The 41,408-nt window shown below is 60.0% G+C and carries 39 protein-coding genes; 20 read left to right on the top strand and 19 right to left on the bottom strand.

All coding sequences use genetic code 11. The features are described 5' to 3' along the window. Positions 1 to 167: 167 nt before the first annotated feature. From V3W27_RS27305 to algW, 3 genes are all read right to left on the bottom strand, one after another. Complete coding sequence (locus V3W27_RS27305) at positions 168 to 887, bottom strand: DUF4198 domain-containing protein (RefSeq protein ID WP_330208008.1); 720 nt, start codon at positions 885 to 887, stop codon at positions 168 to 170. A gap of 12 nt (positions 888 to 899) precedes the next feature. Continuing rightward, the gene (locus V3W27_RS27300) at positions 900 to 3,005 is read right to left on the bottom strand and encodes a TonB-dependent siderophore receptor (protein ID WP_330208007.1); all 2,106 of its coding nucleotides are present in this window, start codon (positions 3,003 to 3,005) and stop codon (positions 900 to 902) included. Positions 3,006 to 3,092: 87 nt separating this feature from the next. Beyond that, complete coding sequence (gene algW, locus V3W27_RS27295) at positions 3,093 to 4,247, bottom strand: Do family serine endopeptidase AlgW (RefSeq protein WP_096795365.1); 1,155 nt, start codon at positions 4,245 to 4,247, stop codon at positions 3,093 to 3,095. A gap of 103 nt (positions 4,248 to 4,350) precedes the next feature. Here algW and V3W27_RS27290 point away from each other — a divergent pair, with 103 nt between their 5' ends. The 3 genes from V3W27_RS27290 to cysN all read left to right on the top strand — a co-directional run bounded on the left by V3W27_RS27290 (position 4,351) and on the right by cysN (position 8,184). Continuing rightward, entirely contained in the window at positions 4,351 to 5,109 is a 759-nt protein-coding gene (locus V3W27_RS27290; protein WP_027610860.1) for a Nif3-like dinuclear metal center hexameric protein, read from the top strand. Positions 5,110 to 5,358: 249 nt separating this feature from the next. Beyond that, positions 5,359 to 6,276, top strand: a complete 918-nt coding sequence (gene cysD / locus V3W27_RS27285; protein ID WP_003221715.1) for a sulfate adenylyltransferase subunit CysD — start codon at positions 5,359 to 5,361, stop codon at positions 6,274 to 6,276. 9 nt (positions 6,277 to 6,285) lie between these two features. After that, the gene (cysN, locus tag V3W27_RS27280; RefSeq protein WP_027610861.1) at positions 6,286 to 8,184 is read left to right on the top strand and encodes a sulfate adenylyltransferase subunit CysN; all 1,899 of its coding nucleotides are present in this window, start codon (positions 6,286 to 6,288) and stop codon (positions 8,182 to 8,184) included. An 859-nt stretch (positions 8,185 to 9,043) separates the two neighbouring features. Here cysN and V3W27_RS27275 read toward each other — a convergent pair. The 3 genes from V3W27_RS27275 to V3W27_RS27265 are packed head-to-tail and all read right to left on the bottom strand — an operon-like array spanning position 9,044 to position 12,436. Then, positions 9,044 to 9,949, bottom strand: coding sequence for an acyltransferase (locus V3W27_RS27275; RefSeq protein WP_047597834.1), 906 nt, complete (start codon positions 9,947 to 9,949; stop codon positions 9,044 to 9,046). Beyond that, positions 9,950 to 12,049, bottom strand: a complete 2,100-nt coding sequence (pta, locus tag V3W27_RS27270; RefSeq protein WP_098967230.1) for a phosphate acetyltransferase — start codon at positions 12,047 to 12,049, stop codon at positions 9,950 to 9,952. 60 nt (positions 12,050 to 12,109) lie between these two features. Further along, positions 12,110 to 12,436: a DUF3565 domain-containing protein gene (locus tag V3W27_RS27265; protein WP_096795392.1), complete on the bottom strand. Its 327-nt coding sequence runs from the start codon at positions 12,434 to 12,436 to the stop codon at positions 12,110 to 12,112. Between V3W27_RS27265 and V3W27_RS27260 the strand changes: the two genes are divergently transcribed. From V3W27_RS27260 to V3W27_RS27250, 3 genes are all read left to right on the top strand, one after another. Further along, on the top strand, positions 12,405 to 12,890 hold the full coding sequence (locus V3W27_RS27260; RefSeq protein WP_007968032.1) for an FKBP-type peptidyl-prolyl cis-trans isomerase: 486 nt from the start codon (positions 12,405 to 12,407) through the stop codon (positions 12,888 to 12,890). The genes V3W27_RS27265 and V3W27_RS27260 overlap by 32 nt on opposite strands. Before the next feature lie 122 nt (positions 12,891 to 13,012). Further along, positions 13,013 to 13,495 (top strand): glutathione peroxidase, encoded by a 483-nt coding sequence (locus tag V3W27_RS27255; protein WP_027610864.1) that lies wholly within the window; start codon positions 13,013 to 13,015, stop codon positions 13,493 to 13,495. Positions 13,496 to 13,636: 141 nt separating this feature from the next. Further along, positions 13,637 to 14,740 (top strand): NADH:flavin oxidoreductase, encoded by a 1,104-nt coding sequence (locus V3W27_RS27250; protein ID WP_330208006.1) that lies wholly within the window; start codon positions 13,637 to 13,639, stop codon positions 14,738 to 14,740. Between the two features lie 111 nt (positions 14,741 to 14,851). Here V3W27_RS27250 and V3W27_RS27245 read toward each other — a convergent pair whose 3' ends face one another. Both V3W27_RS27245 and cysZ read right to left on the bottom strand, forming a co-directional pair. Further along, positions 14,852 to 16,051 (bottom strand): glycosyltransferase family 4 protein, encoded by a 1,200-nt coding sequence (locus V3W27_RS27245; protein ID WP_330208005.1) that lies wholly within the window; start codon positions 16,049 to 16,051, stop codon positions 14,852 to 14,854. Between the two features lie 40 nt (positions 16,052 to 16,091). Further along, positions 16,092 to 16,844, bottom strand: a complete 753-nt coding sequence (cysZ, locus tag V3W27_RS27240) for a sulfate transporter CysZ (RefSeq protein WP_330208004.1) — start codon at positions 16,842 to 16,844, stop codon at positions 16,092 to 16,094. A 311-nt stretch (positions 16,845 to 17,155) separates the two neighbouring features. Here cysZ and trxB point away from each other — a divergent pair, with 311 nt between their 5' ends. Beyond that, positions 17,156 to 18,118, top strand: a complete 963-nt coding sequence (trxB, locus tag V3W27_RS27235) for a thioredoxin-disulfide reductase (protein ID WP_003221727.1) — start codon at positions 17,156 to 17,158, stop codon at positions 18,116 to 18,118. 182 nt (positions 18,119 to 18,300) lie between these two features. On the opposite strand, the gene V3W27_RS27230 is transcribed toward trxB, so the two are convergent. The 6 genes from V3W27_RS27230 to V3W27_RS27205 form a co-directional block, all read right to left on the bottom strand. Beyond that, complete coding sequence (locus tag V3W27_RS27230) at positions 18,301 to 18,639, bottom strand: HopJ type III effector protein (protein ID WP_097090400.1); 339 nt, start codon at positions 18,637 to 18,639, stop codon at positions 18,301 to 18,303. Then, on the bottom strand, positions 18,632 to 18,928 hold the full coding sequence (locus V3W27_RS27225; protein WP_003221730.1) for a DUF1244 domain-containing protein: 297 nt from the start codon (positions 18,926 to 18,928) through the stop codon (positions 18,632 to 18,634). Before V3W27_RS27225 ends, V3W27_RS27230 begins: the two co-directional genes overlap by 8 nt. Before the next feature lie 96 nt (positions 18,929 to 19,024). After that, complete coding sequence (gene folX / locus V3W27_RS27220; protein WP_007968040.1) at positions 19,025 to 19,396, bottom strand: dihydroneopterin triphosphate 2'-epimerase; 372 nt, start codon at positions 19,394 to 19,396, stop codon at positions 19,025 to 19,027. Then, complete coding sequence (folE, locus tag V3W27_RS27215) at positions 19,397 to 19,957, bottom strand: GTP cyclohydrolase I FolE (protein WP_095139529.1); 561 nt, start codon at positions 19,955 to 19,957, stop codon at positions 19,397 to 19,399. A gap of 21 nt (positions 19,958 to 19,978) precedes the next feature. Further along, a complete protein-coding gene (gene folM, locus V3W27_RS27210) occupies positions 19,979 to 20,683 on the bottom strand; it encodes a dihydromonapterin reductase (protein ID WP_442962678.1) in 705 nt (234 codons plus the stop codon). Positions 20,684 to 20,868: 185 nt separating this feature from the next. Next, on the bottom strand, positions 20,869 to 21,438 hold the full coding sequence (locus tag V3W27_RS27205) for an antibiotic biosynthesis monooxygenase (RefSeq protein ID WP_330208002.1): 570 nt from the start codon (positions 21,436 to 21,438) through the stop codon (positions 20,869 to 20,871). Between the two features lie 211 nt (positions 21,439 to 21,649). Between V3W27_RS27205 and V3W27_RS27200 the strand changes: the two genes are divergently transcribed. Continuing rightward, positions 21,650 to 22,609, top strand: coding sequence for a MerR family transcriptional regulator (locus V3W27_RS27200; RefSeq protein WP_096795375.1), 960 nt, complete (start codon positions 21,650 to 21,652; stop codon positions 22,607 to 22,609). Between the two features lie 3 nt (positions 22,610 to 22,612). On the opposite strand, the gene V3W27_RS27195 is transcribed toward V3W27_RS27200, so the two are convergent. Together V3W27_RS27195 and V3W27_RS27190 are read right to left on the bottom strand one after the other, a co-directional pair. Further along, on the bottom strand, positions 22,613 to 23,218 hold the full coding sequence (locus V3W27_RS27195; protein ID WP_027610872.1) for a hypothetical protein: 606 nt from the start codon (positions 23,216 to 23,218) through the stop codon (positions 22,613 to 22,615). Positions 23,219 to 23,273: 55 nt separating this feature from the next. After that, a complete protein-coding gene (locus V3W27_RS27190) occupies positions 23,274 to 23,750 on the bottom strand; it encodes a PAS domain-containing protein (RefSeq protein WP_330208001.1) in 477 nt (158 codons plus the stop codon). Positions 23,751 to 23,902: 152 nt separating this feature from the next. Here V3W27_RS27190 and V3W27_RS27185 point away from each other — a divergent pair, with 152 nt between their 5' ends. Continuing rightward, positions 23,903 to 24,358: a flavodoxin gene (locus tag V3W27_RS27185; RefSeq protein ID WP_247267898.1), complete on the top strand. Its 456-nt coding sequence runs from the start codon at positions 23,903 to 23,905 to the stop codon at positions 24,356 to 24,358. On the opposite strand, the gene V3W27_RS27180 is transcribed toward V3W27_RS27185, so the two are convergent. Next, complete coding sequence (locus V3W27_RS27180; protein WP_330208000.1) at positions 24,348 to 25,235, bottom strand: LysR family transcriptional regulator; 888 nt, start codon at positions 25,233 to 25,235, stop codon at positions 24,348 to 24,350. The genes V3W27_RS27185 and V3W27_RS27180 overlap by 11 nt on opposite strands. 94 nt (positions 25,236 to 25,329) lie before the next feature. Here V3W27_RS27180 and V3W27_RS27175 point away from each other — a divergent pair, with 94 nt between their 5' ends. The 6 genes from V3W27_RS27175 (at position 25,330) to V3W27_RS27150 (ending at position 33,405) form a co-directional block, all read left to right on the top strand. After that, positions 25,330 to 25,716: a CidA/LrgA family protein gene (locus V3W27_RS27175; RefSeq protein WP_027610876.1), complete on the top strand. Its 387-nt coding sequence runs from the start codon at positions 25,330 to 25,332 to the stop codon at positions 25,714 to 25,716. Next, a complete protein-coding gene (locus V3W27_RS27170) occupies positions 25,706 to 26,392 on the top strand; it encodes an LrgB family protein (protein ID WP_097090405.1) in 687 nt (228 codons plus the stop codon). Before V3W27_RS27175 ends, V3W27_RS27170 begins: the two co-directional genes overlap by 11 nt. A 131-nt stretch (positions 26,393 to 26,523) precedes the next feature. Continuing rightward, a complete protein-coding gene (locus tag V3W27_RS27165; RefSeq protein ID WP_330207999.1) occupies positions 26,524 to 27,306 on the top strand; it encodes a class II aldolase/adducin family protein in 783 nt (260 codons plus the stop codon). Beyond that, positions 27,306 to 28,208, top strand: a complete 903-nt coding sequence (locus tag V3W27_RS27160; RefSeq protein WP_330207998.1) for an alpha/beta fold hydrolase — start codon at positions 27,306 to 27,308, stop codon at positions 28,206 to 28,208. The genes V3W27_RS27165 and V3W27_RS27160 overlap by 1 nt, the downstream gene beginning before the upstream one ends. A gap of 201 nt (positions 28,209 to 28,409) precedes the next feature. After that, positions 28,410 to 29,321 (top strand): SDR family oxidoreductase, encoded by a 912-nt coding sequence (locus tag V3W27_RS27155; protein ID WP_007968066.1) that lies wholly within the window; start codon positions 28,410 to 28,412, stop codon positions 29,319 to 29,321. A gap of 601 nt (positions 29,322 to 29,922) precedes the next feature. Continuing rightward, entirely contained in the window at positions 29,923 to 33,405 is a 3,483-nt protein-coding gene (locus V3W27_RS27150) for a dermonecrotic toxin domain-containing protein (RefSeq protein WP_330207997.1), read from the top strand. A gap of 30 nt (positions 33,406 to 33,435) precedes the next feature. Here the strand turns inward: V3W27_RS27150 and V3W27_RS27145 are convergent, their stop codons facing one another. Further along, positions 33,436 to 34,221: an IclR family transcriptional regulator gene (locus V3W27_RS27145; RefSeq protein ID WP_027610880.1), complete on the bottom strand. Its 786-nt coding sequence runs from the start codon at positions 34,219 to 34,221 to the stop codon at positions 33,436 to 33,438. 165 nt (positions 34,222 to 34,386) lie between these two features. Here V3W27_RS27145 and hmgA point away from each other — a divergent pair, with 165 nt between their 5' ends. The 4 genes from hmgA (at position 34,387) to V3W27_RS27125 (ending at position 39,175) form a co-directional block, all read left to right on the top strand. Further along, a complete protein-coding gene (gene hmgA, locus V3W27_RS27140; protein ID WP_247842331.1) occupies positions 34,387 to 35,691 on the top strand; it encodes a homogentisate 1,2-dioxygenase in 1,305 nt (434 codons plus the stop codon). A gap of 3 nt (positions 35,692 to 35,694) precedes the next feature. Further along, the gene (gene fahA, locus V3W27_RS27135; protein WP_330207996.1) at positions 35,695 to 36,999 is read left to right on the top strand and encodes a fumarylacetoacetase; all 1,305 of its coding nucleotides are present in this window, start codon (positions 35,695 to 35,697) and stop codon (positions 36,997 to 36,999) included. A 12-nt stretch (positions 37,000 to 37,011) separates the two neighbouring features. After that, positions 37,012 to 37,647 carry a maleylacetoacetate isomerase gene (gene maiA, locus V3W27_RS27130; RefSeq protein ID WP_330207995.1) on the top strand — a complete coding sequence of 212 codons (636 nt, stop codon included), beginning with the start codon at positions 37,012 to 37,014 and terminating at the stop codon, positions 37,645 to 37,647. Between the two features lie 157 nt (positions 37,648 to 37,804). Next, positions 37,805 to 39,175, top strand: coding sequence for an MFS transporter (locus tag V3W27_RS27125; RefSeq protein WP_330207994.1), 1,371 nt, complete (start codon positions 37,805 to 37,807; stop codon positions 39,173 to 39,175). A 185-nt stretch (positions 39,176 to 39,360) separates the two neighbouring features. On the opposite strand, the gene V3W27_RS27120 is transcribed toward V3W27_RS27125, so the two are convergent. Then, positions 39,361 to 40,164: a SirB1 family protein gene (locus tag V3W27_RS27120; RefSeq protein ID WP_330207993.1), complete on the bottom strand. Its 804-nt coding sequence runs from the start codon at positions 40,162 to 40,164 to the stop codon at positions 39,361 to 39,363. A gap of 172 nt (positions 40,165 to 40,336) precedes the next feature. Between V3W27_RS27120 and V3W27_RS27115 the strand changes: the two genes are divergently transcribed. After that, positions 40,337 to 41,356 carry a Glu/Leu/Phe/Val dehydrogenase family protein gene (locus tag V3W27_RS27115; RefSeq protein WP_047597781.1) on the top strand — a complete coding sequence of 340 codons (1,020 nt, stop codon included), beginning with the start codon at positions 40,337 to 40,339 and terminating at the stop codon, positions 41,354 to 41,356. Positions 41,357 to 41,408: the final 52 nt, after the last annotated feature.

Here is a 41,408-nt window from a genome sequence, read left to right as displayed (position 1 = left end):
CTCCAAGAGGGAGAGGGGACTGATTGGGGGATATTGCAGAGTTTCGCCGACGTGAGAGTGCTGTACTGAATCCATAATCGACTCGGATTTTCAGGTCGATGTACTTCGCAAGACAGCGCGGTCTGCTCCCTCTCCCTCAGGGAGAGGGCTGGGGTGAGGGTGCGCTTTTACTCGTGATGCGGTTCGCCAAGGAACGTCAGCGAACTGAACAGCCCGCGACTGTTCACATCCGCGCTGTCCTTCACCGGCACTTCCACCTGCGCCGCAATCACATTCAACCCTTCATTACGCACCAGCACCTGCGCGCGTCCGTCCTTGTCCGTTTCGGTGCTCAGGGTGTTCGGTGCATTGCGATAGTCGCCAATCAGCTTCACGCCCGCTGCCGGTTTGCCATCGAGCAGCACCCGTACCGGCATTGATTTGCCCGGGCCGACGGTCAGCGGGTCGACCTCCGGCAAAATCAGCAACTTGATCTGCTCAAGCCTGGGCAACTTTGCTCCCGGCTGATAAATCGCCAGGCTGTACTTGAACGTCTCGGTGGCTTCGACAGCACCCGGCACTTTGCTGCGGCCTTCGTTGATCCATTTTCTGTCGGCGGTTTGCGACCACATGCCGTTGTTCAGTGCGACGGCCATGACCGCCGGTGTTTTTAGCGGCTTCAGGCGCGCGTGATCGGGCAGGCGTTCGACGCTGACCGGGATCATTTTGCCGCTTGTGTCATAGGCCCAGGCGCCGCTGATTTTCTGCGCCTTGAAGGCATTGTCCTCGGCGCCGTGGCCGTAGATCACTTCGATATTGCCGCGCCGTTGTTCGGTCCACAGGCCGTGGGCCGAGGCCTGAGTGGCGAACAAAGCGGCGATGATCAGCAGGGTTTTGCGGCATTGCATAGTGACGTCCTTTTACAGGTTGAGTGTCAGGCTGACGGTGAAATTGCGCGGCTCGCCGGGGTTGACCCAGTAATTGCTGTAGGAGCGCTCGTAGTATTTTTCGTCGAAGAGATTGTTCAGGTTCAGGCCAACCGTGACGTTGTCGCTGGCCTTGTAATGGGCCAGCAGATCGACGGTGTGATAGGCCGGCATTTCAAAATCACCGCCGGCTTCACCGGAGCGATCGCCGACATAGGTGAACGCCGCGCCGACGTCCGAGCCGCGCAAATGGCCGTCCTGAAATTCGTACACACCGAGCAGGCTGCCACTGCGCTTGGCCACGCCGAGGATGCGGCTGCCGGTCGGGATTGCCGCGTCGCCCTTGGTCACTTCAGCGTCGATGTAAGCGAAGGCACCCATCACCCGCACGGCATCGGTCACTTGCCCGGTCACTTGCCAGTCGAAACCGCGACTGCGCGCCTTGCCCATTGCACGGCTGGTATCGGTGTTCGGATCGAGGGCGAGGACGTTTTCCTTGTCGATGTGGAAGAAGGCGAGGGTGCTGCTCAGGCGCTCGTCGAACAGTTCGTTCTTGATCCCGATTTCGTAGCCGACACCTTCTTCGGGATCGAAGGATTTGCCGGAGGCGTCGAGGCCGTTATTCGGTTTGAACGAGGTCGAGGCGTTGGCGAACAGGCCGGTGTTCGGCGTCAACTGATAGAGCAGGCCGGCGCGTTGGGTGAGGGCGTCGTGAGTCTGCTGGCTTTTGGCATCGCGGGTGTGATCGTCGATGCGTTGATCAAAGTGTTCGAAGCGTGCGCCGATCATCCCGCGCAGTTTGTCGGTGAAGATGATTTGATCCTGCAGGTTCAGTGCGTGGCTTTCGACGTGTTCGAAGAAGTCAGTACCCGAGCGTGGGCCGTTGGGTTTCGGTTGGCCGTAGATCGGCTTGTAGATGTCGATGGCGTAGGGACCGCCGGCGATGGTAGTGACGCGTTCGTTCTTGCGGTAGTTCTCGTACTCGGTGCCGATCAGCAGTTCGTGCTGCCATGGGCCGAGGTCGAACAGACCGCGCAGCTCCAATTGGGTGATGCTGTCGTGCCAGTTAGTGTCCCGTTCGCGGTAACGTCGGTTGACCGTGTGACCATCGGCGTTCAGCGCACGACTTTCAGACGCGTCGCCCCACAGTTTGCCTTCCTTGTAGTGGCTGGCCAGACGCAGTTTCCAGCTGTCGTTGAGGTGATGTTCGAGGGTGGCCTGGAGCAGGTTGTTGTGGTTGTCGATGTTGCCGTCGTTCGGTTCACCGAGGAAGGTCGAGCGCGAAACGCCGCTCCATTTGTTGTTCGGTGCGACGATTCCTCGGTCGAACGTGGAGTTGTGCCGGACGATTTCGCTTTCCACCAACAACGAAGTGTCCGGGCTCAGTTGCCAACTGATCGAAGGTGCGACGAAGACCCGCTGGCTGTCGACGTGATCACGGAAGCTGTGGTTGTCTTCGACCGCAAGGTTGATTCGCGAGAGCACGTCCCCCTGCTCGTCGAGCTGCGTGTTGACGTCCAGAGCCGTGCGATAACGATCCCAACTGCCAGCGCTGGTCTGCACGGTGGTGAACGCTTCGGGCTGCGGCTTTTTGGTGACGATGTTCACCGTGCCGCCAGGATCACCACGGCCATACAGGCTCGCGGCCGGTCCTTTGAGGACTTCGATGCGCTCCACATTGGCCGCGTCCGGCGTGCTCGGGTAGCCGCGATTGGCGCTGAAACCGTCCTTGTAGAACTCTGAGGTGGTGAAGCCGCGTACGCTGTATTCGTACAGCGTCAGGCCGCCAAAATTGTTCTGCTTCGACACGCCGCCGGCAAATTCCAGTGCGCGTTCGACATTGTGGCTGCCCAGATCCTTGAGCACGCTGGCCGGCACCACGCTGATCGCTTGGGGAATGTCGCGGATGGCGGTGTCGGTTTTGGTTGCACTGGCGGAGCGCGTCGCGCGGTAGCCGCTGACCGGCCCGCTGGGGGATTCATAATCGGAAGTGACGCTGATGGCGTCGAGTTCGAGGGGTTGCGGATCTTCGGCGAAGACCGGATCGCCCAGCAGGCCCAGGGTCAGGCCAAGCAGCGAAGCCTTTTTTCGAGACGACATGTTATGTAGTTCCAATCGTTAAATTGAAACAATATAACATGCCTGTTGAGAGTGTCTTTCATTCGCGCACTCGGCGCGAATAAAGTTTTACTCTTCTTCTTTCACCGGTGCAGGCGGCGGACGCAGGCCGATTTCAGCGGTGAGCTTCAGTTCTTTGCCGTTGCGCATGACCTGAATGGTCACTTTGTCAGTCGGCTTGATCCGCGCCACCTGGTTCATGGACTTGCGGCCATCACCGGCCGGTTCGCCGTCGATACTCAGAATCACGTCACCCAGTTGCAGGCCGGCCTTCTGTGCCGGGCCATCGCGGAAGATCCCCGCCACGACAATCCCCGGACGCCCGGACAGGCCAAACGACTCGGCCAGTTCCTGGGTCAGCGGCTGCACTTCAATACCCAGCCAGCCACGAATCACCTGACCGTGCTCGATGATCGACTTCATCACTTCCATCGCCAGTTTCACCGGGATTGCAAAACCGATGCCCTGCGAGCCGCCGGACTTGGAGAAGATCGCCGTATTGATGCCGGTGAGGTTGCCGTTGGCATCAACCAGCGCGCCGCCGGAGTTGCCCGGGTTGATCGCCGCGTCGGTCTGGATGAAGTCTTCGTAGTTGTTCAGGCCCAACTGGTTACGCCCGGTGGCGCTGATGATGCCCATGGTCACGGTCTGGCCGACGCCGAACGGGTTGCCGATGGCCAGCGCGACATCGCCGATGCGGATGCTGTCGGAGCGGCCGACGGTGATCGCCGGCAGGTTTTTCAGGTCGATCTTCAGCACCGCGAGGTCGGTTTCCGGATCGCTGCCGATCACCCGGGCGAGGGTTTCGCGACCGTCCTTGAGTGCCACCACGATCTGGTCGGCGCCGGTGGTCACGTGGTTGTTGGTCAGAATGTAGCCTTCCGGGCTCATGATCACCCCGGAACCGAGGCTCGATTCCATGCGTTTCTGCTTCGGCGAGTTGTCACCGAAGAAGCGCCGGAACTGCGGGTCTTCAAACAGCGGGTGCGCCGGTTTGTTGATGACCTTGGTGGTGTAAAGGTTGACTACCGAGGGTGCGGCGATGGTCACTGCGTCGGCATAGGACACCGGTCCCTGCTGCACGCTGGTGGTCTGCGGGGCCTGTTGCAGGTTGACATCGAGGCTCGGCAGCCCGACCCACTGCGGGTAACGCTGAATAATCAACAGAGCGATAAGCACACCGGCCAACAGCGGCCAGCCGAAAAAACGCAGCGCCTTGAGCATTAAGCACGTCCTGGAAAAGTTGCAGGCGGGGTCAGACCGCCCATAATGTCGCGCATTATACGAGGCCGCGCGCGCCTCTGAACGGGATTTTCAGGAGTCTTTCATGGCCGTCGCCCTCAGCACCCTCGTCGAAGAAGCCGACCGTTACCTCGGCAGTGCGAAAATCGCCGATTATTGCCCCAACGGCCTGCAGGTCGAAGGCCGTCCGCAGGTGATGCGCATCGTCAGTGGCGTCACCGCCAGTCAGGCCTTGCTCGATGCTGCGGTGGAAGCCGAGGCCGATCTGGTGCTGGTGCATCACGGTTATTTCTGGAAAGGCGAGAACCCGTGCATCACCGGCATGAAGCAGCGGCGCTTGAAGACTTTGCTCAAGCACGACATCAGTCTGCTCGCCTATCACTTGCCGCTGGATCTGCATCCGGAGGTCGGCAACAACGTGCAACTGGCGCGTCAGCTGGACATTACCGTTGAAGGGCCACTGGATCCGGACAACCTCAAAATTGTCGGACTGGTCGGGTCGTTGAGCGAGCCAATGACCCCAAGGGATTTCGCCCGCAAGGTTAAAGACGTCATGGGCCGCGAGCCGCTGCTGGTCGAGGGCAGTGGGATGATTCGTCGAGTTGGCTGGTGTACCGGTGGCGGGCAGGGTTATATCGATCAGGGCGTGGCGGCGGGTGTCGATCTGTTCCTCAGCGGTGAAGCCTCCGAGCAGACCTTCCACAGCGCTCGGGAAAACGACATCAGCTTCATCGCCGCCGGCCACCACGCCACCGAGCGCTATGGCGTGCAGGCGCTGGGTGACTACCTGGCAAAACGTTTCGCCCTCGAACACATCTTCATCGATTGCCCGAACCCTATCTGAATCCACCACAAATACCTGTGGGAGCGAGCCTGCTCGCGAAGGCGTCAGACTTTCAATACAAAGGTGTCTGGCATACCGCTTTCGCGAGCAGGCTCGCTCCCACAAGGGAACTGCTCGGCCGAACCGGCAGGCATATTCATATGCCCTTTCGATCTAGTAGCCGTCCTGATTAGAAGAGGTCGCTGTGCTAGGATTCCCCGCTCGAACACGGCCCGCTGGCCGTTCATAAGAAAGCTTTCGTGAGTAGCCATGGTCGACAAACTGACGCATCTGAAACAGCTGGAGGCGGAAAGCATCCACATCATCCGCGAGGTGGCCGCCGAGTTCGACAACCCGGTGATGCTGTACTCCATCGGTAAAGACTCCGCCGTGATGCTGCATCTGGCACGCAAGGCGTTCTTCCCGGGCAAACTGCCGTTTCCGGTGATGCACGTCGACACTCGCTGGAAATTCCAGGAGATGTACAAGTTCCGCGACAAGATGGTCGAAGAGCTGGGCCTGGACCTGATCACCCACATCAACCCCGATGGCGTGGCGCAGAACATCAACCCGTTCACCCACGGCAGCGCCAAACACACCGACATCATGAAGACCGAGGGCCTGAAACAGGCGCTCGACAAGCATGGTTTCGACGCCGCGTTCGGCGGCGCCCGTCGCGATGAAGAGAAGTCCCGTGCCAAAGAGCGCGTGTACTCGTTCCGCGACAGCAAGCACCGCTGGGACCCGAAAAACCAGCGCCCTGAGCTGTGGAACGTCTACAACGGCAAGGTCAACAAGGGCGAATCCATTCGGGTGTTCCCGTTGTCGAACTGGACCGAGCTGGACATCTGGCAGTACATCTACCTCGAAGGCATCCCGATTGTGCCGCTGTACTTCGCCGCCGAGCGCGAAGTGATCGAGAAGAACGGCACGCTGATCATGATCGACGACGACCGTATCCTCGAACACCTGTCCGACGAGGACAAGGCACGTATCGTCAAAAAGAAAGTGCGTTTCCGTACCCTTGGCTGCTACCCGTTGACGGGCGCGGTGGAGTCCGAGGCTGAAACCCTCACGGACATCATTCAGGAAATGCTCCTGACGCGAACTTCCGAGCGCCAGGGCCGGGTCATCGACCACGATGGCGCAGGCTCGATGGAAGACAAGAAACGTCAGGGTTATTTCTAAGGGGTTGTCATGTCGCACGCATCTGATTTGATCAGCGAGGACATCCTCGCCTACCTGGGCCAGCACGAACGTAAAGAGCTGCTGCGCTTTTTGACCTGCGGTAACGTCGATGACGGCAAGAGCACCCTGATCGGGCGCCTGCTGCACGACTCCAAGATGATCTACGAAGATCACCTGGAAGCTATCACTCGCGATTCGAAGAAAGTCGGCACCACCGGTGACGACATCGACCTGGCGTTGCTGGTCGATGGCCTGCAGGCTGAGCGTGAGCAGGGCATCACCATCGATGTCGCCTACCGCTATTTCTCCACCGCCAAACGCAAATTCATCATCGCCGACACCCCAGGCCATGAGCAGTACACCCGCAACATGGCCACCGGTGCCTCCACCTGTGACCTGGCGATCATCCTGGTCGACGCCCGTTACGGCGTGCAGACCCAGACCCGTCGCCACAGCTTCATCGCCTCGTTACTCGGCATCAAGCACATCGTCGTCGCCATCAACAAGATGGACTTGAAAGACTTCGATGAAGGCGTGTTCGAGTCGATCAAGGCCGACTACCTGAAGTTCGCCGAAGGCTTGAAGATGAAGCCGACCAGCATGCACTTCGTGCCGATGTCTGCCCTCAAGGGCGACAACGTGGTGAACAAGTCCGAGCGCTCGCCTTGGTACAAAGGTCAGTCGCTGATGGAAATTCTCGAGACCGTGGAAGTGGCGGGCGACCGCAACTTCACCGATTTGCGTTTCCCGGTGCAGTACGTCAACCGTCCGAACCTGAACTTCCGTGGTTTCGCTGGCACCCTCGCCAGCGGCATCGTGCACAAGGGCGACGAAGTGGTGGTTCTGCCGTCGGGCAAGAGCAGCCGCGTCAAATCCATCGTCACCTTCGAAGGTGAGCTGGAGCAGGCCGGCCCGGGTCAAGCGGTGACGCTGACCATGGAAGACGAAATCGACATCTCCCGTGGCGACCTGCTGGTGCATGCCGACAACGTGCCGCCGGTCACCGACAGCTTCGAAGCGATGCTGGTGTGGATGGCTGAAGAGCCGATGCTGCCGGGCAAGAAATACGACATCAAGCGCGCCACCAGTTACGTGCCGGGCTCGATTGCCAGCATCGTCAACAAGGTCGACGTCAACACCCTCGAAGAAGGCCCGGCGAGCGCGTTGCAGCTCAACGAAATCGGCAAGGTGAAGATCGCGCTCGACGCGCCGATCGCCCTCGACGGTTACGACAGCAACCGCACCACCGGCGCGTTCATCGTCATCGACCGTTTGACCAACGGCACCGTCGGCGCCGGCATGATCGTCGCTCAGCCAGTGGCTCATGGGACTGCCTCGCACCACGGCAAACTGGCTCACGTTGCCACTGAGGAACGTTCCCAGCGTTTCGGCCAGCAGCCAGCGACCGTGCTGTTCAGCGGCCTGTCGGGCGCGGGCAAGAGCACGCTGGCCTACGCGGTCGAGCGCAAGCTGTTCGACATGGGCCGTGCGGTGTTTGTGCTCGATGGTCAGAATCTGCGTCACGACCTGAACAAAGGGCTGCCGCAGGATCGTGCCGGTCGGACCGAGAACTGGCGGCGTGCTGCGCATGTGGCGCGTCAGTTCAACGAGGCGGGTCTGTTGACCCTGGCGGCGTTTGTTGCGCCGAGCGCTGAAGGTCGTGAGCAGGCCAAGGATCTGATCGGCAAGGAGCGTCTGCTGACGGTTTATGTGCAGGCCTCGCCGGCGGTGTGTGCCGAGCGTGATCCGCAGGGCTTGTATGCTGCGGGTGGCGATAATATTCCGGGTGAGTCGTTCCCGTATGACGTGCCGCTGAATGCTGATCTGGTGATCGACACGCAGTCGTTGTCGCTGGAAGAGAGCGTCAAGCAGGTGTTGGATCTGCTGCGCAAGCGTGGCGCGATTTAAGCTTTAGCCGGAAATGAAAGGCCCGCGGATGAGTGATCATCGGCGGGCTTTTTTATTGGAGGCGATTTGGTTTTCGGCGATGGCGGCCTTTGGGCCGACCATGCTTTGGGTGGGTTGTGTGAATATCCGTTTCTTCGGGTGTTGCTGATTGCGGTTCCGCCCTTACGGCGGGTCACTTTTTACAAACGCCTAAAAAGTAACCAAAAACGCTTGCTCCTACGTTCGGCCCGCTCGCTGGGGCTCGGGGTTCCTTCGCTCCGGGATTGATCCGGGCGCAGCGCCTACGGTTTGCTTCGCTGCACCTCCTCTCGCTGTGTTTGGCTTCGCCAAACGGTCGCTGCGCTCCCACCCCCGGATCAATCCCTACGCTCAGCCTTCCGACGTCGCCCGTGGATCAAGATCAAAAGCTTTCGGCGAGCTGACACTCGGCCATTTGAGTGTTGAAAAGCGTGCGCCTGGCTTTAGCTTTTCCTGTGGGAGTTGGCTTGCCAGCGATGGCGGCCTGACAGCCGACCAATCTCTACCTGAATACACCGGTTTCAAACTGTGGGAGCGGGCTTGCTCGCGAAGGCGGCCTGACAGCCGACCAATTTCTACCTGAATACACCGGGTTCAAACTGTGGGAGCCTGGCTTGCCAGCGAAGGTGGTCTGACAGCCGACTAATCTCTACCTGAATACACCGTGTGCAAACTGTGGGAGCGGGCTTGCTCGCGAAGGCGGCCTCACAGCCGACCAAGCTCTAACTGAATGCACTCCATCCAACTGTAGGAGTGAGCCTGCTCGCGATAGCGGTATGTCGTTCAACATTGGGAGTGGCTGTTCCACCGCTATCGCGAGCAGGCTCGCTCCTACAGGGGATTAACGTTTGTCTGGGAATTCGCGGTGCATCTGTTCCAGCAGCGCATCCTTGTCCTGCCATAGCTGGTTGATCCAGCCCTGGAATTGCAGGCGATATTCGCCGTCCTGGTCGTAGTTCTTGCCGATGAAGGCCGGCGGGATTTTCAGTTCTTCAAAGTGCACCACCACGTCGCGCACGTTGCCGCACAGCAGATCCCAGAAACCCGGACGCCCGCCCGGATAGTGGATGGTCACGTTGACGATCGACTCCAGTTGCTCACCCATCGCATCAAGCACAAAGGCGATGCCACCCGCCTTGGGTTTGAGCAGGTATTTGAACGGTGACTGCTGTTGCGCATGTTTGCCTTCGGTGAAGCGCGTGCCTTCGACGAAGTTGAAAATCCCCACCGGGTTGTTGCGGAATTTCGCGCAGGTCTTGCGCGTGGTTTCCAGGTCTTTGCCTTTCTTCTCTGGATGCTTTTCCAGGTACGCCTTGGAGTAGCGCTTCATGAACGGGAAGCCCAGCGCCCACCAGGCCAGACCGATCACCGGAACCCAGATCAGCTCCTGCTTGAGGAAGAATTTCAGCGGCTGGATGCGACGGTTGAGCACGTATTGCAGCACCAGGATGTCGACCCAACTCTGGTGGTTGCTGGTGATCAGGTATGAGTGTTGGTAGTCCAGACCTTGCAGGCCGCTGATGTGCCAGCGGGTGCGGCGCACCAGGTTCATCCAGCCTTTGTTGTTGCTGATCCAGGCTTCGTGGGTGTGGCTCATCAGCCACAGTGAGGCGCGGCGGGCGAGGTCGAAGGGCAGCACTTTGATCAGCGCCACGCAGAACAGGAACGAGCACAGCAGAATCGTATTGAGCGCCAACAGCAGCGCGGCGATCACGCCGCGAATCGGGGCGGGCAGGAAGTCCAGCATTTACACATCCATAGGTCGGTTGGCGGCTTGAATCGCGGTCAGGGCGATGGTGTAGACGATGTCGTCGACCTGCGCGCCGCGCGGCAGGTCGTTCACCGGTTTGCGCAGGCCTTGCAGCATCGGGCCGAGGCTGACGCAGTCGGCGCTGCGCTGCACGGCTTTGTGGGTGGTGTTGCCGGTGTTCAGGTCGGGGAACACGAATACCGTGGCGCGCCCGGCCACCTGGCTGTTCGGCGCCAGTTGCCGGGCGACGTCTGCGTTGGCAGCGGCGTCGTATTGCAGCGGGCCGTCGATCAGCAGCGAGTGCTGTTGCTCGTGGGCGAGCAGGGTGGCTTCGCGGACTTTCTCGACTTCTTCACCGCTGGCCGATTCGCCGCTGGAGTAACTGATCATCGCCACCCGCGGGGTAATGCCGAATGCCGCTGCGGAATCAGCGCTTTGCAGTGCGATCTCCGCCAGTTCGGCGGCGCTCGGGTGCGGGTTCATCACGCAGTCGCCATAGACCAGCACTTCTTCGGGGAACAGCATGAAGAACACCGACGATACCAGCGTGCAGCCCGGTGCGGTCTTGATCAGTTGCAGGGCCGGGCGAATGGTGTTGGCAGTGGTGTTGATCACGCCCGAGACCAGGCCGTCGACCTCATCCAGCGCGAGCATCATGGTGCCGATCACCACGGTGTCTTCCAGTTGCTGTTCGGCCATCGGCGCGTTGAGGCTTTTGCTTTTGCGCAGGGCGACCATCGGCTCGATGTAGCGCTCGCGGATCAAGTCCGGATCGAGAATCTCCAGCCCCGGTGGCAACTCGATACCTTGCGCGCGGGCTACGGCTTCGACGTCCTCGGGTTTGGCCAGCAACACGCAACGGGCGATGCCGCGTTCCTGGCAGATCGCCGCCGCTTGCACGGTGAGCGGCTCGCTGCCTTCGGGCAGGACGATGCGTTTGTTCGCCGACTGCGCCCGTTGAATCAGTTGGTAGCGGAATACCGCTGGCGACAGACGCATTTCCCGCGGGGTGCCACAGCGCTGATGCAGCCATTTGGCGTCGAGATGGCTGGCGACGAAGTCAGTGATGATCTCCGCACGCTCGCGGTCATCGATGGGGATTTCCTTGTTCAGGCCATTGAGCAGGTTGGCAGTGTCGTAGGAGCCAGTGCTCACCGACAGCACCGGCAGACCGGCCTGCAACGCGCCACGGCATAGGTCCATGATGCGTGGATCGGGCAGGGTGTCGCTGGTCAGCAACAGCCCGGCCAGCGGTACGCCATTGAGTGCCGCGAGGCTGACCGCGAGGATGATGTCGTCGCGATCACCCGGGGTCACCACCAGTACGCCGGGCTTGAGCAGCTCCACAGTGTTGCGCATGGTCCGTGCGCAGATGATGATTTTGGTCATGCGCCGGGTTTCGTAATCGCCGGCGTTCAGCACCTGCGCGCCCATCAGGTCGGCGACGTCGCGGGTACGCGGTGCATTGAGTTCGGGTTGAAACGGAATGCAGCCGAGCAGGCGGAAATCACCGCTGCGCAACAACGGCGAATGCTCCTTCAATCGTGTGGCGAAGGCATCCATGCTCTCCTCGGTCTTGACCTTGTTGAGGATTACGCCGAGGACTTTCGGATCTTTCGGGCCGCCGAACAATTGCGCCTGCAATTCCACGCGGCCGGAGAGTTCGGCGAGCACTTCATTCTCCGGCGCCGAGACCAGAATCACCTCGGCATCCAGGCTTTTCGCCAGGTGCAAATTGACCCGCGCGGCGTAGCTGGCGCTACGGGTCGGCACCATGCCTTCGACCACCAGCACATCTTTGCCGATAGCAGCTTGCTGATAGAGGGCGATGATTTCTTCGAGCAACTCATCGAGCTGACCGTCGCCGAGCATCCGCTCGACATGGGCCAGGCCCAGTGGCTGCGGCGGTTTCAGGCCGTGGGTGCGCGCCACCAGTTCGGTGGAACGCTCCGGGCCAGTGTCGCCCGGATGCGGCTGGGCAATCGGTTTGAAGAAGCCGACTTTCAGTCCGGCCCGCTCCAGGGTACGCACCAGCCCGAGGCTGATGGAGGTCAGACCCACGCCAAAATCGGTGGGCGCGATAAAAAAAGTTTGCATGCGGATTCTCTAAAGGTGCATGGCAATGGTGGCGATCTATACGTGACCGCCTACCGCAATTCAGTCGCCAAGGTTATCGCTAACCGAGCCTTGTGCGCACCAACCGCAGTCAAAGGGTTGGCCTATTTTTTCAATACGTTGCGCCGGGTCCAGGACCCATGGCCGCGATTGCCACGGCGGCTGGTGACGCAGGTGCTGGGTGTGGCCACAGGAAAGCTCGGCCACCCAGTGACCGTCTTCATCCTGATGGAAGCCGGCGATTGTCGAATCCCGTTTGTCCGGGTTGTGTTCGCTTTCGCGCGATTGCTTCGCTAAACTTGGCCTTTCTATATTCTTCTGCAAAAGGTCTCGCCCCATGCTGATCGCCGCCAATAAGGCTGTCTCCATCGACTATACCCTGACCAACGACGCTGGTGAGGTCATCGACAGCTCCGCCGGCGGCGCTCCGCTGGTCTACCTGCAAGGCGCAGGCAACATCATCCCGGGCCTGGAAAAAGCTCTGGAAGGCAAAGCTGTTGGTGACGAGCTGGAAGTGTCCGTTGAGCCGGAAGACGCTTACGGCGAATATGCTGCCGAACTGGTCAGCACCCTGAGCCGCAGCATGTTCGAAGGCGTTGACGAGCTGGAAGTCGGCATGCAGTTCCACGCTTCGGCGCCGGACGGCCAGATGCAGATCGTGACCATCCGTGACCTGGACGGCGACGACGTCACCGTCGACGGCAACCACCCACTGGCCGGTCAGCGCCTGAACTTCAAAGTGAAGGTCGTTGCTATCCGTGACGCCAGCCAGGAAGAAGTCGCTCATGGCCACGTCCATGGCGAAGGTGGCCATCACCACTGATTTTCTGCGCTAAGCTTCGAGTACTGGAGAGGCGCCTGCGGGCGCCTTTTTAGTCCGCGGCTGTCCTTGGTGCTCTCGCCAAGTGGCTGTTTCGAGTAGAACACGGGAATCTGGAGTCCGTCATGAGTGCTTTTCACGACCTTAAGTTGACAGCCCTGGATGGTCAGGAGCTACCGCTGGCGCCTTTCAAAGGCCAAGTCGTGCTGGTGGTCAACGTCGCCTCCAAATGCGGCTTGACCCCACAGTACGCGGCGCTGGAAAACCTCTACCAGCAATTCAAGGGCAAGGGCTTCAGTGTGCTGGGCCTGCCGTGCAATCAGTTTGCCGGTCAGGAACCGGGTACCGAACAGCAAATCCAGGAGTTCTGCAGCCTGAACTATGGCGTGACGTTCCCGTTGTCGAGCAAGCTTGAAGTCAACGGCCATGATCGTCATCAGCTGTACCGCTTGCTGGCGGGCGAGGGGGCGGAGTTTCCGGGGGATATCACCTGGAACTTCGAGAAATTCCTGCTCGGCAAGGATGGCCGGGTATTGGCGCGATTCTCGCCGCGCACGCCGCCGGATGATCCGACCATTGTCCACGCGATTGAAAAAGCGCTGGGCTGAAACACAAAAATCGCAGCCATCGAGCTGCGATTTTTTTTGCCTGACTTTTGACCCTTAATCATTCAGATCAATAGTGCTGTTCAGAGGCGCTGACGGTTCATATTATCGCCGTCATAAAGTCATTCCCTGTGGAGCCTTCCAATGCCGGTGCAAGCCCTGTTCAAACCGTTCCACCTCGGTGCCCTCGAACTGCCGACCCGCGTGGTGATGGCGCCGATGACCCGCTCGTTTTCCCCGGGTGGCGTACCCAATTCCAAAGTGATCGAGTACTACCGTCGCCGCGCTGCGGCCGGTGTTGGCCTGATCATCACCGAAGGCACCACCGTCGGTCACAAGGCTTCCAACGGTTACCCGAATGTGCCGCAGTTCTTCGGCGAAGCGCCACTGGCCGGCTGGAAAAAAGTCGTCGACGCGGTGCATGCCGAGGGCGGCAAGATTGTTCCGCAACTGTGGCATGTCGGCAGCGTGCGCCGCATCGGCACCGAGCCGGACGCCAGCGTCCCGGCATACGGCCCGACGGAAAAACTCAAGGATGGTCAGGTCGTGGTGCACGGCATGACCAAACAGGACATTCAGGACGTGATCGCCGCGTTCGCCCAGGCCGCCAAAGATGCGCAAGGCATCGGCATGGACGGCGTGGAAATTCACGGCGCCCACGGTTACCTGATCGACCAGTTCTTTTGGGAAGGCAGCAACCAGCGTACCGACGAATACGGCGGTAGCCTGGCCAACCGTTCGCGCTTCGCCATCGAGCTGATTCAAGCGGTGCGTGCGGCAGTCGGTGAAGGCTTCCCGATCATCTTCCGTTTTTCGCAGTGGAAGCAGCAGGATTACACCGCGCGTCTGGTGCAGACCCCGGAGGCGCTGGGCGAATTCCTCAAGCCTTTGTCGGATGCCGGCGTGGATATTTTCCACTGCTCGACGCGGCGTTTCTGGGAGCCTGAGTTCGACGGTTCCGAGCTGAACCTCGCCGGCTGGACGCGCAAGCTGACCGGCAAACCGACCATCACCGTAGGCAGCGTCGGTCTGGACGGCGAGTTCCTGCAATTCATGGTCAACACCGACAAGGTCGCGCAACCGGCAAGTCTGGAGAAACTGCTGGAGCGTCTGAATAACGACGAGTTCGATCTGGTGGCAGTGGGCCGTGCGCTGCTGGTGGATCCGGACTGGGCGCTGAAAGTCCGTGAAGGGCGTGAGCAGGACATTCTGCCGTTCAGCCGTGAGGCGTTGATGACCCTGGTTTAGGCGTCGCCTTTAGCGGCTCATTCGCGAGCAAGCCCGCTCCCACACTTTGAAATGCGTTCCAAATGTGGGAGCGGGCTTGCTCGCGAAGGCAGGTTCAAAATCAGCAAAGATCTAAGGCAATGTCTGCGCATTCGGCACCATCTGTTCCCCGACACACGCCCCACGCAAATGCTTTTCAAACTGCTCGATGATCGCCGCCCACCCTTGGCGACTGGCATGCTGGCGCGCATTCAGGCGCACGCAACGCAAGGTCTCATCCTCCTCCAGCAACCACGCCGCCGCATCGCAGAACGCTTGTTCATCACCGGGCATCGCCAACACGCCGTTGTAGCCATGGCGAATGTGCTGCGCCGCCGCAGCCTGATCGTAAGCCACCACCCCCAGCCCTGACGCCAGCGCCTCAAGCACCACGTTGCCGAAGGTTTCGGTCATGCTCGGGAACAGAAAGATGTCGCCGGACGCATAGTGCGCCGCCAGTACTTCGCCGCGTTGTGAACCACAGAAGATCGCTTCGGACAGCTCCTTTTCCAGCGCAGGCCGTTGCGGCCCGTCGCCGACCACGATCAGCTTCAGCTTGCGCTGTGGATAAGTGCCGCACAGGGTGTCGAAGCAGCGCTTGAGCAGGCCGAGGTTCTTTTCCGGGGCCAGCCGGCCGACGTGAATCACCGCGATGTCCTGCTCGCTCAGGCCCCATTGCTCACGCAAGCCGTTCAGGCGCTTGGCCGGGTGAAACAACTGGCTGTCCACGCCGCGGGAGAGCAGGGCGAGGCGGTCGAAATGCCGACGCTCCAGTTCCAGGCGCTGACTGACGCTCGGCACCAGGGTCATTGCCGAGCGATTGTGAAACCAGCGCAGATAATGGGTGAGCAAGCGCGTCAGCAAACTCAGTCCGTACTGGTTGGTGTACTGCTGAAAATTGGTGTGAAAGCCGCTGACCACCGAGATCCCCAGGCGTCGCGCCGCACGCAACGCCGACAAACCGAGCGGGCCTTCGGTGGCGATGTACAAAACGTCCGGGCGATGACGCTTCCAGCGCCGCAGCAGCTTGTGCATCGACGACTGTCCCCATTGCAGACCGGGATAACCCGGCAACGGCCAGCCTCGACACAACAGCAAGGCATCGTCCTCGACGCGCTGCGGATCTCCCGCCTGGCGCGGTCGCACCAGTTCCACCTGATGCCCACGCGCGCGCAAGCCATCGCACAAGCGACCAAGGGTATTGGCCACCCCGTTGATTTCCGGTGGGAAGGTTTCGCTGATCAGGGTGATATGGAGAGCTGTCGTCATGACCTCAGTGTCGGCTGAGGCCATGTCGTGCTTGTGACGTTCGGATGATGGATTTGTGACCGGCTCAGCTCTGCGCGACAAGATTCTCCGCACCGCGTTCACGCACCCAGAACAACGTCGCCCCGGCCACTGCAGCCGGCATCATCAGAATGTTCACCACCGGAATCAGCAGCGCCAGATAGACGATCCCGCCAAAACTCATGCTCTGCCAGCGTTTCTGCCGCAGCCAGGCGAGCATCTCGTTCCAGCCCAGTTTGTGGTTGTCTGCCGGGTAGTCAATGTACTGGATCGCCATCATCCACACGCCGAACAGCAGCCACAGCGGGGCGGCGACGATGTTCACTACCGGGATGAACGAGAGAATGAACAGGCCGATCGCCCGCGGCAGGAAGTAGCCGAGTTTGCGCATTTCCCGGGCGAGGGTGCGCGGGATCATCGCAATCAGTTCGCCCCAGCTGAAGGCCGGGAAATCATCGGTGCCGCGTACCACCACTTCGACTTTTTCCGCGAGGAAACCGTTGAACGGCGCAGCGATCACGTTGGCGAGCATGGTGAAGGTGAAGAACACCATCAACGCCACCAGCACCACGAACAGCGGCCAGAGGATGTAGCTGAGGAAACTCAGCCAGTCGGGCAGCGACGGCATCAGGCTGTCGACCCACAGGCTGAACTGATGGCCGGCCAGATAGATCAATCCGACGAACAGCACCAGGTTGATCGCCAGCGGCAGCAACACGAACAGGCGCAGGCCAGGACTGAGAACCAGTTTGAGGCCTTCGCGCAGGTATTGCGGGCCGGATAGAACAGGGGCGGGCATAAGGTGCTCCGAGCAAGGGAAAACGCGCCGACCTTACCGACTTTGCAACAGGTGCGAAAGCGCGGCAGAGCGCTCGACATTCACTGTAACAAAGACGTCGATATGGTCGGAGTGTGCGTATAGAGACCACCTATGAGCTGGATTGTTATTCCGTATTTCCTTAATCTTGCCCCCCTCGATACGCTGCACCCAACTTTTTACAGGACTGTCGAGCTCATACCTTCCCCAAGGTTATCCACAGTCCTTTTTTATTCCCGCCGGCAGTCCGGCGTTCCGCGCCAGTTTTTCGGCCCGGTCAACAGGAGCAGGTCATGTCTGAAGTCCGTCATTCGCGAGTGATTATTCTCGGTTCCGGCCCTGCCGGTTACAGTGCTGCGGTCTACGCCGCCCGTGCCAACCTCAAGCCACTGCTGATCACCGGCATGCAGGCCGGCGGTCAGCTGACCACCACCACCGAAGTCGACAACTGGCCAGGCGACGTGCACGGCCTGACCGGTCCGGCCCTGATGGAGCGGATGCGTGAGCACGCCGAGCGTTTTGAAACCGAGATCGTTTTCGATCACATCAACGCCGTGGACTTCGCTGCCAAGCCGTACACCCTGACCGGCGACAGCGCGACTTACACCTGCGACGCCCTGATCATCGCTACCGGTGCCAGCGCTCGCTACCTGGGCCTGCCGTCGGAAGAAGCGTTCATGGGCAAAGGCGTTTCGGCCTGCGCGACTTGCGACGGTTTCTTCTACCGCAACAAGCCAGTGGCTGTGGTCGGTGGCGGCAACACCGCTGTAGAAGAGGCGCTGTACCTGGCCAACATCGCCAGCACCGTGACCCTGATCCACCGTCGCGAAACCTTCCGCGCCGAGAAGATCCTGATCGACAAGCTCAACGCCCGCGTGGCCGAAGGCAAGATCATCCTCAAGTTGAACGCCAACCTCGACGAAGTGCTGGGCGACAACATGGGTGTGACCGGTGCGCGCCTCAAGAACAACGACGGCAGCTTCGACGAAATCAAAGTCGACGGCGTGTTCATCGCGATCGGCCACACTCCGAACACTTCGCTGTTCGAAGGCCAGTTGACCCTGAAAGACGGTTATCTGGTAGTGCAGGGCGGCCGTGACGGCAACGCCACTGCCACCAGCGTCGAAGGTATCTTCGCTGCCGGTGACGTGGCTGACCACGTCTACCGTCAGGCCATCACCTCGGCTGGCGCCGGCTGCATGGCGGCACTGGACACCGAGCGTTACCTGGACGGTCTGCAGAACGCTTCGTTCTAAATCGCAGACACAAAAAAACCGGCTTCGGCCGGTTTTTTTATGCCCGTATTTCCGCTACATCGCATAACCCTGTTGGAGCGGGCTTGCTCGCCAAAGCGGTGTGTCAGACAAAGAAAAGTCGCCTGGCACGGCGCCTTCGCGAGCAAGCCCGCTCCCACAGGGGACGGCGTTGGCTATGGAAATCAGCGACGGGTCAGCGGCTGTGCTTCGAACTTCACACCCGCCAGACCGTGCTTGATCAGCGCGCGGATATTGCCGTGGTCGCTGCCCTCAGGCGTCGCCACCACCGAACGGTAATGTTCACCGAACGCCAGCAGCGCCTCTTCATCACTCAAGCCTTCCAGCAGTGCCAGACCCAAAGTCTTGCACGAACCTTCGTTCTGCCCGGCGGCGTTTTCCACGCCACCGTTGTTGAACGCCTGAGGCTGGTAGTCGTAACCGGCGGCGATGAAAGCCAGGGTGTCGGCGAAAGCGTGTTCGCCGCTTTTGAGGCTGGCGCGCAGGGTGTTCAGATCACTCATTGGGTTTTCCTTTGGCGAACGCCGCCTGTTGTTCGGCGCTGGCTTCTTGCTGGTATTGGGCTTTCCACTCGGCGTAAGGCATGCCGTAAACCACTTCACGGGCGTCGTCGAGGCTGACCTCGATCTGCTGTTCATCGGCGGCAGCCTTGTACCATTTGGACAGGCAGTTGCGGCAGAATCCGGCGAGGTTCATCAGGTCGATGTTCTGCACGTCCTTGCGGCTGTCCAGATGGGCGACCAGCCGGCGGAAAGCGGCGGCTTCGAGTTCGAGGCGTTGTTGCTCGGTCATGGGAGTCTCTGCGAGACAGCTTCAAGCGACGAGCTTCAAGCTGCAAGATGGGTGGCGTTGATATGAAGTTTACAGCTTGCCGCTTGAAGCTTGAAGCTAGCGGCTCGCTGCAAGCGTTATTGACACCGACTCGGCAAAACGCAGCGCATGCGGCTTGTCGACTTCGACTTCGGCGTACAGCACTGCAGCATGAGTCATCACCAGATCCAGCAGTTCCTGGGTCAGGCGTTCGAGCAGCGCAAAACGATTGCCCTCGACGTGGGCGATGATCGCCTTGGTGATGGTGCGGTAATTCAGCGCGTGATCGATGTCGTTGTCGCGCACCGCTTCCTGCGCTGCGTACAGGATGGTCAGGTTGATCAGCACATCCTGCTTGTTGAGGATCTCGTCCTCGTTGATCCCGATAAAGGTGCGCAAGCGCAGATCCTTGACCCGGATGCGCGCCATTCCCGGTTGAAGTTGTGACATTTACTTGCTCCGTCCAATCAATTGCAGGAACTCCTGGCGGGTGTTGCTCGAGTCGCGAAAGGCGCCGAGCATGACCGAGGTGTTCATGGTCGAATTCTGTTTCTCGACACCGCGCATCATCATGCACATGTGCCGGGCCTCGATGACCACCGCGACGCCGGCGGCATCGGTGACCTGTTGCACCGCATCGGCAATCTGCCGGGTGAGGTTTTCCTGAATCTGCAGGCGCCGGGCGAACATGTCCACCAGCCGCGCGATCTTCGACAGCCCCAGCACCTTGCCTGTCGGAATATAAGCCACATGGGCCTTGCCGATGAAGGGCAGCAGGTGATGTTCGCACAACGAGTAGAGCTCGATGTCGGCGACGATGATCATCTCGTCGCTGTCGGAGGCAAACAGCGCGCCGTTGACGATCTGATCCACACTCTGTTCATAGCCGTGACACAGGTATTGCATGGCTTTGGCCGCGCGCACCGGGGTATCGAGCAGACCTTCGCGGTCGGGGTCTTCGCCGAGGCCGATGAGGATCTCGCGGTAATTCTCGGGCAGGGAACGGCTCATGGGTGATCCTCGCGCAGCAGCTTATTTGACGTGCCGTCCGCCGTTGACGGTCAGGGTTGTGCCGGTGACATAGGGGTTGTCGAGCAGATAGCGCAGGCTCTGGTAGATCACTTCGCTGCCGGGTTCGATGCCCAGCGCGGATTTGGCCAGCGCCCTGGCGCGGTACGCCGCGTCGTCGTCGGGATTGAACAATAGCAGGGCCGGCGCGATGCCGTTGACTTTGATTGCCGGCGCATAGCGCGCGGCGAAGGACAGGGTCAAGCTGTCGAGCCCGGCCTTGCTGGCGCAATAACCGATGTGCTTGCTGCTGCCCTTGCGCGTGACGTCGTCGCTGATGTGGATGATGTCGGCCGGGATCGAGCGCTTGAGCAGGTCGGCGCAGTGCAGGTTGATCAGATACGGCGCGAGCATGTGTACGTTGAGCATACGCGAGAAGGCCTCGGCTTCACTGCCCGGGGTTTCCGCCAGCCATTCGGAGGCGTTGTGGACGATGGCGCGCAGGCAGTCGGTGTGGCTTTTCAGTTCATCGATGAAGGCGAGGATGGTGGCTTCGCTGGAGAAGTCCGCGAACACCGCGACAGCGCCCAGATCTCGCAGGGCTTGTACGCCCGGACGTTCGCTGCGGTAGGTGAAGATGACCCGATGGCCGTCTTCAAGCAAACGCTGTGCGCAGTGCAGACCGACACGCTGGCCGGCACCGGTGATGAGGATCGGGGCGGAGGATATGGACATGAACGGCTCGCGTCGCGGTTGGAGCAAAAACTATAACAGCGACGCGGGTTGCCCACCTACCGCAAGACGGGTGTTGTGCTTTTGTGGGAGCCGGGCTTGCTCGCGAAGGCGGTGTGCCAGGCACGGATGCATCAACTGACATGACGCTTTCGCGAGCAAGCCCGCTCCCACATGGGCTCTCAACGGTTTTGAGTCACCGGTTCAACAGGTAGTCGAGGCGCCGGAGCACTGTTCAACCAGTTCGCCAGCAACCGCGTCGACAACGGAATAAAGAAATACACCATCAATGGCGTCAGGCACGCCGTGCTGATCAATACCCGTGGCAGCAGGCTCATCTCGCCGAGCAGCGGTCCGAGGACAAAGTTGAACAGCAGCGACACCGGGAAGAACGCCAGCCAGATCGCCACAGCCTGTTTCCAGCGTGGTGGCCGTTGACCGGCAGCGCCGAACCAGCCTTCGATGCCGCTGACCCGATGCTCCTTGGGATGCTCGAACAGATCGCTGCCCCGCGCCAGCCACGCGGTACGCGAGACCGAGTGCTCCCAAGCGTGCAGGGTCTGCTCGTCGACGAAGCGGAAAATGATCTGGAATTCGTTGTCACCGGGTGGCGGAGCGAGCACGCCGGAACCCAGATAACCGGGAAAGTCCGTGGCCAGTTGTTCGCCTTCGCGCAGCCAGGCAATCAGGTCCTGATAGCGGCCGTCGGCGACGCGACGCGCAACCATCAGCGTGACGGGGGAAGTAGACATTGTGTATCTCCATATTTCGAGTGCGGCGCTCCGGGTAGGAGGTTTCGCAATGCGCAAGCCGGGGTGGGGCCTGCGCTTTTCAACAAGCAAGGATTATTCCCGATTTTGATGACAGTTTCAGAGACTTTCGTCTCTGTTTATTGGGTTGAACCGACAGAGGGCATCGGATGTAGAATGGGATCCAAATTTACCGAGCGGACACACCAGCACCATGGCTGTTATCACGGACGCTAACCCTGCCTCGCAGGCTTCTGTCGCACTTGAGCGCGAAGAGTTGTTCCCTATTCGGGAGGTGTCGCGGCTGACCGGCGTCAACCCGGTAACGCTGCGTGCATGGGAGCGCCGCTACGGTTTGATTCAGCCGACGCGCACCGAAAGCGGGCACCGGTTGTATTCGATGACCGAAATCGAGCGCGTGCGCAGCATCGTCGACTGGATCGATCGCGGCGTGGCCGTGAGCAAGGTCGGCAAGATCCTGGCGAGGACCGAGCCGCTGAAAGCCTTGGCCCATATCATCCCCGATGATCTGGTCCAGGCCGATTACGCGCAATGGCAGCAGCAGGTGCAATTGGCCGTCAGTTCGTTCGACGACCGCGCGCTGGATCAGGTTTACAACCAGATCTTCTCGTCCTACTCGCTGCCGGTAGTGTTTCAGAACATTCTCATGCCTTTGTGGCTGCAGATGTTGCAGCGCCAGGATGCCTTCGGGCAGACCAGCGAGTGGCTGTTTTTCGACGGGTTCCTGCGGGCGCGGGTGTTGCAGCGGATCGTCGCGCTGCGCGGCACCCAGCCGCGCAAAGTGATTGTCAGTGCGCTTGCCGGTCAGTGTCGTGAACTCGAGCTACTGGTTGCCGCGTTGTTTCTCAGTGGCAATGATGCGGGCGTGCGGGTGCTGACCACCGGCCAGCCATTCGATGAGTTGGCGCTGGTGTGCGAGCGGATCAAGCCGCAGGCGCTGGTGCTGTTTTCCAACCATGCCCCCACCGCGGATTTGCCGCGCCGTCTGAATCGACTGGCCTTGAGTCTCGACTGTCAGGTAATGCTCGCCGGCGACGCTGCCGATCTGGCACAGGACAGTCTGGCCGGATCGTCGATCGGTTGTCTGGGCAATGAAGGAGCGACGATGCGTCAGCGCATGACGCAATTTCTCGCAGGTACGCTGGATACCTGAATATCAGGTGTGCAGGGCGGGGTGGGTCAGACGGTGTTGTTGCAGGATGAACTGGCGCAGCCGTTCGGTTTCATCGGCGTCGGTCTGGCTCAGCTCGTAGGCGTAGAAGCCGTGCTCGGTTTCGCGCTCGAAGTTGCCGCGCAGGGAAATCCGCTCGTAACCTGAAGGGCTGAACCACAGCGCGAAATGCTTGGGCGGTTTGGTCTTGTTGCGCATTTCCAGCAGCACGCCTTTGTGCGACACCTCGTGCACCCACATCATGCCCGGTTGGCCTTTGGCATTTTCCAGCGCGACCGGCTCTTCGAGAGTCAGGCGCCATGGGCGAATCATCGGCCCGTCTTCGTAAATGCTCGGCACGCCCAGGCGCAGGTGCAACGCGTGGAATTCGTCTTCCACCAGGTGCAGCGGAAAGGTCATTTGCTGATTTTCGAAATTGGCCTGAATGGTCACTTGCTCGTGAGCCGCCAGGCGCGTGAGCAGGTCACGGATCTGCGAACCTCCATTGACCAACAGGCTCGACGTCGCATCCCGCACATTGAGCTGCGGGTTGTGCTGCATGGTCTGGATGAAATCCAGCTCATCCTGGGTCAGGAGTGCGTCGCGTTGCATGGCCTGGCTCGAAAGAAATAGTTACAAAGTCATTGGTGATTGTAGTTACTGACACTTAGTTCGCAGTTTTGTTTGCGCCGTTCGTCGCTTTCAGGGCGGCGAGTTCGGCTTGCAAGGCGGCAACTTGTGCTTCCAGTTGTGCAACGCGTTGCTGCGCCTTGACCTGAACCGTGACATCTTTCTGCACACCGACGAAATAAGTCTGGCCGTCATCAGCGTTTTTCACCGTCGAAAGCGACAGTTCGTTCCAGAACGGGGTGCCATCCTTGCGATAGTTGCGCAGGATTTCCCGGCACGCCCCGCCGTTTTGCAAGGTGTCGCGAATCAGCGACAGACCGGCTTGATCGCGGTCTCCTGACTGCAGAAAGCGGCAGTCCTGATAAAGAATCTCTTCGCTGCTGTAACCGGTCAGGCGTTCGAAGGCCGGGTTCACGTAAATCAGGATGTTGTCCTGCTCGCCTTCCTTTTCGGCCACCACGATTCCATCGTTCGACGCGTTGATCACCATTTGCAGCAGACTGGCGTTGATCATCAATGAATCCTTTCAGTGTCGATAATGGCTGGCATTCTAGAAGTTCCAACGCCGCTGTCTACTGGCTATCACGGCGAATCGGGGCTGGATCGCGGCTTTTGCGTCGGACTGCTACTATCGCCGCTCTTTTTTTCAGCTTCAGGATCAGATTGATGAAAGTCGCCATCCTCTCCGGCTCGGTTTACGGCACGGCCGAAGAAGTCGCCCGTCACGCGCAGAACCTGCTGAAAGACGCCGGTTTTGAAACCTTCTACAACTCGCGCGCCAGCCTGGCGGATATTCAGGCGTTCGGGCCTGAAGCGTTCCTCGCGGTGACCTCGACCACCGGCATGGGCGAATTGCCGGATAACCTGCAGCCGCTGTATTCGGCGATTCGAGACCAGTTGCCAGCCGCGTGGCGCGGTTTGCCGGGCGCGGTGATCGGTTTGGGCGATGCCAGTTACGGCGACACGTTCTGTGGCGGCGGCGAACTGATGCGTGAGTTGTTCGCCGAGCTGGGCGTGCGCGAAGTGCAGGAGATGTTGCGTCTGGACGCCAGCGAAAGCGTGACCCCGGAAACCGACGCCGAGCCATGGCTGGCGCAATTGATCGCCACGCTCAAGGGCTGATCGCGCGCTCACGCAGCAGAGCCAGCCAGGCCTGCGCGGCTTTCGACAGATAGGCGCCCCGGCGCCAGATGAAGGCGATGTCCCAGCGCAGATACTCTGGCGCGCGCAAGGTCAGGCGCACCACGCCCGGACGCTCCAGTGCCCGGGCGACCACGCTGGGCAGCAGCACCACGCCTTGCCCGGCGGCCACCAGCGCCACGAGAAAATCCGCCTGGCCACTGCGCCCGCCTTCTTTCGGGGTAAAGCCCAGTTGCTGGCAGGCCTGCAGTAAACGGTCATTGAGCACGAAGCTGCGCTGATACAACAGGAACGGCGTGTCGGCCAATTCCTCAAGGCCAATCTCGCCGCGCCCCGCCAATGGATGATCCACTGGCAACAACGCATCGAGTTTCTCATCGCAGAACGGCTGGAAATCGAACTGCGGATCTTTCGGCAGCAGGCTCCCGCCCAACTCCAGCTCGCCGCTGAGCACCGCTTGCTCGACATTGCGGCTGCCACCCTCGAGCAATTGAATGCTGATGTTCGGATAGCGCCGGCGATACTCGGCGAACAACCCGGCGAACAGTGCATCACTGCCCAACAGCGGCAGACCGAGGCGCAATTCGCCGCGTGCCAGTTGACTCAAATCATCCAGTTCACTGAGCAACTCATTGCGCAGGCGCAACATGCCTTCGGCGCGTTGCAGCACCACGCTGCCCGCAGCGGTCAGGCGCAGTTGCGAGCCCAGTCGTTCGAGCAACGGCGTGCCGAGGCTCTGCTCCAGTTGCGCGACTTGCTTGCTCACCGCCGACTGGCTGATGTGCAGAGTTTTCGCCGCCTGGGTGAAGCCGCCCTGATGCATGACTTCGACAAAGCTGCGCAGCTGTTTGAATTCCATCATCCGATTCCATTGTGGAATAGGACTGAGTCTAACAATTCGCTTCTGGGATGATAGGCCGCTTCGTAAAATAAGCCCCTGTAAGGAGCCCATCATGAACGCCGCATCCCTCAAATACCTGTCCCGTCTATTCGCAGAACTGGCCGTGTTGCTCGGTCTCTACCTGCTCGGCTGCCAGATCGCCGCGTGGCTGGCCTGGCCGATTCCCGGCGGCGTGATCGGCATGGCCCTGTTGCTGCTGGCGTTTGCGTTTGGCTGGGTCAAACCGGCGGCGCTGCAACTGGGGGCCGGATTGCTGATGGCCGAGATGCTGCTGTTCTTTATTCCGGCGCTGATGAGTCTGCTCGACTACGGCGCGCTGTTGCGCGATGACGGCTGGCGGATTTTGCTGGTGATCGGCGCCAGCACCCTGATGGTGATGCTGGTGACAGCCTTCACCGTAGAGCTGGCCGTGCGCCTGAGGCGGTCCCATGAAGCTTGAATGGATGCCGATGTTCTGGCTCGCCTTCACCCTGTTGGCGTACCTGTTCAGTCGCTGGATTTACCGGCGCACCGGGCGTTACTTGCTGTCGCCGCTGATTCTGGTGCCGGCGCTGCTGCTGGCGCTCGCGGTGCCGTTGCACACCGCCTATGCCGAATACGCCAGCAACACCCATTGGTTGATGCTGGTGCTCGGGCCGGTGACGGTCGCCTTCGCCGTGCCGATCTGGCAGCAGCGGCGTCTGCTGGTGCGGCACTGGTCAGCGCTGTTGCTGGGCATGCTTGCCGGCAGCGCGGCGTCGATCGCTACGTCGTTCGGTCTGGCCAGAGCGCTGGCGCTGGATAGCTCGGTGACGATGTCGCTGGTGCCGCGTTCGATCACTACGCCATTCGCCATGCCGCTGGCGCAGGATCTCGGTGGCGTGCCGGAACTGACTGCCGTGTTCGTGATGTTTACCGGCGTGTTCGGTGCGATGCTCGGCGGCGTATTGCTCAAGTGGCTGCCGTTGCGCAGTGCGTTGGCGCGCGGTGCGTTGTTCGGGGTTGGCGCGCACGGCGCAGGGGTGAGCCGGGCGCATGAAGTGGGCGGTGAGGAGGGCTCGGTGGCGGGACTGGTGATGGTGCTGACCGGGCTGCTCAATCTGTTCGCCGCGCCTTTGTTGGCGTCGTTGCTTTGACATGGATCCAAGCTGTTTGCATTGCTGACCCGCTCAGTCATCAAGCTGGCTGGCAATGCAACTACGTGAATTGTGGGAGCTGACTAGACTGCTGACACGTGCAAAACAATAAGAACGCAGAGGTGCATACAGTGAGCGTAGCCCCCGTCCAATCGTCCCTTGATGTCAAAGACCAGGTCAGTGCCGCGGAATGGCAGACCCGGGTCGATCTCGCCGCCTGCTATCGACTGGTGGCGTTGCATGGCTGGGATGACCTGATCTTCACCCACATCTCGGCCAAGGTCCCGGGCACCGAAGACTTTCTGATCAATCCGTTCGGGTTGATGTTCCATGAGATCACCGCGTCCAGCCTGGTCAAAGTCGATCAGGCCGGCAACAAGCTCATGGACAGTCCCTACGAAATCAATCCCGCCGGTTACACCATCCACAGCGCCGTGCACGAAGTGCGGCACGATGTGGTTTGTGTGTTGCACACCCACACCGCATCCGGTGTCGCGGTGTCGGCTCAAAAGCAGGGCGTGTTGCCGATCAGTCAGCAGTCGCTGTTTGTGTTGTCGAGCCTGGCCTATCACGCCTACGAAGGTGTGGCGCTGAATCACGAAGAGAAGGCGCGCTTGCAGGCGGACCTTGGCGAGAACAATTTCCTGATGCTGCACAACCACGGGTTGCTGACCTGTGGCGGTACCATCGCCGACACCTTTCTGATGATGTTCACCTTCCAGCGCGCCTGCGATATTCAGGTCATGGCGCAAACCGGTGGTGCTGAACTGATCGGCATCGAACCGCAGATCCTGGCGGGCGCCAAAGCGATGATCGCCGGCGTGACCAAAAGTGCTCAAGGCATGGGCGGCGCGCTGGCCTGGCCGGCGCTGCTGCGCAAACTCGATAAACAAGACCCCGGATATAAACTCTGATGCCTCTTGCCGAGATTCCTCTGTGTGTCTGGCGCAAACGCAGCCGGACGTTTGTCTTCCGCGGCCAGTCGATCCGTTACTGGACGGCGGGGCAGGGTGAGCCGCTGCTGCTGATCCACGGTTTCCCGACGGCCAGTTGGGACTGGCACTACCTGTGGCAGCCTCTGGCCCAGCGCTACCGGGTGATCGCCTGTGACATGCTCGGTTTTGGGGATTCGGCCAAACCATTGCATCACCGCTACAGCCTGCTGGAACAGGCCGACTTGCAACAGGCGCTGCTGGCGCATCTTCAGGTCGAGCAAGCGGTGCATGTGCTGGCCCACGATTACGGCGACAGCGTTGCCCAGGAATTGCTCGCCCGGCATTACGAAAACCGGATCGAGATCGCCAGTTGCGTCTTTCTCAATGGCGGTCTGTTCCCCGAAACCCATCGTCCTGTGCTGATGCAAAAGCTGCTGCTCAGCCCGCTGGGCTGGATGATCGGGCGGGCGTTCAGCCGTGATGCACTGGTGAAAAGTTTCCGCCAGATCTTCGGTCCGCAGACCGGCCCCAGCGAAAGTGAGCTGGATGATTTCTGGAGCCTGATCGAGACCCATCGTGGCCCACGCATCCTGCACAAACTGATCGGCTACATCCCCGAGCGGCGGGTGCAACGTGATCGCTGGGTGACGGCGATGCAACGCGGCGAGGTGTCGCTGCGAGTTATTGACGGTGAGGTCGACCCGATCTCCGGTGCGCACATGGTCGAGCGTTACCGCGAGCTGATTGCCAACGCCGATACGGTGCTACTGTCAGGTATCGGCCACTATCCGCAGATCGAAGCGCCGGTGCAGGTGCTCAAGCATTACCTGGCGTTTCGTGAGCGCCTGGAGTTGCCGCCGCGCAAGGTCGCGTGCTCCTGACAGATCAAAAGATCGCAGCCTGCGGCAGCTCCTGCACCGATCTTCTGTAGGAGCTGCCGCAGGCTGCGATCTTTTGATCTTTTGACGCCCTCATCATCCCTCACCCTTATCGCGCACCATTCAGCCTCAGCCGTATTCGTTGTGACCCAAAGCCCTGTGCCTGACACTCGGACTCAATACTGGCCTGCTGGAGTTCCTGCGATGAATGAGTCCGTACGTTTCGAAGATAAAGTCGTGATCGTCACCGGCGCCGGTGGTGGCCTGGGGCGAGCGCACGCTTTGCTGTTCGCCCGGCACGGTGCCAAAGTGCTGGTCAACGACCTCGGCGGCTCGACCCAGGGCGAAGGGGCCAACGCCTCCGCCGCCGACCGTGTGGTGGCGGAAATTCGCGAAGCCGGCGGCATCGCCGAGGCCAACCATGACTCGGTCACCGACGGCGACAAACTGGTGCAAAACGCCCTCGACGCCTTTGGCCGTGTCGACGTGGTGGTGAACAACGCCGGGATTCTGCGCGACAAGACCTTTCACAAGATGGACGACGCCGACTGGGATCTGGTCTACCGCGTCCACGTCGAAGGCGCCTACAAAGTGACCCGCGCCGCGTGGCCGCACTTGCGCGAGCAAAACTACGGAAGGGTGATCTTCACCGCCTCGACCTCGGGCATCTACGGCAACTTTGGCCAGTCCAACTACGGCATGGCCAAACTCGGCCTCTACGGCCTGACCCGTACCCTGGCCATCGAAGGTCGCAAGAACAATATTCTGGTCAATGCCATCGCGCCTACCGGCGGCACGCGCATGACCGAAGGCCTGATCCCGCCGCAAGTGTTCGAACAGCTCAAACCGGAACTGGTCAGCCCGCTGGTGGTGTACCTGGCCAGTGAACAGTGCCAGGAAACGTCCGGCCTGTTTGAAGTCGGTGGCGGCTGGATGGGCAAGGTGCGCTGGGAACGCAGCCTCGGTGCTGGCTTCGATCCCCGCAGCGGTTTCTCGCCGGAAGATGTCGCGGCGCACTGGCAGCAGATCTGCGACTTCGAAGGCGCGGCGCATCCGAAGGACAACATTGAAGCGCTGAAGGAAATGATGGCGAATTTGCAGAAGTATTCGCTGTAACGTTTGCCACGCCCCGCAAATACCGATCCCGCCGGTAAAGCCTTCGCCCATAAAAAAGGCCGCTGCAAACGCAGCGGCCAAGGTAAGACGTTGGATCAAGGAGCTACAAATCAACGTCAGTGAACACCGGGGCGATCAATCGAAGCATCGACTCATCTGAAATCGGTCAGCGCTGGCGCGAGTTGCTCAGCAGCCAAGGCTTGGTGCTTTGCGGCGTCTGCCTGAAAGCCCGCTCAGAATAAGCACTTGAACCCGAAGGAAAAATAGCGATTCCGGACATGCACTGTTACGGGGCGTGCAACAGTCTTGATCGCGCCACAGGATCCTGCACGGACTGCGCAAAGTGTTCGCGCCCGGAAATATATCGCTTCGCTGTCTATTCTGGATGGTTGAGTTAGTTACTTTGTATAAAGTTTTGTGCGGATTGTTTGTTTGTGAATTTGTCATTTTTTACAGGTGGTTTTTTTATTTCGGTTAATACCTTGTGATCTATATTTGTTGAAATGAACTGGCGCTTCTTGTTTGTTAAAAATAAAACTATCTTTCGCTATCGCAGTGATGCGGGGTTGCGTTCACTGAACTTGAAAGATAGGACTTGAATATGGATAAGTTATACAAAAGCTTGATGCGAGGTTCTGAAGGTGCAGAAGTAACCTGGAGGGCTGAGTGGGCAAAGGCCGCTGCCGCGCAGAATGATTTGTTCGCTATTGTTGAGGCGATCCCGACAGTTCGGCAGATTGCTCGGCAGGCATTGCAGCAAGAATTGCAGCAGCGGCAGAAGAATATCGATATTGATAATGTTTATATCAATATCACCGATCAGTCCAATGAGATTGAACGTCGTCCTTCGGGGAAACTGTCTGAGGTATTGCTTCATTGTCTTGATAATAACGTGCTGCCGAGCTATCTGGCTGGCGGCGGGGATGGTGTCTTTCACCTGCCCGATACCGTTGGCGAACAGATGAGAGTCAAAGGCTTCAGTATTATCGAGGCTGAGGAGGTTATTACTTATACGCTGCGAAATCTGGAAAGCAGCCTGCGTTTGGAGATGGCCAAGTATTGGGCGGCACCCGTAAAAGTCGCAACAACTGAAAAGACCGGGCTGACAAATAAACAGGCCTTGCAGCAGGCTTATAACGTTGTGCTGACAGCGGAGCTTTCTTTAAAAGCCATGGCGGGATTTCTGGATCACGGCATGGCGACGCGCTATTGCTATTTGTTGAATCTGGAAAACGGCGCCGGCGCTTATAACGTTGTGGTGAGTCCTGAATCCGACTCTCGCACTTCGCTTGTTCCGGGGTTTGTCCTCGATAATGCGATGCGGGCGGATCCGCAAATGAAACTGCTCAATGAGTCCACCGGTTATGTCATTCACACGCCAGGCAACGGCTTTGAATACTTCGCCAGGAATATCGACGCGCACGCAACGCTGCTGGCGCGTGTATCGGCGTCCGGTAGCAAAATCGCTTTCCCTAAAGCCACGCAAAGTGTGTCTGCTCATTGTGTCGACGCTTACTTGAAGGGACAACTTGAGACGCTTGCAAGTCTGATGCGCGATTGCAAGGGCCAGACTCGAGCGTTCAGCCGTGTATTGCAGGACAATCAGATGTTGTCGGTGATGCGTGCTGACATCGGTCGTCGATTCGATCAAGTGCAGGCAGAACTCAAGCGGACCGAATGGCCACTCTGGCTGAAGAACGGTGGTAACGCTCTTCAGCAGCGTTACGTCGAGCTTGAGCACTCGATGGAGAAATATCACTCTGACTACCGGGTGGTTTTCGACAGGTGTTTCTCTTTTAAAGATTATGTCTTGCGTTGTTTTTCCGAGTGGGCGATGAGCGCGTTGGGTGAGCAACTGGAAGCCGAGACGATAAAGGTGCGCAGCGTCCACAAGATGCAACTGGGCGGCCGCACCCTCGAGCAGGTCGACAGTCGGACCCTGACGGAATTCATCATCTTCGGTCTGCATGACGAGGGGTATAAAGCCGAAATCAGCCTCACCGGGTTGCCGTCCGGCAGCAGGCTATCCGCTGCTGCACTTGAGCAATGGTTGAACAACATCAACTTGCGCTCGCAGTTTGTATCCAGTCTTCCAACTGATCCATCGCCGGAGTTTGCACAGGCGTATCGCGACCACTTGCACAGCAACATCGAGTTCGCGCTTTTCGTTGCGCGCCATTCGGGCGCCTTCAGTGAAACCGAAGCGAAGGTCATTGAAAGGGCGTTGGCAGGTGACCTTTCGGTGTCTATCCGCGGATTGAAACTGAGCCTGCAGATTCCAGGGCCCGCCTTGAAAGGTGTGATGGTTTTTCGGGCACCGGAGACTCGGAACTATCTTGTTTATCTGATAACACCTGCAGGCAAATCCGTTTTCATGGCGTTTGCGGATGTACTCGCTCTGAACAAATGGTTTGAATCGGCTATGACCGCTGATCGTGAATACGCGGCGTCATTGATTCATCCGGACTATTTGCACGATGCCGGATCCTTGCGCGGTATCAGCCGTCACGCCACCCATTATCTGTACAAGCTGGATACCCAATACTCGGACCTTTTCCCCAATGGCACAGCGCCGTTGCTCAATGACGTCAATCTCGCTTTTCAGTCTGAACTGGCGTTACACAGGACCATTGCGCCTGCGCCTTACCGCTACCTCGGGATTGAGCCGCGCAAACGTTACGCTCGATTGAATACCGAACTGAAAGCGCTCTCCACCGTAGAGGCAAGGGACAATGCGTTCCCTTCTTTCGAACGCTTTACCCACGATGCGGTAAAGCAGAACCTTGAAAGTCTGTTGCGTTCGCGAGGACGAAATGTCGAGATCAATCCCGATCAGATTATTGTCCAGACTGACGATTTTCAGAAAAGCGTAACGGATCTGCTCATAGAAGGACTGTCGTTTGAAGCTGCCAATCCGGCTTATCCGAGCAAGTATGACCCGAGGTATTTTTTGACGGACGGCCATCCGGCCATTGATCAACTGGATATTCGCGATCTGTCCTCGTTATCGAAAACATTCCGTCCTGGCGACAGGTATACGGAAATGCTCAATACCGACTATCTGGACGGGAAGCATCCTGGCTACGCATTCAAGCGCGCCGTTCACGCAAAAAAAGTTCGCTGTCAGATGCATTACGATCTGCTCTCCAACTACATTGATGGCAGGTTTGGCTCTGAAATCTTTATAGCGCTACAACGGGTTGTCGGCAGTTTGAAAGAGGATGTCTATCACTACCCGATCAATGATTCGTCCGCAGAAGGTGATGAAGGTCTTTACGAATTCAATATCGGGAAAATCGGCTTGACCAAGGCGGGGGATCGTACGGTTGCGGGTGTCTACATCCTACGGATGAACATTCTCGGCCAGTTCCACGACTGGTTATATACGCCCGATGCGCCGGATGGCGTTGCCTATCGACCCATCAACGATTTCATTCCATCGATTCGTTTCCAATATGGACCGATGCGCGATTACTACTTTGACCGGGTTGCGATCGTCGATCAAAAAGTAATCAATGATTATTTTGACGATCTTGCCGCAAGCGGGAAACCTCTGCCTCCGGTCAAGACGCAAGAACGCGCCAAGTTGAACAACCTCTTCGCGTTTCATGATCGGAGAGTGCGTCGCGCATTGAGCGATATCGACGAGCGAACCACCAGTTTGAAGGAGGTTATCGCGGGACTGTTTTACGATGGCCTGATCAAGGCGGCGAGTGTCATCAGTCTCGCCGTGCCGCCAATCGGCACTCTGGTCGTCGCGGTGCAGATGATGAAAAGTGTTTACGACGGAGCACAGGCGCAACGGCGCGGTGACTACTCGGCGGCACTGGGATACGGCGCGGACGCGTTGATCGGACTATTTACGCTTGGCCAGGCGGCCACAGCCGGTGCGAGCGCAGAGGTGATCAAGCAGGTGACCAACGTTCAACGATCGTTTCTCGGTCTGGTTGATGATGCACGGTCGGCGGCGCAATTCGTCGCCGAGGCGGCGGGTCATAAAGCGGCAGATCAACAGTTGATCGATTTCTTCACTGACTTGATGAAGGATCGGGTAACCGGCATCAGCCAGACCATCGTGCGCTGATCCCCGGCTGGCGCCTGGAGATCGCCTGACTCAACCGGCTTGCTCATACCCCATGCGCCAGCTCACGGCCCGCGACGCCGCCAGTAACCGCTGCGCCGCCGGGCCGTCTTCATCAGCGTGGAACAGTGAAGTCGGGCCGACGATGGTCAGCACCGCGGCGATCTGCCCGACTGCGTTGAACACCGGGGCTGACAACGCGTCCACCCCAGGCATCAACAAGCCGTGCACATGATGCAGACCGCGTTCACGGATCTGCTCGCACAAACCGCTGTAGGCATTTTGATCGGCCAGTGGATGGCCGGCGACGGCGATTTCCTGCTCGCGCAACTCATCGGTTTCCCGATGCGGCAGAAAGGCACTGAACACCAGCCCGGTGGACGAACTAAGCAGCGGCAAAACCGAACCCAACTGAGTCACCACCGTCACCGCGCGCACCGCCGGCTCGATGTGCACTACGGTCGCGCCCTGATTGCCCCACACCGCCAGAAAGCAGGTTTCATTCAGCTCGTCGCGCAACTCGGACAGGGGCAGGGCGGCGACTTTCAGCACGTCCATACTGTTCAGGGCTGCCAGGCCCACGCGCAACGCTTCACGGCCGAGTCCGTAATGGTTGGTGGCAGCGTTCTGCTCGGCGAAACCACTGGCGATCAGTGCCTGGAGATAGCGGTGCACCTTGCTCGCCGGCATCTGCACATGTTCGGCCAGACGCGACAGTGAGGTGGAGGGCGACAACTCGGCCAACGCCTTGAGGATGTCGGTGCCGACCTCGGCGGAGCGGACTTTCTGTTTGCCGTTGCTGTCGCTGGTTTTTTCCATGGTGCGGCCGGGATCCGAAAACGAATGGGCGTCTTTATAGCTTGACGCTGGATAGCGAGCAAATTACGTTATGCGTAATCGAATTACGATAATAACAACCCCGGCGTGCGCAAAGCTCTGAGCCAGAGCGATGGGCCACTGCCGACTCCCTGTTCAGGAGGCTCCATGAACCTCGATTCAAACGCGTCGGAGCTGGCGTACCAGTCCGGTTTCGGCAACGAATTCAGCAGTGAAGCGTTGCCCGGCGCCTTGCCCATCGGCCAGAACTCCCCGCAAAAAGCCCCGTACGGCCTCTATACCGAATTGCTCTCCGGCACTGCGTTTACCATGACCCGCAGTGAAGCCCGGCGTACCTGGATGTACCGGATCCAGCCGTCGGCCAATCACCCGGCGTTCGTCAAACTGGAGCGGCAACTGGCCGGCGGCCCGTTGGGTGAAGTGACGCCCAATCGCCTGCGCTGGAATCCTCTGGATATCCCGGCCGAGCCGACTGATTTCATCGACGGTCTGGTCGGCATGGTGGCCAATTCGGCGGCGGAAAAACCAGCCGGCATCAGCATCTATAACTACACCGCCAACCGTTCGATGGAGCGGGTGTTTTACAACGCCGACGGCGAACTGCTACTGGTGCCGCAACTGGGGCGGCTGCGCATTGCCACCGAACTCGGTGTGCTCGAAGTCGCGCCGCTGGAGATCGCCGTGCTGCCACGCGGTCTGAAATTCCGCGTCGAGTTGCTTGATCCGCAGGCGCGCGGTTACGTTGCCGAGAACCATGGCGCGCCGCTGCGCCTGCCGGACCTGGGGCCAATCGGCAGCAACGGCCTGGCCAATCCACGGGATTTCCTCGCGCCGGTCGCCGCTTACGAAAACCTGCAGCAGCCGACGACGCTGGTGCAGAAATTCCTCGGCCAGTTGTGGGGCACCGAGCTCGATCATTCGCCGCTGAACGTGGTGGCCTGGCACGGCAACAACGTGCCGTACAAATATGATCTGCGCCGTTTCAACACCATCGGCACCGTAAGCTTCGATCACCCGGATCCGTCGATCTTCACCGTGCTGACCTCGCCGACCAGCGTGCACGGTCTGGCCAACCTCGACTTCGTGATCTTCCCGCCACGCTGGATGGTCGCCGAGAACACCTTCCGTCCGCCGTGGTTCCATCGCAACCTGATGAACGAATTCATGGGCCTGATCCAGGGCGAATACGACGCCAAGGCTGAAGGCTTCGTGCCCGGCGGTGCCTCGCTGCACAGCTGCATGAGCGCCCACGGCCCGGATGGCGAAACCTGCACCAAAGCGATCAACGCGGAACTCAAACCGGCGAAGATCGACAACACCATGGCCTTCATGTTCGAGACCAGTCAGGTGCTGCGCCCAAGCCGCTTCGCCCTCGACTGCCCGCAACTGCAATCCACTTACGACGCCTGCTGGGCCACGCTGCCCGCCACGTTCGACCCGACCCGGAGATAACCCATGACTCAAACTTCCATCACCCGCAGTTGGGTTGCTTCGGCCAATGGCCACGCGGATTTCCCGCTGCAGAACCTGCCGCTGGGCGTGTTCAGCACTGGCGGCTCGGCGCCGCGCGCGGGCGTGGCGATCGGTGAACATATTTTCGATCTGCAGGTGGCGCTTGAAGCCGGGCTGTTCGACGGCCCGGCACGCAGCGCGGTCGAAGCCATGCACGGCGGCGTGCTGAATGCGTTCTTCGACCTCGGTCGCGAAGCCCGCGTAGCCTTGCGCAGCCGCTTGCTGGAATTGTTCAGCGAGGGCAGCAGCCATCGCGGCGCCATCGAAGCCCAAGGCGCAAAACTGTTGCCACTGGCTGCCGATTGCCAGATGCATTTGCCGGCGCGCATCAGCGATTACACCGACTTCTACGTCGGCATCGAGCACGCGCAGAACGTCGGCAAACTGTTCCGTCCGGACAACCCGCTGCTGCCCAACTACAAGCACGTGCCGATCGGTTATCACGGTCGCGCCTCCACCGTGCGCGCCTCCGGCACCGACGTGCGCCGGCCGAAAGGCCAGACCCTGCCAGCCGGTGCCAGCGAGCCGACTTTTGGCCCTTGCGCCCGTCTGGACTATGAGCTGGAACTGGGCATCTGGATCGGTCAGGGCAACGACATGGGCGAGCCGATTGCCATTGGTGACGCCGCCGAACACATCGCCGGTTTCTGCCTGCTCAACGACTGGTCGGCCCGCGATATCCAGGCCTGGGAATACCAGCCACTCGGCCCGTTCCTGTCCAAGAGCTTTATCACCAGCGTGTCGCCTTGGGTGGTGACCGCCGAAGCGCTGGAGCCATTCCGTACGGCGCAACCTGCGCGCCCGGAAGGTGATCCGCAGCCGCTGCCATACCTGTTCGACAAACGTGATCAAGATGGCGGCGCCTTCGACATCGAACTGGAAGTGCTGCTGCTCACCGAAGCCATGCGCGAACAGAATCTGCCGGCCCATCGCCTGACCCTGAGCAACACCCGCTACATGTACTGGACCGTCGCGCAAATGGTCGCGCACCACAGCGTCAACGGCTGCCAGTTGCAGGCCGGCGACCTGTTCGGTTCGGGCACTTTGTCCGGTCCGGAAAACGGTCAGTTCGGCAGCCTGCTGGAAATCACCGAGGGCGGTAAAAAACCGATCGAACTGGCCTCCGGCGAAGTGCGCAAATTCCTCGAGGACGGCGACGAAATCATCCTGCGCGCGCGTTGCGCCCGAGACGGTTTTGCCTCGATCGGCTTCGGTGAATGCCGCGGCAAAGTGCTGGCGGCGCGCTGACAGGAGCGGATCATGGATCTCTACACCTATTACCGCTCGACCTCGTCTTATCGGGTGCGTATCGCGTTGGCGCTGAAAGGGCTCGACTACACCGCGCTGCCGGTCAACCTGATCGCGCCGCCGGGGGGCGAGCACCGCCAGGCGGCGTATCTGGCGATCAATCCGCAGGGCCGGGTGCCGGCCCTGCGCACCGATGACAGCGAGCTGCTGATTCAGTCGCCGGCGATCATCGAGTACCTGGAAGAGCGTTATCCACAGCTGCCACTGCTGCCTGAAGACCTTGCCGCGCGTGCCCATGTGCGCGGTGTGGCGGCGGTGATCGGCTGCGACGTGCATCCGTTGCACAACGTCAGCGTGCTCAATCGCCTGCGTCAGTTGGGCCACGAAGAGCCGCAGGTGGTGGAGTGGATCGCGCACTGGATCAGTCAGGGGCTGACGACCGTCGAGCAATTGATCGGTGACAGCGGTTTCTGCTTTGGCGAGTGGCCTTGTGTGGCGGATGTCTATCTGATTCCGCAGTTGTATGCGGCCGAGCGCTTCGGTGTTTCGCTGGAGGCTTACCCACGGATTCGGCGGGTGGCGGCGTTGGCGGCTGAGCATCCGGCGTTCATCAAGGCGCATCCGGCCAATCAGCCCGATACCCCTTAAAGCTCTACCTCGCCCCATGTAGGAGTGAGCCTGCTCGCGATAGCGGAGTGTCAGATACGGGGATGTTGACTGACACACCGCTATCGCGAGCAGGCTCACTCCTACAAGGGATCAGGGCCGCACACAAAAAACATAAAAACAAAACAGGTACCTTGCGATGCACAACCAGATTGCCAGCTTTCGCGCGGCACTCGACGCCCGTCCTGTGTCCCGCTATCAGTGGTTATTGCTGATCCTGCTCGCCTTGCTGCTGGTCACCGACGGCTATGACGCCCAGGTGCTCGGTTACGTGGTGCCGGCCCTGGCTCAGGACTGGGGGCTGGAGAAAGCCGCGTTCGGGCCGGTTTTCAGCGCCAACCTGTTGGGCCTCACGCTCGGCTCGCTCGCGGTGACGCCGCTGGCCGATCGCTTCGGCGTGCGGCGAATCCTGCTCGCCTGCGTGCTGATCTACGCCAGCCTGACGGTGTTGATGGTGTTCGCCGATTCTCTGAACACCTTGATGATCGCGCGCTTCATCTGCGGTATCGGCATGGGCGGTGCGATGCCCAGTGCCATGGCCTTGATGTCGGAATACTCACCGCCGCGTCTGCGCACCTTGATGGTGACGCTGGCCGCTTGTGGGTTTTCGTTTGGCGGTGCGGCGGGTGGTTTTGTTGCTGCGGGCTTCATCGATCGCTTTGGCTGGCAAGCGGTGTTCCTCGCTGGTGGTGTCACGCCGTTGCTGCTGTTCCCGTTCCTGTGGTGGATGCTGCCAGAATCGCTGCCGCGTCTGCTGCGCGATGCACCGCCCTATGTGCGCCTGCGCAAAGTCACCGCGCGAATGCTGCCGGACTGGCAACCGCCGACCGCGACCGTTGAACAGAACGAGCGCGAGCAGGGCAGCAAGCTGACCGTGGTCGAGCTGTTCCGCAACGGTTATGCGCGCCCGACCCTGCTGATCTGGGCGACGTTTTTTGTCAGCCTGATTCTGTTGTATTTCATGATCAGCTGGCTGCCGACGCTGTTGCTGGAAAGCGGTCTGAAACTCAATGAAGCGAATCTGGTGACCTCGATGTTCCTGTTCGCCGGTACCTTGGGCGCGGTGTGCATGGCGTGGTTCGCCGACCGGCTCAAGCGCAAGGTACGGCTGCTCTGCGCGGTGTTGGCCGGGGCGGCTGTGTGCACGGTTCTGCTGGGCCTGAATCACGACAATCCGCGCTATCTGGTGGCCTGCGTGTTTGCTGCCGGGTTTTGCATCATTGGTGGGCAACTGACGTTGAACGCCTTCGCCAGTAACTTCTATCCGGCGCAGGTGCGCGCCACGGGCACTGGCTGGGCGTTGGGGGTAGGGCGCTTCGGTTCGATCCTCGGGCCGCTGTTCGGCAGTATGCTGCTGGCGATGCACATTCCGGTGACGCAGATTTTCTTCTTCTGCGCGATTCCGGCGGTTATTGCGGCGCTGCTGATCATCCAGGTGCGCTCGCCCTCTGACAGCCCGCAATCCCCTGTGGGGGCGGGCTTGCTCGCGAAGAACGATAACGCAGTCTGACAGGAACAACGGTGGCGCCTGCTTCGCGGGCAAACCACGCTCCCACAAGGGATCGTTGTGATGCAGAAGAATGGGGCCACGCTGAACCCTGTGGGAGCGGGCTTGCTCGCGAAGGCGATCCAGGTTTCGATGCATTCATCGCTGACACGACGCTTCGCGAGCAGGCTCACTCCTACAAAAAGCGTTTAGTGCACAACGGAATTGGGTGGCAGGTGGCCGAGGCGTTCAGTCAGGCGCAGGCGCTGGATCGGATCGTCGCTGAGCAGCAGCGCATGTTCCAGGTCGAAGCGCTCGGCGTTCGGGCAATCGAGCCGTTGATACAGGCTGGCGCGGGCCAGATAATCGGCGGCGCTGGCACCGCCCAGTTCCAGCACGCGCTCTGCATCGATCAGCGCGGCGATGTAATCCTCATGGGCCAGATGCAACTGCCGCAGGTTGCGTGACAGGCGCTGGAGCATCTGCTCTGGGCTGGCGGTGGCCAGATGGTCAGCGTTGAGTTTGAGGTGCGCGCCGTACTGACGTTGCAACAACTCGCGACAGTCATTGGGGTACAGCCGCCGACCGCCGCAGGGATCCAGCAGGTGATCAGCACCGGGCACCCGCAGCAGGAAATGCCCGGGGAAGTTCACCCCGACCAGCGGAATCTCCAGACCACGGGCCAGTTCCAGAGCAATCAGGGACAGGGTCAGCGGCTGGCCGCGGCGGGTCTGCAACACTTTGTGCAACAACGCGACCTGCGGGCGCAGCGGCAGAAAGTCATCCTGAGAGAAGCCCAGATCATTCATCCGCCGCAGCAACGGTTGCGCCAGTTCGCTGACTGGCAGCATCGGCAAGCCGTAACTGACGCGCTGTAGCAGCTCCTTGAAGTCCTGTTGCAGCGCTTCGACATCCAGGCCTTTTTCGTGCTCGGCAGCCATCCACAGCGCCGCTTCGAACAGCGCGGGCGGTGAACGGTGCAGACACTCGAAAAAACGTTGGCGCGGACTCATCGAAATCTCCGGGGAATGCCTCGTTTTAGCCCCGTCCGCGCCATTCGTCCAGTACCGGCCAGGTTATGCCGCAAAGTCGCCGTCGAAGCGGGCGCTTATTCCGGTGCGCTTCAGCAATTTTTGGGCGCAAGCCTATACTGGCGTCTACCAGAAGTGATTCGGGAGCCTGCCGATGTTCGCTCTCATGCAAAGCACTCGCCTGGAATCGCTGCACCTCAGCGTTGACCCGGTCACCGGGTTGAAGGCGGTCATTGCCATTCATAACAGTCGCCTCGGGCCTGCCCTGGGCGGTTGCCGTTATCTTGCCTATCCCAATGACGAATCTGCAGTCGAGGACGCCATTCGCCTCGCGCAAGGCATGAGCTACAAGGCTGCCCTGGCCGGGCTTGATCAGGGCGGCGGAGTGGCGGTGATCGTGCGGCCGGCGCATGTGGAAAACCGCGCTGCGTTGTTCGAAGCGTTTGGCCGCTGCATCGAGCAGCTCGACGGTCGCTACATCACCGCCATCGACAGCGGCACTTCGGTAGCGGACATGGATTGCATTGCCCAGCAGACCCAGCATGTCACCAGCACCACCTCGGCCGGCGACCCGGCGCCGCATGCGGCGATGGGCGTGTTCACAGGGATTCGCGCTACCGCCATGGCGCGGCTGGGCAGCGACAACCTCGAGGGCCTGCGCGTGGCGATTCAGGGCTTGGGCAATGTCGGTTACGCACTCGCCGAGCAATTACACGCGGCAGGGGCTGAATTGCTGGTCAGCGACATCGACCACGGCAAGGTGCAACTGGCGATGGAACAGCTTAACGCGCATCCGATCGCCAACGACGCCTTGCTCAGTACACCCTGCGACATCCTTGCGCCGTGCGGCCTCGGCGGGGTGCTCAACAGTCACACGGTGACGCAACTGCGCTGCTCGGCGGTGGCCGGTTCAGCGAACAATCAACTGACGCATCTGGACGTGGCCGATCAACTGGAGCGGCGCGGGATTCTGTATGCGCCGGATTATGTGATCAACGCGGGCGGGTTGATTTATGTCTCGCTCAAGCATCGCGGCGAAGAGCTGGGGACGATTACTGCGCACCTGTCAAAGATCAGTTCGCGGCTGACCGAAGTGTTTGCCCATGCGCAGGCCGAGAAGCGTTCGCCGGCGCGGGTAGCGGATGAGTTGGCAGAGAAAGTCCTGTATCGCTGAAAAGCAAAAGATCGCAGCCTGCGCCAGCTCCTACAATGGAATGCGTATTCCC

This window comes from Pseudomonas sp. AM14(2022), from assembly GCF_036346455.1.
Classification (GTDB): domain Bacteria; phylum Pseudomonadota; class Gammaproteobacteria; order Pseudomonadales; family Pseudomonadaceae; genus Aquipseudomonas; species Aquipseudomonas putida_A.
Note: the sequence above shows the minus strand (reverse complement) of the source record. Positions and strands in the feature narration are given on the sequence as shown.

What these genes read in the sequence shown, in the direction of transcription:
- V3W27_RS27150 (WP_330207997.1), top strand. Translation starts at nt 29,923, where the DNA reads ATGGATAAGTTATACAAAAGCTTGATGCGAGGTTCTGAAGGTGCAGAA.
- V3W27_RS27255 (WP_027610864.1), top strand. Translation starts at nt 13,013, where the DNA reads ATGAGTGCTTTTCACGACCTTAAGTTGACAGCCCTGGATGGTCAGGAG.
- V3W27_RS27120 (WP_330207993.1), bottom strand. Translation starts at nt 40,164, where the DNA reads ATGAGTCCGCGCCAACGTTTTTTCGAGTGTCTGCACCGTTCACCGCCC.
- V3W27_RS27300 (WP_330208007.1), bottom strand. Translation starts at nt 3,005, where the DNA reads ATGTCGTCTCGAAAAAAGGCTTCGCTGCTTGGCCTGACCCTGGGCCTG.
- cysZ (WP_330208004.1), bottom strand. Translation starts at nt 16,844, where the DNA reads ATGCCCGCCCCTGTTCTATCCGGCCCGCAATACCTGCGCGAAGGCCTC.
- V3W27_RS27160 (WP_330207998.1), top strand. Translation starts at nt 27,306, where the DNA reads ATGCCTCTTGCCGAGATTCCTCTGTGTGTCTGGCGCAAACGCAGCCGG.
- cysD (WP_003221715.1), top strand. Translation starts at nt 5,359, where the DNA reads ATGGTCGACAAACTGACGCATCTGAAACAGCTGGAGGCGGAAAGCATC.
- V3W27_RS27195 (WP_027610872.1), bottom strand. Translation starts at nt 23,218, where the DNA reads ATGCAACGCGACGCACTCCTGACCCAGGATGAGCTGGATTTCATCCAG.
- V3W27_RS27305 (WP_330208008.1), bottom strand. Translation starts at nt 887, where the DNA reads ATGCAATGCCGCAAAACCCTGCTGATCATCGCCGCTTTGTTCGCCACT.
- V3W27_RS27190 (WP_330208001.1), bottom strand. Translation starts at nt 23,750, where the DNA reads ATGATCAACGCCAGTCTGCTGCAAATGGTGATCAACGCGTCGAACGAT.
- algW (WP_096795365.1), bottom strand. Translation starts at nt 4,247, where the DNA reads ATGCTCAAGGCGCTGCGTTTTTTCGGCTGGCCGCTGTTGGCCGGTGTG.
- V3W27_RS27260 (WP_007968032.1), top strand. Translation starts at nt 12,405, where the DNA reads ATGCTGATCGCCGCCAATAAGGCTGTCTCCATCGACTATACCCTGACC.
- trxB (WP_003221727.1), top strand. Translation starts at nt 17,156, where the DNA reads ATGTCTGAAGTCCGTCATTCGCGAGTGATTATTCTCGGTTCCGGCCCT.
- folE (WP_095139529.1), bottom strand. Translation starts at nt 19,957, where the DNA reads ATGAGCCGTTCCCTGCCCGAGAATTACCGCGAGATCCTCATCGGCCTC.
- V3W27_RS27145 (WP_027610880.1), bottom strand. Translation starts at nt 34,221, where the DNA reads ATGGAAAAAACCAGCGACAGCAACGGCAAACAGAAAGTCCGCTCCGCC.
- fahA (WP_330207996.1), top strand. Translation starts at nt 35,695, where the DNA reads ATGACTCAAACTTCCATCACCCGCAGTTGGGTTGCTTCGGCCAATGGC.
- V3W27_RS27225 (WP_003221730.1), bottom strand. Translation starts at nt 18,928, where the DNA reads ATGACCGAGCAACAACGCCTCGAACTCGAAGCCGCCGCTTTCCGCCGG.
- V3W27_RS27250 (WP_330208006.1), top strand. Translation starts at nt 13,637, where the DNA reads ATGCCGGTGCAAGCCCTGTTCAAACCGTTCCACCTCGGTGCCCTCGAA.
- V3W27_RS27175 (WP_027610876.1), top strand. Translation starts at nt 25,330, where the DNA reads ATGAACGCCGCATCCCTCAAATACCTGTCCCGTCTATTCGCAGAACTG.
- V3W27_RS27230 (WP_097090400.1), bottom strand. Translation starts at nt 18,639, where the DNA reads ATGAGTGATCTGAACACCCTGCGCGCCAGCCTCAAAAGCGGCGAACAC.
- V3W27_RS27265 (WP_096795392.1), bottom strand. Translation starts at nt 12,436, where the DNA reads ATGGAGACAGCCTTATTGGCGGCGATCAGCATGGGGCGAGACCTTTTG.
- pta (WP_098967230.1), bottom strand. Translation starts at nt 12,049, where the DNA reads ATGCAAACTTTTTTTATCGCGCCCACCGATTTTGGCGTGGGTCTGACC.
- folX (WP_007968040.1), bottom strand. Translation starts at nt 19,396, where the DNA reads ATGTCACAACTTCAACCGGGAATGGCGCGCATCCGGGTCAAGGATCTG.
- V3W27_RS27170 (WP_097090405.1), top strand. Translation starts at nt 25,706, where the DNA reads ATGAAGCTTGAATGGATGCCGATGTTCTGGCTCGCCTTCACCCTGTTG.
- V3W27_RS27205 (WP_330208002.1), bottom strand. Translation starts at nt 21,438, where the DNA reads ATGTCTACTTCCCCCGTCACGCTGATGGTTGCGCGTCGCGTCGCCGAC.
- V3W27_RS27200 (WP_096795375.1), top strand. Translation starts at nt 21,650, where the DNA reads ATGGCTGTTATCACGGACGCTAACCCTGCCTCGCAGGCTTCTGTCGCA.
- V3W27_RS27185 (WP_247267898.1), top strand. Translation starts at nt 23,903, where the DNA reads ATGAAAGTCGCCATCCTCTCCGGCTCGGTTTACGGCACGGCCGAAGAA.
- V3W27_RS27180 (WP_330208000.1), bottom strand. Translation starts at nt 25,235, where the DNA reads ATGGAATTCAAACAGCTGCGCAGCTTTGTCGAAGTCATGCATCAGGGC.
- V3W27_RS27245 (WP_330208005.1), bottom strand. Translation starts at nt 16,051, where the DNA reads ATGGCCTCAGCCGACACTGAGGTCATGACGACAGCTCTCCATATCACC.
- V3W27_RS27125 (WP_330207994.1), top strand. Translation starts at nt 37,805, where the DNA reads ATGCACAACCAGATTGCCAGCTTTCGCGCGGCACTCGACGCCCGTCCT.
- hmgA (WP_247842331.1), top strand. Translation starts at nt 34,387, where the DNA reads ATGAACCTCGATTCAAACGCGTCGGAGCTGGCGTACCAGTCCGGTTTC.
- V3W27_RS27115 (WP_047597781.1), top strand. Translation starts at nt 40,337, where the DNA reads ATGTTCGCTCTCATGCAAAGCACTCGCCTGGAATCGCTGCACCTCAGC.
- maiA (WP_330207995.1), top strand. Translation starts at nt 37,012, where the DNA reads ATGGATCTCTACACCTATTACCGCTCGACCTCGTCTTATCGGGTGCGT.
- V3W27_RS27155 (WP_007968066.1), top strand. Translation starts at nt 28,410, where the DNA reads ATGAATGAGTCCGTACGTTTCGAAGATAAAGTCGTGATCGTCACCGGC.
- V3W27_RS27290 (WP_027610860.1), top strand. Translation starts at nt 4,351, where the DNA reads ATGGCCGTCGCCCTCAGCACCCTCGTCGAAGAAGCCGACCGTTACCTC.
- cysN (WP_027610861.1), top strand. Translation starts at nt 6,286, where the DNA reads ATGTCGCACGCATCTGATTTGATCAGCGAGGACATCCTCGCCTACCTG.
- V3W27_RS27275 (WP_047597834.1), bottom strand. Translation starts at nt 9,949, where the DNA reads ATGCTGGACTTCCTGCCCGCCCCGATTCGCGGCGTGATCGCCGCGCTG.